This is a genomic window from Photorhabdus antumapuensis (genome assembly GCF_020387775.1).
GTDB classification, from domain to species: Bacteria; Pseudomonadota; Gammaproteobacteria; order Enterobacterales; family Enterobacteriaceae; genus Photorhabdus; species Photorhabdus antumapuensis.
In genome coordinates, this window is the sequence record NZ_JAHZMK010000024.1 from 188,697 (window position 1) to 246,367 (window position 57,671).

Annotated in this window: 49 protein-coding genes (2 of these 49 cut by a window edge); 19 read left to right on the forward strand and 30 right to left on the reverse strand. The window is 40.1% G+C overall.

The annotated features are described in order from the left end of the window. The 4 genes from KZ793_RS10495 to KZ793_RS10510 all read right to left on the reverse strand — a co-directional run. On the reverse strand, positions 1–486 hold the 5' portion of the coding sequence (locus tag KZ793_RS10495; protein WP_225815286.1) for an APC family permease. 1,116 nt of this gene lie to the left of the window's left edge; 486 of the gene's 1,602 nt are visible here — the first part of the coding sequence; its start codon is at positions 484–486; its stop codon lies beyond the left edge, outside the window. A 32-nt stretch (positions 487–518) separates the two neighbouring features. Next, complete coding sequence (locus tag KZ793_RS10500) at positions 519–2,102, reverse strand: aldehyde dehydrogenase (NADP(+)) (protein ID WP_225815287.1); 1,584 nt, start codon at positions 2,100–2,102, stop codon at positions 519–521. Positions 2,103–2,143: 41 nt separating this feature from the next. Beyond that, positions 2,144–3,064, reverse strand: coding sequence for a dihydrodipicolinate synthase family protein (locus tag KZ793_RS10505; protein ID WP_225815288.1), 921 nt, complete (start codon positions 3,062–3,064; stop codon positions 2,144–2,146). 215 nt (positions 3,065–3,279) lie between these two features. Then, positions 3,280–4,116 (reverse strand): AraC family transcriptional regulator, encoded by an 837-nt coding sequence (locus KZ793_RS10510; protein WP_225815289.1) that lies wholly within the window; start codon positions 4,114–4,116, stop codon positions 3,280–3,282. Positions 4,117–4,520: 404 nt separating this feature from the next. Between KZ793_RS10510 and KZ793_RS10515 the strand changes: the two genes are divergently transcribed. The 7 genes from KZ793_RS10515 (at position 4,521) to attM (ending at position 11,226) form a co-directional block, all read left to right on the forward strand. After that, positions 4,521–5,471: a 4-hydroxyproline epimerase gene (locus KZ793_RS10515; protein ID WP_225815290.1), complete on the forward strand. Its 951-nt coding sequence runs from the start codon at positions 4,521–4,523 to the stop codon at positions 5,469–5,471. Continuing rightward, complete coding sequence (locus tag KZ793_RS10520) at positions 5,468–6,595, forward strand: NAD(P)/FAD-dependent oxidoreductase (RefSeq protein WP_225815291.1); 1,128 nt, start codon at positions 5,468–5,470, stop codon at positions 6,593–6,595. The genes KZ793_RS10515 and KZ793_RS10520 overlap by 4 nt, the downstream gene beginning before the upstream one ends. Next, a complete protein-coding gene (locus KZ793_RS10525) occupies positions 6,592–6,846 on the forward strand; it encodes a (2Fe-2S)-binding protein (protein ID WP_225815292.1) in 255 nt (84 codons plus the stop codon). The genes KZ793_RS10520 and KZ793_RS10525 overlap by 4 nt, the downstream gene beginning before the upstream one ends. 2 nt (positions 6,847–6,848) lie before the next feature. Next, positions 6,849–8,150, forward strand: coding sequence for an FAD-dependent oxidoreductase (locus KZ793_RS10530; RefSeq protein WP_225815293.1), 1,302 nt, complete (start codon positions 6,849–6,851; stop codon positions 8,148–8,150). Positions 8,151–8,302: 152 nt separating this feature from the next. Further along, complete coding sequence (locus KZ793_RS10535; RefSeq protein ID WP_225815294.1) at positions 8,303–9,274, forward strand: P1 family peptidase; 972 nt, start codon at positions 8,303–8,305, stop codon at positions 9,272–9,274. A 191-nt stretch (positions 9,275–9,465) separates the two neighbouring features. After that, positions 9,466–10,194, forward strand: a complete 729-nt coding sequence (locus KZ793_RS10540) for a hypothetical protein (RefSeq protein ID WP_225815295.1) — start codon at positions 9,466–9,468, stop codon at positions 10,192–10,194. Between the two features lie 240 nt (positions 10,195–10,434). Further along, complete coding sequence (gene attM / locus KZ793_RS10545) at positions 10,435–11,226, forward strand: AttM family quorum-quenching N-acyl homoserine lactonase (RefSeq protein WP_225815296.1); 792 nt, start codon at positions 10,435–10,437, stop codon at positions 11,224–11,226. A gap of 100 nt (positions 11,227–11,326) precedes the next feature. On the opposite strand, the gene KZ793_RS10550 is transcribed toward attM, so the two are convergent. Continuing rightward, the gene (locus tag KZ793_RS10550; protein WP_225815297.1) at positions 11,327–12,310 is read right to left on the reverse strand and encodes a class I SAM-dependent methyltransferase; all 984 of its coding nucleotides are present in this window, start codon (positions 12,308–12,310) and stop codon (positions 11,327–11,329) included. Positions 12,311–12,980: 670 nt separating this feature from the next. On the opposite strand from KZ793_RS10550, the gene KZ793_RS10555 reads away from it, so the two are divergent. After that, a complete protein-coding gene (locus KZ793_RS10555; protein WP_225815298.1) occupies positions 12,981–14,219 on the forward strand; it encodes a stiblene epoxidase in 1,239 nt (412 codons plus the stop codon). Positions 14,220–14,338: 119 nt separating this feature from the next. On the opposite strand, the gene KZ793_RS10560 is transcribed toward KZ793_RS10555, so the two are convergent. Then, entirely contained in the window at positions 14,339–16,042 is a 1,704-nt protein-coding gene (locus KZ793_RS10560; protein WP_225815299.1) for a glycosyl hydrolase family 18 protein, read from the reverse strand. A gap of 402 nt (positions 16,043–16,444) precedes the next feature. Between KZ793_RS10560 and stlA the strand changes: the two genes are divergently transcribed. The 5 genes from stlA (at position 16,445) to KZ793_RS10585 (ending at position 21,695) form a co-directional block, all read left to right on the forward strand. After that, a complete protein-coding gene (gene stlA / locus KZ793_RS10565) occupies positions 16,445–18,043 on the forward strand; it encodes a phenylalanine ammonia-lyase StlA (protein WP_225815300.1) in 1,599 nt (532 codons plus the stop codon). Between the two features lie 101 nt (positions 18,044–18,144). Beyond that, entirely contained in the window at positions 18,145–18,894 is a 750-nt protein-coding gene (ydfG, locus tag KZ793_RS10570) for a bifunctional NADP-dependent 3-hydroxy acid dehydrogenase/3-hydroxypropionate dehydrogenase YdfG (RefSeq protein ID WP_225815301.1), read from the forward strand. A gap of 242 nt (positions 18,895–19,136) precedes the next feature. Further along, positions 19,137–19,505: a DUF1283 family protein gene (locus tag KZ793_RS10575; RefSeq protein WP_118984847.1), complete on the forward strand. Its 369-nt coding sequence runs from the start codon at positions 19,137–19,139 to the stop codon at positions 19,503–19,505. Positions 19,506–19,526: 21 nt separating this feature from the next. Then, a complete protein-coding gene (locus KZ793_RS10580) occupies positions 19,527–19,799 on the forward strand; it encodes a DUF1161 domain-containing protein (RefSeq protein WP_225815445.1) in 273 nt (90 codons plus the stop codon). Between the two features lie 486 nt (positions 19,800–20,285). Then, complete coding sequence (locus KZ793_RS10585; RefSeq protein ID WP_225815302.1) at positions 20,286–21,695, forward strand: metallophosphoesterase; 1,410 nt, start codon at positions 20,286–20,288, stop codon at positions 21,693–21,695. A 135-nt stretch (positions 21,696–21,830) separates the two neighbouring features. On the opposite strand, the gene bioD is transcribed toward KZ793_RS10585, so the two are convergent. The 3 genes from bioD to KZ793_RS10600 all read right to left on the reverse strand — a co-directional run bounded on the left by bioD (position 21,831) and on the right by KZ793_RS10600 (position 25,077). Then, a complete protein-coding gene (gene bioD, locus KZ793_RS10590; RefSeq protein ID WP_225815303.1) occupies positions 21,831–22,523 on the reverse strand; it encodes a dethiobiotin synthase in 693 nt (230 codons plus the stop codon). Between the two features lie 297 nt (positions 22,524–22,820). Next, positions 22,821–24,032 (reverse strand): sugar metabolism global transcriptional regulator Mlc, encoded by a 1,212-nt coding sequence (mlc, locus tag KZ793_RS10595; protein WP_225815304.1) that lies wholly within the window; start codon positions 24,030–24,032, stop codon positions 22,821–22,823. A gap of 130 nt (positions 24,033–24,162) precedes the next feature. Further along, positions 24,163–25,077 carry a LysR family transcriptional regulator gene (locus KZ793_RS10600; RefSeq protein WP_225815305.1) on the reverse strand — a complete coding sequence of 305 codons (915 nt, stop codon included), beginning with the start codon at positions 25,075–25,077 and terminating at the stop codon, positions 24,163–24,165. A gap of 174 nt (positions 25,078–25,251) precedes the next feature. Between KZ793_RS10600 and KZ793_RS10605 the strand changes: the two genes are divergently transcribed. Continuing rightward, complete coding sequence (locus tag KZ793_RS10605) at positions 25,252–26,493, forward strand: MFS transporter (RefSeq protein WP_225815446.1); 1,242 nt, start codon at positions 25,252–25,254, stop codon at positions 26,491–26,493. 122 nt (positions 26,494–26,615) lie between these two features. Here the strand turns inward: KZ793_RS10605 and KZ793_RS10610 are convergent, their stop codons facing one another. The 7 genes from KZ793_RS10610 to KZ793_RS10640 all read right to left on the reverse strand — a co-directional run bounded on the left by KZ793_RS10610 (position 26,616) and on the right by KZ793_RS10640 (position 36,731). Then, on the reverse strand, positions 26,616–27,152 hold the full coding sequence (locus KZ793_RS10610; RefSeq protein WP_225815306.1) for a hypothetical protein: 537 nt from the start codon (positions 27,150–27,152) through the stop codon (positions 26,616–26,618). Between the two features lie 611 nt (positions 27,153–27,763). Further along, on the reverse strand, positions 27,764–32,626 hold the full coding sequence (locus tag KZ793_RS10615; protein ID WP_225815307.1) for an RHS repeat-associated core domain-containing protein: 4,863 nt from the start codon (positions 32,624–32,626) through the stop codon (positions 27,764–27,766). Between the two features lie 163 nt (positions 32,627–32,789). Further along, positions 32,790–33,800, reverse strand: coding sequence for a hypothetical protein (locus tag KZ793_RS10620; protein ID WP_225815308.1), 1,011 nt, complete (start codon positions 33,798–33,800; stop codon positions 32,790–32,792). Between the two features lie 23 nt (positions 33,801–33,823). Then, a complete protein-coding gene (locus KZ793_RS10625) occupies positions 33,824–34,384 on the reverse strand; it encodes a hypothetical protein (protein ID WP_225815309.1) in 561 nt (186 codons plus the stop codon). A 53-nt stretch (positions 34,385–34,437) separates the two neighbouring features. Beyond that, positions 34,438–34,683 (reverse strand): acyl carrier protein, encoded by a 246-nt coding sequence (locus tag KZ793_RS10630; RefSeq protein WP_225815310.1) that lies wholly within the window; start codon positions 34,681–34,683, stop codon positions 34,438–34,440. A gap of 12 nt (positions 34,684–34,695) precedes the next feature. Then, the gene (locus tag KZ793_RS10635) at positions 34,696–35,472 is read right to left on the reverse strand and encodes a hypothetical protein (protein WP_225815311.1); all 777 of its coding nucleotides are present in this window, start codon (positions 35,470–35,472) and stop codon (positions 34,696–34,698) included. Between the two features lie 5 nt (positions 35,473–35,477). Continuing rightward, positions 35,478–36,731, reverse strand: a complete 1,254-nt coding sequence (locus KZ793_RS10640; protein WP_225815312.1) for a beta-ketoacyl-[acyl-carrier-protein] synthase family protein — start codon at positions 36,729–36,731, stop codon at positions 35,478–35,480. 700 nt (positions 36,732–37,431) lie between these two features. On the opposite strand from KZ793_RS10640, the gene KZ793_RS10645 reads away from it, so the two are divergent. Then, the gene (locus KZ793_RS10645; RefSeq protein ID WP_225815447.1) at positions 37,432–37,908 is read left to right on the forward strand and encodes an RES family NAD+ phosphorylase; all 477 of its coding nucleotides are present in this window, start codon (positions 37,432–37,434) and stop codon (positions 37,906–37,908) included. A gap of 43 nt (positions 37,909–37,951) precedes the next feature. On the opposite strand, the gene KZ793_RS10650 is transcribed toward KZ793_RS10645, so the two are convergent. Continuing rightward, positions 37,952–38,641, reverse strand: a complete 690-nt coding sequence (locus KZ793_RS10650) for a hypothetical protein (protein ID WP_225815313.1) — start codon at positions 38,639–38,641, stop codon at positions 37,952–37,954. Between the two features lie 250 nt (positions 38,642–38,891). Then, positions 38,892–39,326: an ATP-binding cassette domain-containing protein gene (locus tag KZ793_RS10655; protein WP_225815450.1), complete on the reverse strand. Its 435-nt coding sequence runs from the start codon at positions 39,324–39,326 to the stop codon at positions 38,892–38,894. Here KZ793_RS10655 and KZ793_RS22870 point away from each other — a divergent pair. Then, positions 39,283–39,663: an ABC transporter substrate-binding protein gene (locus KZ793_RS22870; protein ID WP_397443600.1), complete on the forward strand. Its 381-nt coding sequence runs from the start codon at positions 39,283–39,285 to the stop codon at positions 39,661–39,663. The two genes, KZ793_RS10655 and KZ793_RS22870, sit on opposite strands and share 44 nt — an antisense overlap. Before the next feature lie 815 nt (positions 39,664–40,478). Here KZ793_RS22870 and KZ793_RS10665 read toward each other — a convergent pair. The 7 genes from KZ793_RS10665 to hcaE all read right to left on the reverse strand — a co-directional run bounded on the left by KZ793_RS10665 (position 40,479) and on the right by hcaE (position 47,036). Beyond that, a complete protein-coding gene (locus KZ793_RS10665; protein WP_225815314.1) occupies positions 40,479–41,342 on the reverse strand; it encodes a hypothetical protein in 864 nt (287 codons plus the stop codon). Between the two features lie 520 nt (positions 41,343–41,862). Further along, complete coding sequence (gene hcaD, locus KZ793_RS10670) at positions 41,863–43,032, reverse strand: phenylpropionate dioxygenase ferredoxin reductase subunit (RefSeq protein ID WP_225815315.1); 1,170 nt, start codon at positions 43,030–43,032, stop codon at positions 41,863–41,865. Position 43,033: 1 nt separating this feature from the next. Further along, the gene (locus KZ793_RS10675; RefSeq protein WP_225815316.1) at positions 43,034–43,987 is read right to left on the reverse strand and encodes a 3-carboxyethylcatechol 2,3-dioxygenase; all 954 of its coding nucleotides are present in this window, start codon (positions 43,985–43,987) and stop codon (positions 43,034–43,036) included. Then, the gene (hcaB, locus tag KZ793_RS10680) at positions 43,977–44,819 is read right to left on the reverse strand and encodes a 3-phenylpropionate-dihydrodiol/cinnamic acid-dihydrodiol dehydrogenase (protein WP_225815317.1); all 843 of its coding nucleotides are present in this window, start codon (positions 44,817–44,819) and stop codon (positions 43,977–43,979) included. Before hcaB ends, KZ793_RS10675 begins: the two co-directional genes overlap by 11 nt. After that, positions 44,819–45,136: a 3-phenylpropionate/cinnamic acid dioxygenase ferredoxin subunit gene (gene hcaC / locus KZ793_RS10685; RefSeq protein ID WP_118984825.1), complete on the reverse strand. Its 318-nt coding sequence runs from the start codon at positions 45,134–45,136 to the stop codon at positions 44,819–44,821. The genes hcaB and hcaC overlap by 1 nt, the downstream gene beginning before the upstream one ends. Then, entirely contained in the window at positions 45,136–45,678 is a 543-nt protein-coding gene (gene hcaF / locus KZ793_RS10690) for a 3-phenylpropionate/cinnamic acid dioxygenase subunit beta (RefSeq protein ID WP_225815318.1), read from the reverse strand. Before hcaF ends, hcaC begins: the two co-directional genes overlap by 1 nt. Next, a complete protein-coding gene (gene hcaE / locus KZ793_RS10695) occupies positions 45,675–47,036 on the reverse strand; it encodes a 3-phenylpropionate/cinnamic acid dioxygenase subunit alpha (protein ID WP_225815319.1) in 1,362 nt (453 codons plus the stop codon). Before hcaE ends, hcaF begins: the two co-directional genes overlap by 4 nt. A 136-nt stretch (positions 47,037–47,172) precedes the next feature. Here hcaE and hcaR point away from each other — a divergent pair, with 136 nt between their 5' ends. The 3 genes from hcaR (at position 47,173) to KZ793_RS10710 (ending at position 49,922) form a co-directional block, all read left to right on the forward strand. After that, entirely contained in the window at positions 47,173–48,057 is an 885-nt protein-coding gene (hcaR, locus tag KZ793_RS10700; RefSeq protein ID WP_225815320.1) for a DNA-binding transcriptional regulator HcaR, read from the forward strand. A gap of 113 nt (positions 48,058–48,170) precedes the next feature. Next, positions 48,171–49,073: an alpha/beta fold hydrolase gene (locus KZ793_RS10705; RefSeq protein WP_225815321.1), complete on the forward strand. Its 903-nt coding sequence runs from the start codon at positions 48,171–48,173 to the stop codon at positions 49,071–49,073. A 66-nt stretch (positions 49,074–49,139) separates the two neighbouring features. Continuing rightward, positions 49,140–49,922: a fumarylacetoacetate hydrolase family protein gene (locus KZ793_RS10710; protein ID WP_225815322.1), complete on the forward strand. Its 783-nt coding sequence runs from the start codon at positions 49,140–49,142 to the stop codon at positions 49,920–49,922. Positions 49,923–50,042: 120 nt separating this feature from the next. Here the strand turns inward: KZ793_RS10710 and KZ793_RS10715 are convergent, their stop codons facing one another. The 5 genes from KZ793_RS10715 to KZ793_RS10735 all read right to left on the reverse strand — a co-directional run. Continuing rightward, complete coding sequence (locus KZ793_RS10715; protein WP_225815323.1) at positions 50,043–50,978, reverse strand: pseudouridine-5'-phosphate glycosidase; 936 nt, start codon at positions 50,976–50,978, stop codon at positions 50,043–50,045. Positions 50,979–51,204: 226 nt separating this feature from the next. Then, positions 51,205–55,077 (reverse strand): amino acid adenylation domain-containing protein, encoded by a 3,873-nt coding sequence (locus KZ793_RS10720; protein WP_225815324.1) that lies wholly within the window; start codon positions 55,075–55,077, stop codon positions 51,205–51,207. A 522-nt stretch (positions 55,078–55,599) separates the two neighbouring features. Continuing rightward, entirely contained in the window at positions 55,600–56,778 is a 1,179-nt protein-coding gene (locus KZ793_RS10725; protein ID WP_225815325.1) for a questin oxidase family protein, read from the reverse strand. Positions 56,779–56,805: 27 nt separating this feature from the next. Then, positions 56,806–57,243 (reverse strand): DMT family transporter, encoded by a 438-nt coding sequence (locus tag KZ793_RS10730; protein WP_225815326.1) that lies wholly within the window; start codon positions 57,241–57,243, stop codon positions 56,806–56,808. Next, positions 57,243–57,671: the 3' portion of a DMT family transporter gene (locus KZ793_RS10735; RefSeq protein WP_225815327.1), read on the reverse strand. The gene runs 48 nt beyond the window's last position; the window shows 429 of its 477 coding nt (coding positions 49–477); its start codon lies beyond the right edge, outside the window; its stop codon occupies positions 57,243–57,245. Before KZ793_RS10735 ends, KZ793_RS10730 begins: the two co-directional genes overlap by 1 nt.

The following is a 57,671-nucleotide window of genomic DNA, read 5'->3' on the forward strand; positions in this document are numbered from 1 at the left end:
GTTGTAGTTAAGGTAAAAGAAAAATGCTAATAAGATAAATTGAACCAGCCAGCCTGTCAGAGTCGGATCACCAGAACCCGGCTGACTGAGAAATGGGAACCACGCCGCCGCATATTGTCGAGCTGCGACGACTTCGATGGCTATTAGGCTGGAAAACGCAATTAAGGTGATGGAACCCATTAAATATCCCATGAGCTCACCATGAGAAAACACCGGGTAACGGATAATGCCCCCTGATTTCGGCAGTGCCGCACCCAGTTCGCAATAAATAATGCCGAGTAAAAGCACAGCGATACCGCCAATCACCCAGGAAAAAATCCCTGCTGGCCCGGCAATAACAGACACATGGCTGGCCGCAAATAACCAGCCAGAACCAAAAATAGCCCCTAATCCGATGAAGGTTAAATCCGTGAGTGTTAACTGTTTCTTAAATTTACCCTGCCCTGAATCGGATTTTGGCCGTGAAGAGGCTTCGTATAGCGCCATAATTATTCGCCCTTTTCTGTTTCTTATTTGATTTACAATACTTCCCTACTCATCACCCCATTAATTAATCGAGAAATATTTAACGGGTTATGGTCTTGAAGTGCGGGTGGAAGTAAGAATTCGGGATAGTTTTGGAAACATACCGGGCGCAGAAAACGCCAGATGGCCAGTGTGCCAACGGAAGTCCCTCTCGCATCTGAAGTTGCCGGATAAGGCCCACCATGAACCACGGCATCACATACTTCAACGCCTGTTGGGTAGCCATTAACAACCACCCTGCCCGCTATGTTTTGTAATCGTCGACTAAGCTCATGCGCATTCGCTAATTCACCGTGCTCACCAATCAAGGTAGCGGTAAGCTGCCCCTGCAAACAGTCAATTGCGCGTAAAAGTTGATACTGGTTTTCGGCTTCAACCACAATAGCAACAGGGCCAAAAACTTCCTCTTGTAACAGGGCACTTTTACTCAACAACAAAGCAATATCTGCACGATACAGCATTGCACTTGCCTGATTTTCATGATGTTCGCCAATGGCTAACCGGGTCATTAAGGGTTCATCATCCAGTTGATGAATACCTTTTTGGTAGCTGAGTAATGTGCCTGGGTTTAGCATTGCCTGTGCCGGACGAAGAGTGATTTCCTGCGCCAATTGAGTAATAAATTGATTAAATTCTGGCGAACGAATACCCAAGATTATTCCTGGCTTAGTACAAAACTGACCGCCACCTAATGTGAATGAATTTGCCAATTCTTGGGCAATCTGTTTTCCCCGCTGTGCTAAGGCGTTTGGCAGCACAATGACCGGATTGATACTCGACATTTCAGCGAAAACCGGAATAGGTTGTGGTCGCTGCATCGCCATATCGAACAGTGCGCGTCCACCAGCGAGTGAACCGGTAAAACCAACGGCTTGAATAATTGGGTGTTTGACTAGATCTGCCCCCACGCTATTGCCATAAATCATATTGAATACACCTACGGGCATTTGTGTGGCGATAATAGCGCGTTCAATGGCTTCTGCGATAATTTCGGCGGTAGCCATATGGCCGCTATGTGCTTTGAAAACAACGGAGCAGCCCGCTGCTAACGCTGACGCCGTGTCACCACCAGCAGTTGAAAAAGCCAAAGGGAAATTACTGGCACCGAAAACCGCAATAGGGCCTAGAGGAATATGGCACTGGCGAATATCAACTCTAGGGAGCGGTTTTCTCTCAGGTTGCGCAGTATCAATGCGGGCAGCATGAATATCACCACGGCGTAACAGCATAGCAAACAGCCTCATTTGCCCGCTCGTTCTCGACCGTTCACCTTGAAGCCGGGCTAGAGGCAAAGCCGTTTCTTCTGATACAAGGGCAATGAAGTCATTACCAAGAGCATCAATTTCATCGGCCACTTTATCTAAAAAAACGGCACGTTCTTCCAGCGATGTTTGGCTATAACGTGTAAATGCATCGGCTGCTGCTTGGGCGGCAAGATCGACCTCATGTCGTGTAGCCTGATAAAACGCACAACCTATTGGTGAATTATCCACCGCTCGTCGACTATGCAAACAGCGTTCTCCCTCTGCTTGCCTGCGACCGCCAATAAACTGCATACCTGAATGTGTTACCAACATAGCGATTCCTCCCAGGGTATCAGAAACGGTTACAGCCCAATTCAGAGACCGACATCAGGCAGTGAAGGACGATGAGCGAGAGCTTTTTCTACAACAGCGCAGACTTCCGCCAATGTTTCCCCTTCGAGTGGTAAACGCGGTGGACGAGTAATAGCACTACCACGGCCAACCATTTCTTCACACAACTTGATGCATTGCACCAAATCAGGACGGAAATCCAAATGCAACAGAGGCATAAACCAGCGATATAATTCCCGAGCTTCTTCATAACGTTTCTGTTTAGCCAGACGGAATAAAGTCTCCCCTTCCCGTGGAAAAGCATTCGACATACCTGAAATCCAACCTTCCGCACCCACTGCAACTGACTCTAAAACGACGTCATCCAAACCAGCAAAAAGAATGAAGCGATCGCCTGTTTCGTTGGGAATATCACTAAAAGGACGGGTATTGCCTGATGAATCTTTAAATGCAACGATATTTTCGCAATCGGCCAGAGACGTCAGGATTTTCGGCGTAATATCATTTTTATACAGCAGAGGATTGTTATATAGCATGACGGGTAAATCGGTGGAGGTAGCAATTGTACGGAAATACGCCCTATTTTCTTTCGGTGTTGGCGTATAAATCAGAGGTGGCATGATCATCACCCCATTAGCACTTGCCTGACGGCATTCAGAGACCATTTTACACGCATTATCGGTTGTCAATTCTGCGATACCCGAAAGAACAGGAACTTTCCCACCAGCAACATCTACTGCGAGTTCAACGATAGCACGCTTCTCCTTCATAGACAGAGACGTGTTTTCCCCCACAGAACCATTGACGACTAAACCGGAGACCCCATCTTTAATCAGGTTCGTCATTACCTTCTGTGTGGCGTCAAAATTAATGGAAAAATCGGAGTTAAATTGTGTTGTCACTGCTGGAAAAACACCATGCCAGCTAACCTTTTTTTTGCTCATAGCCTCATCCTTTGATTGTCATTGATTTATTTACTTGATATTTAAAATGCGAATTGTTTTTATTTTGTTAATAAAGTGTGACTCATTGGTTTTGCTTGAATGATGGCTATTTCGCGACAGAGAAGCTTGTCACTTTTCGCAGTGAACAATGACGAAATTAGCATAATAGGAATGGCAAACTTAAAGCTGAACGGAAGTATGAGTAAAACGGCAAATTACTCCAGCCAGATTGACTGACGAAAATCACTGGGAGTGAGTCCAGTTGATGCCTTAAATTGCCGAGTAAATGCGCTGTGATCCGTATAACCACATTGCAAGGCGATATCTGTGATAGGTAATTCCGTGGCCAGCAATTCAGACGCTTTTTCAATTCTGATTTTGTGGATCATCTGCCGAGGAGTCAGGTGAAAGATGCGTTTACAGTAACGTTCCAATTGAGCAACCGAGAGACGTGTTAAATGAGTTAGCTCTTCGAGACGAATGGTTCGATTAAAATTTTCACGAATATAATCATCAACGATAGCCAACTTCTGGTACACAGGGTGATTTTCCTTAACTTCCGTCAGATCATGAGAAATTCCTGCCATACCAATAATTTGATTATGTTGATTATACAATGGCAATTTATATGTCATACACCAACCTGCTTTACGTCCATGATAAAAATGGAGTTCCAGTTGGTTTTGGATAATTGCCCCTTGATGTAATACACGTAAATCCTGTTCGATATAACAACTGCCCATCTGAGCAGGAAAGATTTCGGAAGAGGTTTTACCAAGTAGCGAAGAGACCGACTTAAATCCGCAGCGTGTGGCTAGCGTAAGGTTCGCAATTAGATAACGTGCTTTGATATCTTTGATAAAGAAAACCACACTGGGAATCGCATTTAGCAATGGTGTAATTAAGGCAACCGCATTGAGAATATCTTGCAGGTTATTGGGTTTGTGATTAACTAATCCACTACACAGTGCCGATAAAAACTCAACATTACAAGCATCATGACCATTTGTGCCAATGCCATTTTTTTCATTGTTCTGGTATATATTCATCATCGATATCTCCAGTCTATTACCATTAAAATAGGATTTTTGACTCGTGCTTAGTTATTTACTTTGATTAAAAAGATAAATATCAGATTCGACATATTAGCAATATACAAAATAGCTATTTTGTGTTCATGTGATAATTGTCACAGAAAGTTATTCCGACCACTCTTATTTATCTGTTTGATTTTATAGATTAATTTATAAATTATTTTTCTGGTAAAAACAGAAATCATCATCAGGTTTATTTATAATTTTTCTCTTTATTATCTTTATTTTATTGGAGTGCCTCTATGATAATTCAGTAATTTTTTCATTGTGCTGATTTCAGCATATTGCGGTATGAAATTCATCAAGCAGCAAACGAAATACTCTGCCACCATTTATTAAAAATACGTTAATTGGGTGGCTTTATGGCAGATAAGCATGATTATCAGATTGTTCGTGTCATTGATTCACACACAGGTGGAGAACCCACCCGCACAGTAATCGAGGGATTTCCATCTCTTGGCAAAGGAACCATTGCCAAACAGCGTCAACGCTTTGAAGCCGAATTTGATCACTGGCGCAAAGCTCTCATTCTTGAACCCAAAGGGAATGATGTGTTGGTAGGTGCACTTTTATGTCCGCCTACTGTACCTGACGCCGATATGGGAGTGATCTTCTTTAATAACGTGGGGTATTTAGGCATGTGCGGCCACGGCACTATGGGCCTTATTGCCTCGCTCTCTCATCTAGGCTGGTTAACCCCCAGCAAATATAAAATTGAGACGCCTGTTGGGATTGTAGAGGCGGTACTCCATAAGGATGGAACAGTGTCTGTTTATAATGTCCCCTCTTATCGTTATCAGCAAAATGTCACCGTGAACGTGCCTGGTGTGGGTGATGTTAATGGAGATATTGCCTGGGGCGGAAATTGGTTTTTTCTGATCGGTCAGCATGACCTGTTGCTAACCCCTTGCCATATTGATGAACTCACACAATACAGTTGGGCAGTTAGGCAAGCACTGGCACAAGCGGGGATCACTGGCGAAAATGGTGAGTGTATCGACCATATTGAATTGTTCGCTCCTGATAACGATGCTGATAGTCGCAATTTTGTGTTATGTCCGGGAAAAGCCTATGACCGTTCACCGTGTGGCACGGGAACAAGTGCTAAGTTAGCCTGTTTGGCGGCGGATGGAAAATTGCAGCCGGGTGAGATTTGGCGCCAATCCAGCATTATTGGTCGTGTTTTTGAAGCCCAATATCAGTGGGTTGGTCAGAAAATTGCCCCCGTGATCCGGGGAACAGCGCATGTTTACAGTGATAATAAATTAATCATTGCCAAGAGCGATCCTTTTGTCTGGGGGATAAATGTATGACTCCTCCCCAAATATCGGATGTCATTATCGTTGGCGCTGGCATCGTTGGAGCCGCGTGTGCTTATCAGTTGGTACAGGATGGTTTGAGAGTTGCGGTGATTGATGATGGTGGTAAAGGGGCGACACAAGCAGGAATGGGGCATCTCGTGTGTATGGACGATAATCCTGCTGAATTGGCATTGAGTAGTTACTCATTAGATATATGGCGAACATTCACCCCACATATGCCAGAAAATTGTGCATGGCGGAGATGTGGTACGCTTTGGCTGGCGGATGCCGAGGATGAAATGGAACTGGCTGAGGAAAAAAGCGCACGTCTTACCTCCTATGGTATTGGGAATACTCCGATGACAGCAACACAGATTCACCAGATGGAACCTATGGTGAGGAGTGGGATTGCCGGTGGTTTGTGTGTTCCTGGAGATGGGATTGTCTATGCACCGAATGTCGTACACTGGTTTCTTGCTAGCTGTAATAAAAAGATTCGGTTTATTAAAGGCCAAGTGCATGCCTTAGAGCCTCAGACCGTTGTACTACATGATGGAAAGAAATATTGTGCACCGAGAATATTGCTAGCAAATGGGTTGTGGAGCACACATCTGTTACCTGAATTACCGATTGTCCCTAAAAAAGGACAATTGGCGATTACCGATCGTTACCCTACCTGCATCACACATCAATTGGTGGAATTAGGATATAGCGCTAGTACACATGCCTCAGATGGCACATCAATCGCTTTTAACGTTCAGGCCCGCCCTACAGGTCAGCTCTTAATTGGATCTTCACGCCAATTCCATAATGAAAAACACACTATCGATTTCGCCCTACTCCGTTCTATGCTCCAGCGCACACTTTATTTTTTACCTCAGCTTAGTCAGATGAATATTTTACGTTGCTGGTCTGGCTTTCGTGCCGCGACTCCCGATGGTTTACCGCTATTGGGGCAACATCCTGCTTATGAATGGCTATGGCTGGCCGTAGGCCATGAAGGATTAGGTGTGACGACCGCACCGGGCAGCGCCAAAATCATCTCCGCATTGATGCTGAATAGAAAAACGGAGATTGATCCATTGCCTTACCAACCTGCACGTTTCACTGCTATGGCCCGTCAGAGGTTGCCATGATACGCAAAAAACCACCCTTTATTGCTCTGTTTATTGATGACGAACAGATCACAGTTCCTACGGGGATTACTGTTGCGGCGGCGCTAGCTTATACCGGTGATGAGCATTGCCGTATGTCTGTATCACATCAATTGAGAGTGCCTTTTTGTGGTATGGGGATCTGCCAGGAATGCCGTTTGATGATCAATGGCCGCCGCCGTGTAGCATGCCAGACAGTTTGTGAAATGGGTATGAAAGTCGAGAGGATCTGAACATGGCAACATCATCTTCTACAGTATTGCGCTGTGATGTGCTAGTTGTTGGCGCAGGACCGGCGGGATTGGCTACCGCACAGGCTGCTGTACAAGGGCAACAATCCGTTATCCTGATTGATGACAATCCCAGAGCAGGCGGACAAATTTGGCGTCAAGGGCCATTTCATACATTGCCTTATACATTGCCACCGATGGCAAAACGTTATTTAGCGGTACTATCAGAAGACGCCTTGGTCTATTTACCGGGTTGTAAAGTGATTGCAGTAGACAGCCAATGTGTGATTGTTGAAACGGTAGGTAAGCACCGAATGATTCACTACCAACGCATCATTCTTTGTACTGGAGCCAAAGAAAAATTACTTCCCTTTCCTAGATGGACATTACCGGGTGTCACAGGGGCAGGAGGATTACAAGCACTGATAAAAAATGGTCTTCCCATGACCGGTGAGCGTGTTGTTATCGCCGGTAGCGGTCCCCTTTTGCTCGCGGTTGCAGAGACGGTAAAAAAAGCGGGAGGGAACGTGGTTGGTATCATTGAACAAGCGCCTTTATACCGCTTATTTTCGTTTGGCTTGCAGCTATTCCGCTGGCCAGACAAGTTGCATCAAGCTATCACTCTCATGCCGCTCAAAAATTATTACAAAAACAGTATGGTGTTGGGAGTGGAAACCTCGATAGAAGGCAAGTTGACTGGCGTGTATATCAGCAATAAAGGGCAGAAGCAGAAATTATCCTGTACGCGTTTAGCTTGCGGTTTTGGTTTAAGGCCCAATACGGAATTGGCACAGTTGCTTGGTTGCTTACTGGATGAACAAGGAAATATTCAGGTAGATGCGTGGCAACAGACTACTATACCCGGTGTATATGCAGCGGGAGAATGCACAGGTATTGGTGGCAGTGAGCTTGCGCTTTGTGAAGGATTTATTGCCGGGTTTGCAGCAAGTGGTAAATGCGCCTTAGCAGAAAAATGGCGGCAAAAACGAGTAAAATGGCAGCATTTTGCAACAGCGGTAGCACAGACGTTTAAATTGAATGAAGAGATCGCACGGGCTCTTCCACCCGATACGTTGATCTGCCGTTGTGAAGACGTACGTTTAAACGAGCTTGAACCATTTCAGGATTGGAATAGTGCAAAAATGGCGACACGGTGCGGTATGGGCGCTTGTCAGGGAAAAATCTGTTCTGCCATTCTCCACGATATCAAACATTGGGCAATACCATCCCCTCGCATTCCACTATCTCCTGTTAGTCTCGAAACGCTGGCAGCGGAGATCCCCCCTTTCAAAAATGGGAAAAATTAACTTTTCTGACTGATAGATAAATATCCCCTTTTATTTATCAAACTGAGTTTCTGCTAAAAATCACAGTTTGTTTGGTCACCTTTGCTATGATTCACTTCGAAAATCATTAAAACCTGTAATGAGTTACTTTAAAGATTAAGGTGTGGACATTTATGTATAAGACAAATGGAACAATCCTGGATATAGCGGGTATTAAGGTTGGACATGCTGAAGATGAACTGGAGCAAACCGGTTGTAGCATAATTATTTTCGACGACGGAGCTGTTTGTGGCGTTGATGTCAGAGGTTCTGCACCGGGGACAAGGGAAACCGAGCTTTTAGATCCGATTAACACTGTTCAGAAAGTCAATGCAGTGGTGCTAAGTGGAGGTAGTGCTTTTGGATTAGATTCCGCCTCTGGCGTCATGCGCTATCTTGAAGAAAGAAAAAAAGGTTTTGATACCGGTGTCGCTGTCGTACCTATCGTTCCTGCCGCAATAATTTTTGATCTAAATTTTGGCGATCCTGCTGTTCGTCCTGACGCTAAAATGGGCTATCTTGCAGCACAAAACGCTTCTGTAAACCCTTTTCCATCGGGAAATATCGGTGCAGGTGCCGGGGCCACTATAGGTAAGATGGCCGGTTTTGACAAAGCTATGAAGGGTGGACTTGGAACCGCATCGGTTAAATTACCCGGGGGACTGACAATTGGCGCAATGGTTGTTGTAAATGCTGTTGGTGAAATCAGAGACCCTAAAAATGGTAGAACTATTGCGGGTGCATGTGATGAAAATGGTCATCTTATCGATCTCACTTCCTACGTTTTAAAAAATTATAAAGATAATAATTTCACTCAGGGGACAAATACGACCATTGGCATAATCTGTTGTAACGCCAATATGAATAAAAGTCAGATGAAAAAAGTTTCCCAGATGGCTCATGATGGCCTTGCGAGGACGATATACCCCGTTCATACCATGAGTGACGGGGATACTATTTTTGCAGCGACAACAGGTGGTGTAGATTCATCGGTGAATATTGTTGGTATGCTTGCGGCGGAGGTCATGGCTGCTGCGGTTTTAGATGCTGTGAAATCAGCCAAATCAAAATTTGGTGTTAGAGGTTATGCCGATTTAGCAGATTAAAAAACACGGGGTTATGGTTACATTGGAAAGCGCCAGTGACGCGCCAAGTGCCACCGGTGCCAATGGAAGCGAGCTATACTTCAATCAATAAACCGATGTTATTATCACAAAACTGGACTAATTCATAAACAACTGCTATAAAAATTAGTACTGTTTAATATAATTTTTTTAAATGGTTGGGAGTATAAGATATGAAATATGCAATGTTGACATTAAGGCGAGATCTAGAGTCGCTAGATTACAAAAAGAAGGTCAATCCATTCTTGTGGGAACAAGATAAGGATGTTGTTCATGAAAATCTTTCCAATCAATTCCTGAACAACCAAAGACGTAAGAATTATCTTAATGATCTAACCGAGTATTGCTGGTTAGTTTATCGGAAGGCCCTTTCAGCAAGTGGGCCGATGCTAATTGGTCGAGTTGGCGACCTCTGGCAGGAAAAATTATTTAAGCCTCTCGGACTCGGCCTAAAGAAAAATGAGAATTCATGGAACCCAAACGCCCAGGGGAATATGTTAATGATAGATAAATGGACCGATGTGATAAATGATTGTTGGGTACTTGGTGGTATTCATAGACATGCAGATTTTCATCTAATGTCGGCAGAAGCCCCGTCTAATTTATGGAATCACGAGCAAGGCTACCATATCGTTACAGCAAGAGAGATATTAGGTCTTCTCAATTTTGGGTATGAACGTGAAAAACGTGGGAAACAAGTGATTTATAGATGTAAAAATCCTTCTTCTGCCGACAGAGCAAGCCTTCTGCCCTATAGGATCTTAATGAAAAAAGCAATGGGACAAGGGCCTTCTTCAATTACAAAGCTTATTTCTGAACAAGTGACCGGTTTTAACGAGGAAATTAGAACATTCGATTATTCCAGCTTAAAATCCTTTGAAAATAACATTGAAGCACGATGAAATTCATAATCTATAGCGTCTTATCACCCTTTTCACGAATACGTCAAAAGGGTGATTACGATCTCTGATGGACTATTCTGATCACTCTTCACCTTCATAAGGTAATTTTTTTTCATCCTCCCAAAGATTAGCCTCACGGACCTCCCCATGTAGAACTTGATGTCGATAAAATCAACTTGGGACATATGTTAGCATCCACGATCCGGCCTTACCTGCAAATCCAATCAAAAGGTTAACATTATGTCAGACATTCGCCTGTATATGCTGCAAACCGGAACCATTAAATGTAAGGTTCACTACATCAAGATGAATCAAGGCAACGGCGCCGATTATGAAATTCCGATTCCATTTTTTTTACTTACTCATCCTAAAGGTCATACGCTAATTGACGGTGGCAATGCCGTTGAAACCGCAACTGACCCCAAAGGCTACTGGGGAACTATCACCAAAGCCTACTGGCCGGTGATGCATGAAGATGAAGGTTGTGTAGCTCAAGTGAAAAAGTTGGGTATCGATCCCGCAGATATCCGTTATGTAGTGCAATCCCATCTTCATCTCGATCACACTGGCGCAATAGGACGCTTCCCTAACGCAACACATATCGTACAGCGACGTGAATATGAATACGCCTACACCCCGGATTGGTTTGCTGCTGGTGGCTACATCCGCAAGGATTTTGATCGCCCTGGTCTGCAATGGGAATTTCTCGATGGGGAACGCAATGACATGTTTGATGTTTACGGAGATGGCACTTTAAAAACAGTATTTACTCCAGGGCATTCGCCGGGACACCAATCACTACTGGTCACCCTGCCGAACAGTGGCAGCCTGCTGTTAACGATTGATGCCGCTTATACCCGCGACCACTGGGAAGAACGGGCATTGCCCGGGTTTCTCACCTCTACCATTGAAACCGTACGTTCGGTGCAAAAACTACGGCATCTAGCCAAACGAACAAATGCAATCGTGGTAACCGGGCACGATCCAGATGCCTGGCCAACATTCCGTAAGGCGCCGGAATATTACGATTAACTCTAATTCGTCAATCCAAAATAGCCAGAAACTCGAAAGTGGACGTTTCTGGCCGGGTACTCATTTGACTAAAGTTTGACTTACTGTCCGAGAATAACCGTTATTCCGCCCCTCCCTCTCTTAACCAATCATTGACAAAAGATTGGGCATTTTCAGATTTAAATCCAATCGAAGATATGCCGGTTGGCTTCCATAAAAGCTCGATAGCACGAACCTTTTGGTTATAATCAAGAGCATTAAAGATTTCACTTAATTGTTCATTTAAAAGTAAATCTTGAGATTGAAGAAAATATTCATCATTGAATTGATCGCAACATCCAGCAAAAAGCTTATTGCCGTTTTCACGATTTAACCCACAACATCTCACACGCTTAAAGCCAGCTTTATAATAAAAATCGCATATTTCATCATATCTGTATGCGTTGACGATAGGATTCAAAAATGCATCCACATTAACAGCAACCTGATCAACATTATCATCTAAGTGATTAGCTGTACTATCGCCATATTGATTTCTACTTAAGTTTTCGCACAGCTTATTCATTAAATCAGTATTTAAAAAATACTCTTCTGCATGAATTTGTTTTACAAAAATCTGCAAAAATTCTCGCCGCCTCAATCGTTCATATTCTCCTATAGCGTTGTATAACCAAATGAACGCGATACCCTCTTCCTTTAATGAACGGGAAGCTGCTAAAAAACCCTCTTGTGGACATTCCATATGATGGATAACACCGGTAGAAACAACAACATCGAATTGATTATCTCGTGTTAACTTCTCAATCGTATTATTTTCTAACGTGACGTTATCCAACTGATGATAAGATATCAGCTTATCTGCCACCTCTAATGCTTTGTCCGTCATATCAATACCCACAAATTGGGTATCGGGATACATACTTGCCAGCCCTACCAAACGATGCCCCGTTCCACACCCTAAATCAAGCACATATTTTCCCGTTAAATAATCCGGCTTAAATATAAGCCCTACCACCGTGGCCATATCATAAATAAGATTGTCCCCAATGGCAGAACTGGGATATGGATATCGGTTATACATCGCTTTGACGTCCTGATTACTCATATTTATTTCTCCGAACAACATGACAAATCAGTGTTACTAGCCCATGATCACGAATAATAGATTACAAATAGTAGTATAGAGGTCACCCTCATAAAATTCATGGCAACGAGTAATAAAATATTTCATAATTAGGAAAAAATATCTTAAACTCAATTAGAATGGAAATGATTTCATATTAATAAATATCTTAAATAGTTGAAAATAGAAACAAGATGAATATTAATTTATTCACACAAACATCATTTACCATCATGTTGTTTTGAATATGTAAAACAGACAGAAAATTAAACTAATAATCATATCACTATAAAGTGTTAATTTTATGAAAATTAGAAAATTTAAACCCTAAAATTAAATATTATTTAATAAACAGACACATAACTTTTTTACCAAATATTTTTCAAGATAAATCCCTAAGCTTTCTTGCTCTATTTCTATGTACAGTATATTTTTATTTTAAATACTATATACCTAATAGATTTCNNGCAAGTGAATGAATCCCCAGGAGCATAGATAACTATGTGACTGGGGTGAGTGAAAGCAGCCAACAAAGCAGCAGCTTGAAAGATGAAGGATATAAAAAAGTCATGGCTGTGATTAGACAATATCGAATAGATATAATCACTACGATTTAGCCAGAATCTCTCATATCTATAGCAGGAGAAATATTATGCATGTCGGTATTATTGGGGCAGGGATTGGTGGTACATGTTTAGCACATGGATTACGTAAAAATGGAATTAAAGTGACGATCTATGAACGAAACCCTGCTGCATCATTCGAACTTCCCGGTTATGGAATTCATATTAATACATTCGGCAAGCAAGCACTGCAAGAATGCCTCCCGGATGAACACTGGCTAACCTTTAAGGAGGCATCAAGATATATTGGCGGACAATCACGATTTTACAATGAACGTATGCGTCTTCTCGCCGTTCATGGCGGTATTTCTCCAATGGCAGGAAAAATTATTTCCGAACAACGTTTGTCAATTAGCAGAACTGAACTGAAAGAAATACTAAACAAGGGGCTTTCAAACATAATTCAATGGAACAAAACATTCGTTCGTTATGAACATATTGAAAACGGTGGTATTAAAATTTTCTTTGCCGATGACAGTCACGAAAATGTCGATGTACTTGTCGGTGTAGACGGTAGCAATTCAAAAGTACGTAAGCAGTACCTTCCCTTTATCGAAAGATTCGATGTTGGTGTTAGTATGGTCATTGGTCGTGCGCGTCTTACCCCGGCTCTCACAGCTTTGCTACCCCAAAATTTCCTGGATGGTACACCCAATAGTATCGTACCTAAAAGCCCCGACTGGTTATTCATCTCTATGTGGCGTGCCCCAGTTAATATCCATGTAAAGGCCACCTTAGCAGAAATCGATAATTTTATCGTATGGGTTTACGTAGCAGCAACAGATAGTTTTCCTGACAATATCACCGATTTTTCCGCTGACGCCCTCTGCGATCTGGTCCAATCGCGTATGATTTCGTGGGACCCAAGCCTACATACTCTGATTAAATACAGTGATATGGAAAACATATCTCCGATACATTTACGCAGCATGCCCCACCTTCCACCCTGGAAATCCAGCACCGTCACATTACTTGGAGATGCTATTCACAACATGACTCCAATGACAGGCTCAGGAGCAAACACAGCGCTGCGAGACGCACTTTTACTCACGCAGAAGCTTGCCGGTGTAGCGTCCGGGCACGAAGAGTTAGTCAAGGCAATTTCAGATTATGAGCAACAAATGCGTGCATATGCTAATGAGATTGTTGGAATTTCACTGCGCAGCGCTCAAAACGCTGTAATACATTTTTCAATACCACCATTGAAACAACGGCATTTGAGCATAAGAAGAAAAAATACATACCAAGGTTATCAACACCGACGTTAATATTCCGAGTAAATTGTCATACCTGAACAAATTCCATACCACTACTCTAGATACACTTATTACAAAAACAATCCGCCACCAGTACAGATATCATACTGGTGGCTTGTTGGCTTAATTAATTATGCAATTTTTACCCAAGGATAAGCATCAGATGTTCCTGCACCATCTGGCACGGTGCCTCTATTCCACCATTTAGCTTCCCAATTTTGATTGTTCCAACTCACTCTATCGCCGGCATTATATGCCCTATTTGCATCCCAGACAGGGTAATCACTCCCTGTCTCTGGATTAACTGGATCGACCGGCTCAACATTAACACCCTTGAAGTAAAATGGTGTCATGTCTATTTTTTTCGTGATTAACTCACAACCAAGCCCTTCCCTAGCCGCATTGACCAATAAACCACGATCCTGATCTGCGGTCCATGTAAATATTCCTCCCAGATTCTTTTCTAGTGCATATTGTGCCTTAGCTTTAACGGAACGAGGGGTATCAAGAGAAATAAACAACTTACTATCCTTATTATAGAGATAATCAGCGTCTGCTATTTCATCGGTATATAAGTCAAAATTATTTCTTCCCCTATTTTCTTCCAAATCCAGATAATTATATATCGTGTCGTACCATTCCGTTGTCCCTGATTCAAACGAACCGGTTGTTGTAATCTTCGGCTCTTTTTTCGGGACATAACCAGGATCATAACTGCCGGATAATGGAGAATCACTATCAATAACCGTATTTCTGGCATTGCGTGAATAGCCGGTGTAACCAATATTAATGGCAGATGCAGGCACACCAAGACTCAATAAATATTCAACCGCCTTTTCTACACTATTCTCACCACCAGGATAATTACGGAGATTCGTGTGATGCAACAACTTTTCGGCCCACGGAGTACCAAAGAAATCATAGGTCATAACGTTAATACCATATAATCCAACTTGGAGTAATTCAGGTATTTTTGATTTTTCCATTTTCTCTGGTACCGCCGAACACGCGATACTTATTTTTATATCTGAACGCCCTGCTTCTTTAAAAGCGGCAGTTAAATCTTTAATTAAACTAACATAATAATCGCCATCGTCTGGCGCATACATGTTACCTTCATTTCCAGCAACGCCGGGATACTCCCAATCAATATCAATTTCGGTAAACATAGGGAAACGTTGGAATATATCAACTAGACTCGAACAGAAATAGGATTTTAGTGTTTCGTCTCTGACCATATTATAAAAGCCATTACTCATGGTCCAACCACCCACACTAAATGACATAATAAGGTCATGGCCTTGAGCTTTTGCAGCTTGTTGAACCTTAGCCAATCCGCCTAATACGCCCATACTTTTAGATTGATCAAAATCCCTTGGCATTTGGATATCTTGCCAACCAGAATAAGTACAATTCTGATAAGATTGGCAATCTCCCCAAGCATCTGTGAATGTCACTTCTCCATTATTGGTGCGGGCAAATAATGGCGCTTGCTCTTTAATTTGCTGCTTTTTTTCGCCCTCATCACCTAATATTCCACAGAAACCAATAACTAATTTATCATAAGCAAAAGGATTATCTAAAAGGTGCTGTAAATCTATTCCTCTACCTCGACGAATGGGATCTTGATTTCCTTGTAATCTACCGTCATATTGCGACCAATCTGTATAATAACCAAAAACTTTAGGTTTATTTCGGATATCATATTTATTATAGACTGGTAATGCGGCTCTTCCCGATGTGTAACTAAAATTTATCGTTTCAGTTGATGGATTGAAATTATCTATCTTATAAGACTGTTCACTAAGAGAATCTGTCTGGATTATTTTTGACATAAATCACCTCGACTAGATATCAATTTATTTTTCGATGAACACTCCAATTACTTTATTTGCATGGTAACATGAATTACATTCTAGCCTGTATTCTTAGGAAAACAAATAATTGCTATTTGTTTGATTGTTAATGGTCAACTCAAATTTATGTCAATGACATTTATATTACCGACAATTTATTATCAAAGGGTAAAAACAAATAATTGCAAATTGTAAATATATTAATTGTCATTATTACAATTACCTCCTCCATTAGATTTGTAAATTAATTTTTACGAACCATTTGTTTTAATTTTATTTCTAGTTGACTACTTTTTATATTTTATATCTATACTAATTTGTATCCTTAGGGGTGTTCGTTTCTTCAAAATATTATTACCATCCTTATATATGGAGATTAAAATGAAAGCTAAAGATGTTCAGCCAACCATTATTATTAATAAAAATGGCCTTATCTCTTTGGAAGATATCTATGACATTGCGATAAAACAAAAAAAAGTAGAAATATCAACGGAGATCACTGATCTTTTGACGCATGGCCGTGAAAAATTAGAGGAGAAATTAAATTCAGGAGAGGTTATATATGGAATCAATACAGGATTTGGAGGGAATGCCAATTTAGTTGTGCCATTTGAGAAGATCTCAGAGCATCAGCAAAATCTGTTAACTTTTCTTTCTGCTGGCACTGGGGACTATATGTCCAAACCTTGTATTAAAGCGTCACAATTTACTATGTTACTCTCTGTTTGCAAAGGTTGGTCCGCAACTAGACCAATTGTTGCTCAAACAATTGTTGATCATATTAATCATGACATTGTTCCTCTGGTTCCTCGCTATGGCTCAGTGGGTGCCAGTGGTGATTTAATTCCTCTATCTTATATCGCACGAGCATTATGTGGTATCGGCAAAGTTTATTATATGGGTGCGGAAATTGACGCTGCCGAGGCAATTAAACATGCGGGGTTGACACCACTATCGTTAAAAGCAAAGGAAGGTCTTGCTCTGATTAACGGTACGCGGGTAATGTCAGGTATCAGTGCAATTACCATCATTAAACTGGAAAAACTATTTAAAGCCTCAATCTCAGCGATTGCCCTTGCTGTTGAAGCATTACTTGCATCTCATGAACATTATGATGCGCGAATTCAACAAGTAAAAAATCATCCTGGTCAAAAAGCGGTGGCAAGTGCATTACGTGATTTATTGGCAGGTTCAACTCAGATTAACTTATTATCTGGGATTAAAGAACAAGCCAATAAAGCTTGTCATCATCAAGAAATTACCCGACTAAATGATACCTTACAGGAAGTTTATTCAATTCGTTGTGCACCACAAATATTAGGTATAGTGCCAGAATCTTTAGCTACCGCTCGAAAAATATTGGAACGGGAAGTTATCTCAGCTAATGATAACCCATTGATAGATCCAGAAAATGGCGATGTTCTACACGGTGGGAATTTTATGGGACAATATGTTGCCCGGACAATGGATGCATTAAAACTGGATATTGCTTTAATCGCCAATCATCTTCACGCCATTGTAGCCCTGATGATGGATAACCGTTTCTCTCGTGGATTACCTAATTCACTTAGTCCGACACCCGGCATGTACCAAGGTTTTAAAGGAGTCCAACTTTCTCAAACTGCTTTAGTTGCTGCAATTCGCCATGATTGTGCTGCATCAGGTATTCATACCCTCGCTACAGAACAATACAATCAAGATATTGTCAGTTTAGGTCTTCATGCTGCTCAAGATGTTTTAGAGATGGAGCAGAAATTACGCAATATTGTTTCAATGACAATTCTGATCGTTTGTCAGGCTATTTATCTTCGCGGCAATATTAGTGAAATTGCGCCTGAAACCGCTAAATTTTACCACGCAGTACGCGAAATCAGTCCTCCTTTGCTCACTGATCGTGCGTTGGATGAAGATATAATCCGCATTGCGGATGCAATTATTAATGATCAACTTCCTCTGCCAGAAATGATTCTGGAAGAATAAAAAGAAAATCACTAAAAGTTTTTCAACCATCTCTTGACTAAAAATACAGAACCCCATTTACTACCGAGGTAGAAACAATGAGAGTAAACAAGGGGTTTTGTATGATCGTTTTTGTGACAGGAGCAACTTCAGGTTTTGGTGAATCAATTGCCAGAAAATTCATTCAAAACGGTTCTAAAGTTATTGCGACTGGGCGCCGTAAAGAACGGTTAGAAAAATTAAAAGCTGAACTAGGTGATAACTTTTACTTTGCTCAACTTGATGTAACTGATCGGGCAGCTATCAATCAAGTTATAGAACAATTACCAGAATCACTCCGCCATATCGATATTTTAGTCAATAATGCAGGTTTAGCGCTTGGATTAGAACCCGCTCATCAGTCTAACCTGGATGACTGGGAATTAATGATTAATACCAATGTCAAAGGGCTTGTCAATATGACCCATATTCTGCTGCCTGGAATGGTAGAAAGAAATCATGGGCATATTATTAATATCGGTTCTACCGCTGCAAGTTGGCCATATTCCGGTGGAAATGTTTATGGCGCAACTAAAGCCTTCGTCAAACAGTTTAGTTTGAGCTTACGAGCAGATTTGCAGGGAAAAAATATCCGTGTCACTGATATAGAACCCGGTTTAGTTGGTGGAACTGAGTTTTCTTTAGTCCGTTTTAAAGGCGACAATGATAAAGTGAATAAAACCTATGATGGCACGCAGGCATTAACCGCTGAAGATGTCACTGAAGCTGTTTTTTGGGTGGCTAATTTACCTGCTCATGTCAACATTAATACACTAGAAATGATGCCAGTTTGCCAGTCATTTGCCGGGCTTAGTGTGCACAGAAATGAATAATTACATTCTTCTTGATAATTTGTTGAATATCTTAATGCTATCTTATAATTTATCTATCTGATAGTTTCTTATTGTGCCATCTATACCTAATAGATTTCGGGTTGCAGCGCGGCGGCAAGTGAATGAATCCCCAGGAGCATAGATAACTATGTGACTGGGGTGAGTGAGCGCAGCCAACAAAGCAGCAGCTTGAAAGATGAAGGGTATAAATTGGCCCCACTCTACTTTCAAGAGGATAAAAGATGAGTATTTGTAATTCTTTGATATTAAAAGCTATGCCAGCTATCGCTCTGGCAATACCCTTGTTATGGCAAACGCCAGCATTGGCGGCAACCTGCACTTCCACTTCCGGTGGGACCTGTGTCACTGTAAATGGCAGTGGAGATACAGCCTTAAGTAAAGAGGCTGCCCGCCAAAGTAAAGAACAATGGGATGAAACAAAGAATCTTCGCACTAAAGTTAATAAACGTGCCGAGAAAGAGTTCGACAAGTTCGATAAAGCCATTGATGCTCGTGATGCATGTATGAAAAGTACCAATATAAATACTTATTGGGAACCCAATACCGAACGTTGTTTAGACAGCAATACAGGTATGCCTATCAGACCGTAATATAAGGTGATGATAATGAAGATGAAGAAAGCGCTTTTATTTAGTGCATTGATCTTTACCCTATCCCCATTTGCACTTGCTGCACAAGCTTCATGCGAAAGCGTGAAAGAGCAAATTGCGCAGAAAATTATCAATAATGGTGTGCCGGAATCTGGCTTTACATTGGAAGTTGTGGCTAATGACTACATTGAACAAGCTGGAAGTAAAATCGTTGGGCATTGTGAAAATAATACCAAAAAGATTGTGTATACCCGGCAAGGAAGCCAATCTCAAGCTCATCTGACCTCCAAATAAACCCACATCATCTTTCTTAAGGAAGATGCGCAAAGTTCAGAGAAAATATTACGCCAATATTTTACCGTTGATGAATGATGAGATGAATAGAGGTCGAGGCGCTATACGCCTTCGGCCCCTTTTCACGTTATCTCTATGTGGACAACACGCTAATAATGCTACCCTTGCAAGCTGACCGGAATGATAGCCTTGATATAGTTTCCTATATATACCCTTCATCTTTCAAGCTGCTGCTTTGTTGGCTGCGCTCACTCACCCCAGTCACATAGTTATCTATGCTCCTGGGGATTCATTCACTTGCCGCCGCGCTGCAACTCGAAATCTATTAGGTATAAACCATTATCTTTTTTAAAACTGACAATTTAAATAATTAAATCTAATATTATAAAGTTTTGGAATATAAATATTTGCCAAATAATTATGGTGAGTTAAATATTTTATTTGCTCAGAGAATCATCATATTGAAAATTTAAAATAGGAAACGTTATGGGTGATCTTATCACAAAGAAAATTCGCTTTATCGTGGTGTTTTTTATAGCATTAGTTGTATCAGGGTGTAACATTGCAGCAGAAAATCAAAAAGAAACTTTGAGTTTAAATAACAGCATTAATGAACAATATGGCAGTGATCAATATGTAAGAATTTACTTGCATAATAATACATCACATTCATTAATGACTGAAACAATAAACTTACCTTGGGGAAGTTGGATTGAAAGGCCATCATCATCAATACCGGCATATAGCCACGACTCATTTTCTTCAAAAGGTAAAATATTTAGTGGCACTGATGGAGAAGTTATTTATCGTTTACCCAATGGTGAGGGTAAATTAAATGTTTACTGGAGTCTGTCACATTGGGGTTCCCAGAACCATAATATCCATCTTTCTGAGGGGACAGATAAGTATAAAATGGAAAAAGTGATTAAAGGCTCATATCCCGGTATCACTATTGATATTTATCTCACTGAAAAAAATATAGGCAGCAATTATAAAATTGCCGTGATGTCAGATCCTCAGCCGTGGCGTTTAGATCCTGAAAGGGGTGATCCTAATGCCGACAAAAAACCGTGGGAAGAATCAAATAGAAAAGTAGCAAACAGCATCAACAATATTTATGAAAAAGACCATCTTGCTTTTGGTATCGTTAACGGTGATCTTACCGAGTTTGGACGCGCTAGTACCAGAAGAAGCCTTGATGAAGTATATACATCAAAGATAAAATTTCCATTATTTATGGGATTGGGAAATCATGATTATGCAAATAATGTTAATGATTGTACTTATCCAGAAAATCTTGATTTCAGTCGTAATGCTTGCGCCAGATCCGCTGTATTTGATATGGCAGAAAAAATAAGCGATTATAGTAAAAAACTGAATAATTTCTCCTATGATTATAATGATAAAGCATGGAAAGGAAGCTTATCTTATTCATGGGATTTTGGTGATATTCATTACGTTCAATTGCAAAATTATCCTACCTATAGTGTCGATTTAGACCACTATATCAGCCCAACCGTTTATATTACAAAATCCCTTGATTGGTTGGAAAGCGATCTCAAATCTGCTCAAAAAAGAGGAAAAGCAGTCGTTTTAAACTTTCATGATGGATATGCCCATTTTATCGATAACAGCAGTTCCGCTGAAAAAGAGAGATTTAGATCATTGATTGAACAGTACAATGTTATGGCGGCTTTTGTTGGACATTCACATTTCCTTAAAGAATACACCTCCTATGTATTTGGAAGCGCAAGAGTCTATGACAGTGGGGCACTATTTAAAGGTGATTTCTTTATCATTAATGTTAACAAAAAATGCATGAAAATATCTGCATATAATGGAATAAATGGTATCCCCAAGTTTGTTAAAGAAATGACAAGTGTTTGTGGTAAATAGAGATCAAGCCTATTTATATAGTACTAAGATTTTAGGTTGAGGATAAACCTCACTTGCAAAAAAGTGAGGTTTTCTTATTAATCGACTATAGATCGCAATCACGATATTTATTAGGTATATGTATGTATATTGGTTCTATATACCAAATCCACTCTCATTTCCCCCAACTTGTTTTAATATAGTGGAAATCTCCAGGTAGCAGGATAAATCCTTTTCTTCCGGACGTAAAATATAAGGAATTTCACCTAACTGTGGTGCATTAATGTGACGGCGTAACCTATCCATCACTTTCGTATAGTGCGATAAACCAGGATTAATTCTGTTAGCTACCCATCCTACTAATTGCAATCCATCATTTATTATTGCCTGCGCGGTTAAAATTGAGTGATTTACACAGCCAGGCTGAATACCAACAACTAAAATAACAGGGATTTTTTCCCGAATCACCCAATCAAAATAAAAAGTTTTATCATCCAATAATACACGCCAACCACCGTTACCTTCAATAATAACGCGATCTGCTTTATTACTAAGATTATTTAATCCTTTTTTCATCTGTTCGAAATCAACCTTATTTTCTTCACAATACCTGTTTTTCCAGATAACTGGGTTAATTTCTTCATATTTAAGCGGAACAGGAGAAGATTTTTGTAGAATCACGCCATCTCGATTACGCATACCTTCTTCTGTTTCATACCCTTCTGTGGCTATAGGTTTATACCCTACTGCCGTTGCTCCATCACGATTAAAAGCTTGTAATAATGCACGGGTAACAATTGTTTTACCTATGTTGGTATCTGTCCCCGTAACAAATAGGCGCGTTAACATAAATTCTGTTTTCCATAATGACAGATAGAACCCGGTTAATGAGCACTTAAGTCTAGAGGATGCGACTATAAAGGAGATTGCGTTAGCTCAATGTTTTGTTTAATTGCTCTTTCAAGTTGCCTCTTTGTTGGCTGCACTCGTTCACCCCGGTCACATAGTTCGCTATGCTCCCGGGGATTCTCTCCCTTGCCGTCGCGATGCATCTTGAAATCCATTGGGTATATACCCGTTATGTCAATTTAGCGAAAAAATTTATATAAAATTAATATTACAACCAGAAAACCTCTATCAAGTATATTATCCTCTCATTAAACTGATCAATAATGAACCATCATACAAAGCTTTTTTAACTGATGCTACCGTGGATAATGTGCCTGAATTATTGAATTTTGTTGCAACCAATTCAATCTGTTTGCTATAGGCAGGCAAAGCGTGTTGTTGAATACATTCATTAATCACCGGATACAAAACGTGTTGTGAAGCATTAAGAGGAGAACCTATCAAAATTTTTTCTGGGTTAAATAAATTGACCATAATTGCGATAATATGCCCAATTTTTACTCCGACATCACGAATAATATCCATTGCCAGAGTATCACCGTCATTAACCGCCTGACAGAATGACTCAACGGTCAATGGTTCACCGTTCAGTAAAGAATCGGGTCCCATTGCCAACTGCCGTTTTGCTCTGGATAAAATATGGCTGATGCCTACAACCGTTTCCAGACACCCCAAATTCCCACAATAACAGCGTTCACCATCAAGTTCAGCCTGAATATGCCCTACCTCCATGACACCACAGTTGCCGGCATGCAATGTTTGCCCCGCAATAATCACGCCAACACCCACATGTTCAGCAATGACCATTTGGATAATATTCTGACAATTTTTTGCGGTACCATATAATGATTCAGCTATCGTCCAGGCGGTTATTTCATGTTGAAGAAATACCGGTAATCCAGTGCGACAATGTAGATATTCTCCTATTGGTAATTCCTGAACCTGGTAATAAGGGAAACTGTGGATTAAACCTTTGGCCGGATCAACAATAGCATTTACAGTCATGCTAATTGCCGTCAGACGCTCAAGACGAGATTGATAGCGACCAAAAAATGCATCAATCTCATCAACAATGCGATCTAAAAAGGATTTTTCCTTGTTGGCTGGTAATGGTAAAACATCTTCAACAATTAATTTGCTACTTAAATCACGCAGTCCCAATATTAAACTTCCCAAGCTAATACTGACACACAGGAAATGCCAACTTTCGGAATCAAGCTTCAGCCCGGTCGCTGGGCGACCTCTGAATCCTAAATCCAAAAATTCCGTTTCCATGACTAAGTGTGCATTGACCAATTCACGGACAATCTTAGTAATACTGGCTGGAGCAAGTTGAGCTTTTTTGGACAGCTCAATACGGGAAATTGGACCATATTGATCAATTAACCGATAAACAGTACCAATATTAATCTGTTTTATCTGATCAATATGCCCTGGTTGTCCATCCATTATTTACCCTTTTACGCTCTAATTAATTCATGTTTCAAAATAATTGTTGGTTGATTATGTCGAGGTTTTAGGAAAAAAGTATGATTCCTTCAATAAATATGTGATATTCAGCACGAAATTTAGCTAATTTCTACTCATTTTTTCCATTCAGAATATTAGATATGAGTAGGTTTATCAGTCTGTCTGCGGCGGCCGATATTGGCCGTTTTTTGTGATTTACCAACCAGACCTCAGAGCAAGAATGGTTATCAGCCAATGGAACATACTGGACACCATCCACTTTCATTCGGGTAAAAGATTCAGTCACAACACTAACGCCTAATCCAGCAGAAACTAGCCCAAGAATGGTCATTGCTTCGCCTGCTTCCTGTGAAATCATCGGTGTCACGCCTGCTTGAGCAAGTAATGCCATGATTTCATCATACAAAGCAGTCCCTACTTCGCGTTCAAAAAACACCATCGGATAGCCCGCCAACATTTCGAGCTTTATTCCCTGTGGGGCATATTCCAACAAAGGATGTCCATCATAAACAGCAAGCATAAAAGGTTCCCGAAATAATAGCCGATACTCAAGGTTATCGGGTAATTGGGTATTACGCATGATGCCAACGTCGATCCGTCCAGTCAGTAATGGCGCAATCTGCTGTTTAGTATTCATCTGATGCATATGAATAGCGACTTCCGGGTAACGTTCCCGAAATTGCCGTAAACTCAGAGTGACCTTATGCATAAAAGGTGTCGTAGAGGTGAAACCGATAGATATTTCGCCTAATTCTCCTTTTTGCATTCTTGCTGCTTTTGTCGCAGCAGCATCAACCTGAGCCAGGATCTGATAAGCTTCTTTCAGAAACATGTTACCTGCCGGCGTCAGGCTCACATTCCGGTTATTACGTTCTAACAACTGGGCATTGATATTATTTTCAAGTGACTGAATTTGTTGACTTAATGGAGGCTGTGAAATATTAAGCCGTTCTGCCGCACGACCAAAATGTAATTCTTCTGCCACTGCAATAAAGTAGCGTAAATGCCGTAACTCGATAGCCATAATCACCTTTGAGATCTAATACATATTATTGTTAATGATTAATATATTAGACAAAATATTTTGCAATTCATATGCTTGATCTTCATCAAAATATAAGCTAGTAAATGAGCTAAGTAAGGAAATTATGTGAGCACTAGCCCTAGTAGTAATAGTAGTTGTAATAGCAGTAGTAGTATCAGTGAAAACCCAACGCCGGATAATCATCTTGTCCAAAATATTCAAAATAAGAAAAATTATATTCAGAAAAATGATCCTCTGTATATTAAAGTGACGATGTCACTCTTTACCGTAGGATTAGCTGCATTTGCCCTACTCTATTTCGTTCAACCGATTCTACCTATGTTGTCGGATGATTTTGGTGTTTCTCCTGCTGCTAGTAGTTTATCTTTATCCCTTTCGACCGGAATGTTGGCATTGGGTCTATTAATCACAGGTCCTCTATCTGATGCTATTGGCCGTAAAAATGTGATGGTAACAGCGCTATTTGCCGCCGCACTTTTCACTTTACTCAGTGCATTTATAACCAGTTGGCATGGAATTTTGGTTGTACGTGCTCTGGTTGGTTTATCTCTCAGTGGCGTAGCCGCCGTTGCAATGACTTATCTTAGTGAGGAAATCCATCCTCACTTTGTTGCTTTATCAATGGGACTTTATGTTAGTGGTAATGCTATTGGTGGCATGAGTGGGAGATTAATATCAGGTGTTATCACTGATTATTTCTCATGGCGGGTTTCTGTCATCGTATTAGGTTTATTGGCATTAATTGCGGCAATGATGTTTTGGCGTATGTTACCTGAATCACGCCATTTTAGGCCAAGTTCTCTCAAACCTAAGTCTTTATTAATCAATCTGAGATTACATTTTCGTGATAAAGGATTGCCATTACTGTTTTCTGAAGCCTTTTTACTCATGGGCGGCTTTGTTACCCTATTTAATTATATAAGTTATCGTTTATTGGATTCGCCCTATCATTTTAATCAGTCAATTGTCGGTATGTTGTCCATTGTCTATCTGGCAGGGACATACGGCGCATCTAAAGTAGGTACATTAACCCATCAATATGGACTCGGAAAAGTGCTGATCGCGACGATAAGTATGATGCTAATCGGTACGCTTATTACCTTATTATCATCTGTGGTGGCAATTATCATTGGGATGATAATCCTCACTTTCGGTTTCTTTGCTGCACATGCTGTTGCCAGCAGTTGGGTTGGACGTCGTGCTCGCCGGGCCAAAGCACAAGCGTCTTCCCTTTATCTGTTTTGTTATTACCTTGGTTCAAGTGTGGCTGGTACTTTTGGCGGTGTATTTTGGCTCCAATTAGGTTGGAATGGTGTTGTTTTATTTATTGCCATTCTTATCTTTTTGGCCCTACTTTTAGGGTTTAAACTCACCAAACTGCCAGAGGCAAGATAATAGAAAGAGAGAATGAGGTACACTCACCCCGGTCACATAGTTATCTATGCTCCCGGGGATTCGCTCCCTTGCCGTCGCGATGCATCTTGAAATCTATTAGGTATAGATAACAAAACCATTCACTAATCAATAATAACTTGAAAATCTGTAGAAATTAAATTCGCTAAAAAATTTGAACTCACTTTATTTTTTACAAAAAAAGATAGATTTGGGAAAACAGAGTCCTTACCACTATAACTCAATTCACCCTCTTTTATAATATAACAACAGGGTTCAATTAAATTTATGCTGTATTCTCCGGCACCTGTATCATCGGAATATATACCAAAATTATCAAAACCGTTCTCAACGTATTCCCCATTATTGAAAAACCAATCGTGAGTTGGCTTCTCCCTAGACATTTCTGCCGTAAAATTTCGTGGAGTGAAAAATTGTGCTTTAAACGTGAATGCAAGATAAAGATTTGAAATATTTGGATAACAAAATAAATTGCGAAACTCTGAAATATTCCGGCCATCCAACCATATAAATCCTGGTGTACAAATGCGAAAATTCAAACTCTCCGCATTCCACTTCTCTATCTTTCTATCGGGTGCCAATGGGAATTTCATCACGATACCATTTGGAGCATATTTGTTTACATAAATATTAGTCATCATTGCGCCTCATCTTTTAATTAATTTACTTGGCTCAATAGCCCCAATCTTGTTTATTATCTCTTTTTTACAGTATAATGCCATAATCGGATTATCGCTAATATTCCACAGTCAAAATTACTTCGTACTCATCACATTGCTAAAAAAACAATAAGAAAACACCGAGATTTATTTAGGACAAGTGCAAAATATTCACCTGACGAAAAAATTATCATCAGCACCGATATCAATATTAAAATAATATACAGCAAGATTATTACCATGTGGAAATAAACAGGAAATCGAGTAACGAGAATACACCGGATTAATATTTTAAAATTTTTTAGGATTTTTGCCTGATATCTCTGGCCGCATTGGAAGAAGATTTACAAAGATTTTTACTAATGTTCTCGATAAACCGTTACAGGTCATGATTGATAAAGCAATGACTCTCCCGAAAGACAAAGCAGGCCCGGTGTTTGGTAAACTGGATTACGCGACAATGCAACAGGTGGATCGCTGTCTGGCCTTTTTTTTAGGCATTGCAAAATAGTTTTAAATCCATTTTCGATTTTTTATAAAAGGCGACATATATGCCGCCTCAGAGTTATTATTTTGTTCAGCTCGCAGAATTTTTATATTGTCAAACGACGTCGCAACACATTACGGGTTTCAATGGACGATTGGCTAAATAGAGTTCCGGTACTATTTCGAAACGTTTGATTAACTTCAACTGCCCGAGGTGGGTTAACATTCACTGCTTCTGGTTCCAGTGGAGCGAAACGAGACAACGTATAAGCTTCACTTCCCTCCGAAGTACCTGCTGATGAACTAAGTTCCCAAGTATGATGATTCACTGCATAAGCTGTACGGGCAAGCTCAATTATCCCCGTAGTCGTCGATACGGCCCTAAAACCTAAAGAAATCCACCCCAAGATATTAGCTGCATTAGCATTACTGTCTGCAACCGCAGCCGCCGCTATCCCCGTAGAGAGCGACACCGCATTTGCGCCCAACGATATCGAAGATAACGCGATATCCCATCGTCTGCTGAAACGGCTGGCAACTTCACCAAATTCAAGAGGCACTGACCCGATAACACCCGCGCTGATTGACTGAGAACCACTCCGTGCCGATTTTACCAGCGAAGAGGCACTGATACCAAAACTCACAACACCTAATACAAGACTAATCCAATTTAATATTCCAGATGTTTTTGGATCTTTTTCCGATAATGCTGCTGAGGCAATTCCTATCGAATCAGCAGCCAATCCAATGACGGTCGCAGTAACTGCAAACGCGCTGGTAGAAGCAATCGCCCCCAAAACGCTCCCCGCAGCAATGAGACCCATACTAATTGCCGCTCCAGCCCCCAGTGACACAATCCCGACAGTGATGCCAATTGCCCCTAGCACAATGCTTAATATCCCGTTAGCACTAAGATGACCGTTCAAATCAATCCGGTTTATGGGATCGCTCTGGCAATAGGTATAAGGGTTAACCCCTCCCCGACCAAAAGGACTCCAACTATCGGGGCAATGAAATCTCATGAGAACCGGATTGAAAACACGATATCCATTACCTAAGAAGTACCAGCCTGTTACCGGATCGACCTGCGCGCCATTCAAACCCGGTAATGAAGAAATTAAACTCCTAACGCCATAAGGTGTATAGGATAAAGCCATCAACTCATTTTCGTTCTGACTGGCGATAACCGTACTGTTATGGTCAATACCATATTGATAGTAGACTGATTGACCATTCTTGGTGCTCTGATGTCCAATTCGTTGTTTATCACTGCTCAACCAAGTAATCGCTTCATCGCCCAATTGAACATTCGTCACTTTACCGGAAGCATAATGCTGTCGATTCACGGTACCATTCGCTAAAAATTGTGCGGTTAATTTGTTCAATGCATCATACTGGTAGTTGCACACCAAATTACCCAGCCGATCTTTGACCTGCACTAGGCGATCATTCTGATCGTAAATGAGCGTTTGCCCTTTTTCGTCACGTGTTAGATTGCCATTAGTATCATAACTTAACTCTATCTGCTGTTTGTCGCTGGTAATACGAATAAGTTGAGTTGGATCGGTTTGACTGAAATGATAATCCACCGTTTCCTTACCATCTCGATATGTATTATCGAGCCGCTTAATATTTCCCCATTGGTCATAATGGTAAATTTGCTGATTTAACACACGGCCAGTATGATCAATCGGAGATTGTTCTCCCTCACATTGGTACTGGCTTAGGCGTTGATTACTATCGTATTGATAACGTTCATTTTTCATAACCACCCCATTGATGGAGGTGATACGTTGACTAATTTGATTATTCTTCGTATAGCTTAAGGTAATTACTTGTATTGAAAAGTCACTAATTAACGAGCGTTTTATTTCTCGATCAAAAGCATCATATTCGATTTTTGTCACTAATTGGGATAATGACGTTGTGTCTTTGGTCGTCGTTGTTATCAATCGCCCAACATTGTCATATTCAAATGTAGCGTATTGTGCATCCTGCTCTGTTTTAACTAATCTTCGCTGGGAATCGTAACTATAAACATGCTTATGACCAAAACTATCTTTATGACGTTGAATCAAACCAGACATCGCATAAAGGTACTCGCCCGATGAAATGGGTTTATTATCCCGTAAAAATGATTCTCGCTGTAATACACCCGATGGAAAATAACTGTAATTACTCTGGGATACGCCTTCTGACGCAGATAATAATGCCCCCGTTTTCGAATGGTAACGAAAGTTTTGTTGGCTTGTCTCTGTGGTAAATTTGGACATCACGCTACCGAAAGAGTAAAGATAATCGATGTTTTGTTTATTATGCGCAGGAGTGACAGATTGAATCGGTTTATCACCTTGAGGTCCATATAAATATTCAGTTTTACGACCACCCACCGTGTCATTTATTACCCGCCCAAGACCATCATAAACTAATGCCCCCAACGGTGTTCCATTCACGTTCAGTGCAGAAATTAATTCTTCATGGCTAAAGCTTGCATAAGCAGATTCTAATATTGTTCTATCTGGCAAAGTTTTTTTCACTATGCGATCAAATACATCGTACTCAATTTGGGTAGCGTAACCCTCTGCATCAGTTTCAGTCACAGTACGACCAAATCCATCATAACGATAGGTACGCGTGCTATATACCATACCATCAGGATGCACAGCTTTGATCAAAGCGGGTTGCTCAAAATTATTTTGCTGAATATTTAACATCCCCAATCCTTTGACCCCTTGAGTCATTGTCCTCGTAATAGGATCATGGATTTCCAGCTCTATCCGACCATCGCTGTATTCAGTGCTGTAACGATTTCCCCAACCATCATATTGATAGGTTTTCGTTGTAACCAAAGGAGTAGTCAGGCGAGTTAAAGGATTAGCAGATAAATCCCATAACCAATCATTTGAAATTTCTTTGATCAATTGCCCCAAAACATCATATTGTCTGGCAAGAACTTTTCGATATGTGCCTTGATAAATCCCCGATGTGCCCCAAGTACCATCATCATCTTGTTCTTCAATCGAACAAATACGTCCCATTCCATCGTAATGAGTTTTACGTCTGATGCCTTGAGAATCAATTTCTATCATCACCGGCCAAAAATCATTTTCGTCACCCCCCGGATATTGATAAACATAACTACGTTTAATTTCTTTCGTCGTGCCGGGGTCAATAATTTGTCCTATAATTCGGCCCGAAAGATCATAAGACTGGTCTGTAATTACGTGGTTTACATCAACTTTACGGAGCTGCCGATGGGTATAAATAGACGTCACATTTTTCGATTCCATATGTGCGCCATCAAAACCGGTCACCGTAGCATTTGTGGTCATCTCACTTTCCGAATATTCATATTTAAATGTGGTGACCGTTTGCTGGTTATTCATCACTGACGTTATTTTCGCTAACGAGCCATGAGATTTACTCGTCGGTGAATTAACATAACTAAAGGTTCTCGCTATTTTACTGTCTATCGTCTCTGAGGCTTTACTGACATACTCCTTAACATAAGCACCAGTAAAAGTAGGCAATTTTTGATATGTATAGTGAGTTACTTTATCTGCGACACTTTGAGCAGCATCAGGTGATCCTTTTTGCGTAACTGATTTTAAAAACCGGGAAAAACCCAAGGGATCAGCAGGACAATTATTACCTTCACCATTCACCGGATAATAAACGTATTCTTTCTGTATCCCACTGGTCTCAGTAATAAGTAGAGTATTTCCCCAATCATCGCTTTTAATATTAACAGTTTCTTCTCGTGAAGTATTTTTCTGTATATCCGTATAACGGGTTAACACCCGAGATGGTTGTTGCAAATTTTCTGGTTGCTCAGAAAAACTTTTTGATAGATCTTCATTGTAAGTAATTTCTGTTGTAATTCTCTTATTATCTTGTGTTTTTGCTTCTTTGGTCATTAAATGGAATTTATCAAACACTCGTTCTGTTACTGCAACAACATTTTGACCCTCTAAAACCCGTTCAACGGATGAATAGGTGTATTTCCCTGTGACCAAATACAAATTATCTTGACTGGAATCAAAGCTTGTCCGGCCAGAAGAATAGCCCAAGAAGTTATGTACTGAACTATATTCATAGGATTTGCTGATGACAGGTTGTCCATTTCCGGGTTGAATAGTGAGTGCAGCAGCATAAGGAATATATTCCGTGTCCGTCACTTTATGCCCATTCTCTTTATAACTCACCAGCTCAACATAACCGGTTGGCGTACGGAAGGTGCTGATAACCGGAAATATCCCTTTTAATGTCTGATAGGTCATCTTAAATCTGGCAGAATCAATGGGACCAGAAGCATCGTAAGGTACAGTCACCGTAATAAGGTAATCGTTACGATAATCGAATGCTATTTTCGCAGAAATATTATTATCATCAGGGTATTCGACTGATGTACAATTATTTCCAGAGTAATTGAGTTTAAGATAAGTTTTACCTGTCACACGGTATTTTATTTCGGACAATACAAATCTTGAATTATAAATAAAATCAAATTCTTCACCATCTGGAAATTCCAGTGCAACCGTTTTTGCAATGTCACTCGATCCAATTCGTTTAAGTGTCTCTATAATGCCATTTTTATTATAAACATAGAAAGTGTTACTATCGAGTTTATATACGCGCAAATCTTTTAGCTTTTTATCTTTAAAGCTAATATAATTATTATTAGGTGGCAATGGCTTACATTTAAATTGCCCCCCATTTGCTCGGCTAAATGTAAGTGTTTTTACATCCAATGTCGTTAATGAAAATCGCCAGCCAATACCAAAGCCATTATTTAACGTTGTTAATGGAGAGAATGATAGGCTCAATGTTTGTTCAGAATTACCAACATTATTAGGTCTTAACGTGATAATATTAATATTTGCACTATATTGACCTGTTCTTGGATCAACACCGGTATTAATATAAGAACCAAAATTAAAAGCATTGGAATATATATCGGTAGCTTTCATTTTAAATTTCCTGTTTGATCAATTAAGATTATATTTGAGTAAAAATTCGTTTATGTACAATAACAGATATCGCTATATCTCTATTTCAATAACGGAATATATTAATTGCTGGTAAACGCACATGCGATTACCAGCATAGACAAAGGTTTTTTACTAAGGAAAATCAACTTATTCTCGCTATGCTTAACGCACGTCCAATATTAACCGAAGATATTCTAAATTTATGCTGACAACCGTAGTTATCAATGATCGTGATATCATGATATCCATCGCGATAACCGGTCGTCCATGAACATCCTGTTACATGGATCACTTCAGCAGCAAGCTGCGTGTCTGGAACAGTGACGATATAAGAATGGCCCATAACACACCCTCCACTCATGTCATCCTTAGCATTTACATCTGAGGGTCCTAGTTTAAATACTCTTGCTCTTGTCAAAAATCTATCATCTTCTGGATTTTTACCAAGGTTATATACATTATTCACTGTGCTGTCATTCCCTTCCAAAATTTTCAAGTGATGCGGTAATGTCCAGGTATAAAGATTAATTGTTTGATGATGAGTATCGGATTTTGTCGGCTCTTCTGTTTCATCAAACAATATATTGACTTTTTCATACAATTTATCTGCATTAATCGCATAAGGAGCAATGGCTTTTAATAAAATCTTACTATCAAAAACTTCATCACCAACCGACATATTCGTTGTTAGTGTACGTTTCCTATCCGTATCTTCGAACGTCATTTTTGCCATTAGGTATTCTGTACTTGTTCTATCACTACTGACATAACGATAAATAATTTCAGGAACACTTTTCACACTTTTCTGATAGTTTTCATTTGTACAGCAATCTCCCGCATGATTTGTTACCGGCTCCTCAATAAAAATATCGGCACTATAAACACCATTTAATAACCCAAGATCATATTTATTTCTCGCATCTGTCGTTGTCCACTTTGAAGGCATTTTTAGTTGTTCATATATGAGGCTATCACTTAATGCCGCCACCTGAATCGATCTTTTTTCAGCATCACTAAGAGCTAATTTTATCCAATCACCATTCCTATATTCTTGTTTAAGTACAGAGATTTTTACCATACATTGATGACGCCCATTAGCATAAAAATTGTCATCAGTTTTCTCAATGGTAAATGTTGTTATTCTCTTTTCCATAACACTCTCCATAATATTGTGAATTAAGCTGTAATAGGAAGAATATCAAGTTCAAAACCATAATATGGCCCTTGCAATTCAGGAATAATTCTAATTCGATAACGTTTTGATAATTCGTCTTCAACTGTCTTCAAGGCATTCATGATAAATTCACTGAACTTTCCTTTTGCAAAGAAGATAAATTGCGTAGTTGAAGGATTAATAGCAACATATTTACCAAGTGCATGGCGCAATGTCTTAATAAATAATGAACCATCTTCATTTAATTCGAACAATTTTCTATCTGTCGTCGTCCTATCCATATAATTACCTACACCTAAAAGATAAATATTTATCTCACGATGATTACGACGTAGTAAAAACTGTTTATTGATATCCAAATCGAATACTCTAGGTTTAACCGTTTTGTCAAGTAAATGATCTGGAATAACAAATTCAATCAAGAAACGACGCCCATTCACGATAATAGGCAAATGTTCTCGATCACTTGAAAAACAGCAAAAATTGCCAACCCACGAAGAACCTTCTGTCTCCGAATAACCTGAATATAAAGCAGCAACTTTACCTTGTTCTATAATATTCATTATAACCTCTTAATATTAATGGTAAAAAAAACAGAATTAAGTAAAAACTCAGCTTATAATTTAGATTTAACATGATGAGTAAGATCATTTAATGTTGAAATTGAATGATTTGAAAAAAGTTCAGCTTTAAGCATAATGCCATACGTTTCCAATACAAACACTTGAATTTCCACATAGTCAAGGCTGTCAAATTTAAGCGATACAAAAGAAGATTCTGGTGTTATTTCCGCATCTTCTATATCCTTCATCATTAATATTCTATTCTTTATTTCAGTGAACATTTCACTTTGTGTTGGCATTTCGCTTTCCTTTTATTTCATCTTAGAAATAATTGAAGTCCTTGATACAAAAATAGGGTTTTTATCATATAAACATCGATAATAAAAAATACGGATATAATCTTTATGACCATTCTTAATCAGTAAAGGAGGATTTAATTCAACACAGATATCCGGTGAAGATAATAATATTGTACTATTAACAACCTCCTTCCTGATTTTAATCGCTTGTCCGGTATGCAAAGTAAAAGATTGATTCAAGTAATCCTGTAATTGGTTAAAATGGTAGTGCTCAAAATTAAGAAATCTTGTCGAATTAATAATAAGATGAAAAGCAAGCGCATCCAAGAACCATCCAATAGAAGTAACACTGGGGAAATAATGTCTAAAGACAGCATACTTTTCACAAACTTCTTCCCCTTTTATCGTTAATTTTTGACAGTTATCCTGAACGATCCAATCTTCAATTGACTCCATTGTATTTTCTACGCTGGTATTGCCGGACAACGTACTTTCTTTGCTAGGATTTTCCAATTTAAACGTTTTGCTTTTAGTATCAATTCTCAATTGATGAGGTAATGCAGTATAAACATATTGGCGGAATAACGTATCAATATTCAGTATTCCAGATGTAAAAGCGGAAGTTAATTGAGAGAACTGTTGCCTGACATAAAGCAGACTCAACATTCCCTGCACTGGATGTTGCTGCATATTGTGTAAAGACTCACTTTTCGCCGAATAATGGATAGGATTAAAATCCCCAGAGAAATTCGACCAATGTTCAATATCTTCTATTTCAAAAATCAACATATCAGTTACCTTACCTTAGAGATAACCAACGCAGCGTTATGTCCCCCAAAACCTGCACTGACATTAAGCACCACTTCTGGTTGAGCAGTGTAGCAATGTTGATTAGGTAAATAATTAAGGTCGCAATCTGGATCAGCTCGATGTAAATTCAATGTTGCTGGTAAGCAATTTTCAGCCAATGCTTTCACACACACAATAGTTTCAAAACTACCGGCGGCAGCAATAAGGTGACCGGTATAAGATTTTGTGCTTGATATAGGTACCTGATAAGCATATTGGCCTAGTGCGGCTTTAATTGCCTGAGTTTCATAAAGATCATTTAACGGTGTAGAGGTACCATGCGCATTAATATAGTCAATATCTTCCGGCGAAATCTGCGCCTGCTCGATGGCTTTGGTTATCGATAATATTTTAGGTTCAATATCTTCTGTCGGCCGGGTTAAATTAGCGGCATCTGAATATTGAGCATAACCTTTAATTTCCGCCAGAATCGTTGCACCACGCGCGACGGCCGAATCATAATCTTCCAGGCAAACCACCGCCGCTCCTTCGGCCAATACAAATCCAGAACGATCAAGACTAAATGGACAACATGCAAGATTTGGGTCCGTTTGTTCTTTCGACAATGCATTCAATACATCAATACTCCAAATATTACATTCTCGAGTAAGTGATTCAGCGGCTCCGGCAATCATACATTTTGCCCGCCCTGAGCGAATAATTTCAAAGGCATCACCTATCGCCATTGTACCCGTTGCGCAAGCAGCCATAATGGTATTCTGATAACCACGTAGTCCATACATAATCGAACACGCCGCCGTCATGGAACTTGGCATGGTGATAAGATTACTCATGGGATGAGCTAATTTAACTTCCTTATACCGGCAGGCATGATCTCCGGCACTATCGACAGCCCCCCAACCACTGCCAAGTATTATCCCACATTCATATTTATCGTAATATTCAACAGGTGATATGTTCACGCCAAATGCTTGGGTAAAAGCTTGATAAGTCGCTTTCAACGCCATTTTTCCGCAGTCAGAAAGCATATGAGTCAACTTTTTTGGTAATAACTGATAGCGTGATGGATTGGGTGCAAGGAAAGAAAAGAAACGTGAATTAATGAACGAGTCAGGAAATTCAATTCTGTGAAATCGATGTTGTTTCTCGATAATACTTTGCCAACATGATTCAACATCTTCACCAATCGGTGTGACCGCTCCCATACCTGTAATAACAACTCTTTGAGTTCTCTGCATATTGATTACCATTTATACATGGATTGATAATGTCAATTTCCCTAGTTATAAAAGTAGGCTAATGAAGATATATCACCATAATCATAAATAAGTATTTTCAATACTCTTAGCTAATAGAATCGTTATTTGTGAATTATGTAATACTAACTGATAGATTATTTCATTATGTAATAAAACCGATGACAAATATACACAAAAAATATATTATTATTTTAATATCATTATCTTACCAGTCAACCTAAAAAATAATTGATTACATCACATTAGACTATAATATCATGGTAAATCCTGATGATTTATTTACCATTAACTCATTATTCTGTTTAATAAAGCATATCATTGCATAAAAACAAAATGCAAATGGTGACTTTAATTATTGCACAATAATTTATTGCATAACATATTAATTCAATGATTATATTAATAATCCAGCAATACGATTAAAGAAAAGAGAAATAATAAATATTTCACATCATTCCCGTGAATGAATACATCAATATTGTCCTGCTGCATATTCTCACGGCTAACTGATAATACGCAGTGAGGTACATTGCCCAACCTTTCTCTGCATCAAAATATATACCCTGCCCCTTGTCTGTAATATACTGCCTATAACTGGATAAATACACAGCGTCGAGTATCTTCACTGACCAGTTAATGTAATAACACCGGAGACAACATATGGCTGAAACAGGCAAGAATACACTTTAACCGCGATGGAGGGCATACCCGGTACGGGCTAACGAACGGCACAGATGGCAATTTATATCTTGCCAGCTCGCCAAGAACATCGATGAAGGAGGTGTTTCAACGTCTGCCAGCCATTACAGACCGGGAACTGGATGGGTACCATATGGCTACATTGGTAACAGAGAAAGATCTACGTATTGTAGACATTACCCGGCTTGCACCAAAAATGCATATCACCGCCCATCAACTAACCGGCACAGACTACAGGATCACACAACAACTCGCGGCGAAGCTATCACTGCACGCGGATGGACTGGCTTACGTGTCTAACGTCACGCTTGAGCCTTGCATCGTGCTTTGGCATGACGATTCTTCTGGTAAAGACGTGATACATACCAAGGAACTCAAAGTGCTCAGGGAATTTGAGCATGAAGGAGAAATTGCCGAAGATATCCTAGTGAACGACCTGGATATTCCCGTAATATGACAAAAAGGGGAGCAGGCATAGTGCCCGTTCCCCTCTATTTTTACTATGCAGCATCTTGAGTACCAAACGACTTAGCTAAACGGATTAGCTGCTGAAGTTCATCATCTGAAACGCCATCTTTCAGCAAACCAATGACAGTGAACTCTTGCCCTTCTGGTAAACGGTGATTCAGTACATTACGTTTTTGCACGAAAAATCCGTACTGCATTACACCGCTGAAATGACCAAGATGAAACAGGATCTCCGCCACTCCCCTGAACACACCTTTTTCGCCTTTGCTTTCATCATCGGTGAACTGAAAAGCGGGATAAATAAACTCGCCATCGTATTCCAAAGCCAGTAATTTGCCTGTGTCCTTTTTCTTTTTAACGGTTACTTTACTGACACCTAGCAAACTCGCTACCTCGGCAGAATTTAACACACCACCGTTTTCACGCACGTTGTCAAAAAAGCGCGCGCGGCTACGCACCCGATTGAGTAACCTCTTCTTTTCCGGCGTCAGTTCAGCAAGCGCCCGTGCCGGTATCGCCAAAAACAACATATTCATCAGAAACTGATTATCCGGCAACGCTAGCTGACGCTTGATGTTAGCCTTACCTTTACTGCGAATACCATCAGCCAGTTCCTTAATGATATTCTCAAGGCGATCAGCCGCTGCATCAGCGTCGTCGTACTCATCATGAGGTGCCGACACGTTATTATTAAGTCTGGTCTTCCTGTATAAAGTTTGCATAATGCACCTCAAGTTAACGATTGATAGCATAAAGAATATAACTACAATCGTTAACCAATGCAAATCTTAATCAGTCTGTACACTAATTTACCGACTCTTTGCTCTCAGATTTCACACCTGTTTTTGTCGCTCCCTAATAGCCTTATTGTCTATAGGTTTGATCCAGTTGATCTTTCTCTAATTAAAGGGTTTGACACTACCATAGGTGGGACCGACCATCTTTACCTTGAAAGGACTCCCAAAGAGTCCCTTACACGTTATGGCGAACCTCCACAATCAGCAGAGACTCACTTAGCTTACCGATAAGCTCACTAAATACCTGACGAGATTGAAGATCTAAATTAGCATCCCACTCATCTAACATCAGGATCTCTATCTTATCCGCTGCCTTAACAGAGATTTCTTTAAGAAATTCCCGCAGTTCCTGCCCAGTCGACAGATTCTTTTCACTAGTTTTTTCAAAAACAAGTTCATGATGTGCCGGAAGGTAATAAGCCGATTCACCCAATTGCTCCTTGAGCCAACAAAGAAAAGTAGACTTACCCGCCCCATTTGGCCCTCTAATTGTGATTCGGCCAGACGACGGAATTGGCTTAATAATAAGCTCTTTTAAACTCGCTGAATGGATCGTCAATGAGAAGGTGATTGGCGTCAGGAATCCACAATATTGGGATAATGAACACACCGTGATTAATAAAGTCACCTATCTAAACGTCACATCAGAAACCGCAGTGGTGAACCGTTATTTAGCAGGAGAAATAGATATCACCAAAATTATCCCATCGGTTTTATTTAATTCTTTAAAAAACAAGTTAGGTAGCCAAGTCCATATTTCCCCTAAATTAGCTGTTTATTATTACGAATTCAACACCCAAAAAGCCCCTTTTAATGATATTAGAGTCAGGCAGGCATTAAATCTGGCTTTAGACAAAGACATCATAACAAATAAAGTCTTGGGGCAAGGCCAAAAACCGGCCTATAATAACACTCCACCAAACACAGGAGGAATGAACTTAAAATAGCCAGATTATGCATCATTTTAGTAAGACACGCATGGATAGCTGATTACGATAATCCTGCTTCGTTTTTAAATAATTTTGTCACCAATAGTTCTAATAATACATCATCATATCATAATGATATTTATGATGATCTGATCAGTAAAGCCAAAGCAACGAACAACATCGAATATTTCCAGCAAGCACAAGATATTCTTACACGAGATGTCCCAGCAATTCCTATTTATTACTATGTTAGCGCCAGATTAATAAAACCTTATATTGGTGGATATTATATTAGCCCACTCGGTCTTATGTCATCGAAAGATCTTTATGTTATTAAACATTAATAAGACATCGTTTTAATATTAAAATAAAGATTACGGTTAAAAGCCGTAATCTTTTTCAGAAACCGTCATATCCTTAAGAGTAAATATAGACAAACCTAACCTACTAATGGATCGCTATTCCAGTTATAGTATGATCCTTAGTAAGTGATATGGTTATTCTTGATCCTAAGAAAAATGCATTAGAAATAATTTTACCTCGTATCTCATTTGTTATATCTCCATGTCGGATACAATAATACCCGTTATCAGTTTGCATTATATAATTTGTAGTTGTCCAGATATCTCTATCTATTAACTTAACTAGTGTCCCTGTAAGGGTTCCGCTATTTACAGTTCTACCGCTACACTCTAGATCATCCGCAGCAAAAGATTTTACACATAGTAAAAGTGATATAACAGAAGTAATAACAAGTAGATTTATCTGTTTCATTTTTTATCCTATTAAACATTAACCTTTTTATAGTTGCAAAATTTAGCTAATTCTTAGCTTTAATTATCTATTACAATCGTATACCTTCCTTTAATTTTATCGAGTGTGGGACGTAAATCATCGCACGTTGATTCCAGATAATCATCATCACTATTGTCTACACCTATGAAGCTTTCTTTCCCCCCTCTCCTTAATCTATATTGACCATTCACATATTCCCAATCTTGTGACTGTAATGAATAAACTCCCCTTATTTGAGCTAGCCTTGATAAATCTGCTGTAATTCCATTTAATAAACTTTCATCATTTGTTGACATATAATCCATCATATTTCTGTACAACCTGGAAACCAAGTTGAAATTAGCCTCACCAATAACAACCGCGGCGTTACTCTCAAATCCTGGACCTGGATCATCTGAGCGATTATTTGGCCCAATGAAAAGGTTGCCCGGTAACCACGCATAAAATTGCTCGAATGTACTAAAACCTGGAGTAAATCTATCACTACCGCCTCTTATCCATCCACTACCTTGAGCCAAACCTAAATTTGATGCATCAATAATATCGCTACCTAATTGATTACAGTCAACACCGCCACGACTAGCATAAGACCGTAAATTATTTGAGTATACTGTGAGAAAACTACTTATATTACGTAGTCGGTTGTTTTCAACAACACGGTTATAGAAGCCTCTTAATAGATTGAATGGGATTATGTGATGACGGGACACAGGAACAGTAAATTCATACCCAGTACCTTGCCGTGTTAAGTCTTGATTATAATTCTGAATCGGTGAATAAGGCATCGAAGGTCTTGCTCCAATAATTAACTCATATGAACCTGGAGGTAATTTATCAGGCTGTGAAAAGCATACGGCGGGAGATAAACACAGTATAAATATAGCTAATTTATGTGTTATCATAATTAAGAACTCCTTAATTAAGGTGATTTCTCTACGAATTCATTAGCAATGAAATTTCAGTTTTTCTATTACTCCAGATACCGTATAAAAACACTTAACCACTAAGCAAACAATCGGAGTAAATTCTTACTTCCCTTTCTTAATTAAATATTTCATAAAGAATGATAAATTACATTCATAATATGTATCTCTAAGTTCCATTATCTATGCTCCCGGGGATTCGCTCCCTTGCCGTCGCGATGCAGCTTGAAATCCATAGGGTATATACTGAATGTTGTTAGTACGTATCAACATCCTGGAAAATTAAATCTTAATAAAACCAGATTGAAATGGTGAGGGAGTTGTAATATAGATATTATTCACGTTACCAACAATATGAAATGTGATTCGCGCGGTTATATAATGTCAGTCAGAAGACTAGGGATCACAATAACGACTATCGATGACCGTATTCACCGGTCACCGAATTCAATAATAAAATACCGTCATTACTTATTTCTATAAAGTTAACTATCTAATACTACACCGGAACAACCGTAGAATTAGCAAGTAATTTCCGTAAATTCCGCATTTCTCTTCCCTGATTAATCGCGACAGCACCGACTAAGATTTCATTTTCTGTACCAATCAAAATGGCTTTATCTGATTGCAAATCACCTTTGATATGCCATTTTTCAGCCTGCATGTTGCCAACCATTTGGATGTTAATACCCCACTGATCGGTCCAGAACCACGGCGCACCCGGCTGTGGGGGTTCCAACCCCATCATGGCATGCACGGCGATAGTCGCCTGACGGTTCGCATTTTCCCAGGTTTCACGGCGCTGTAGATCACCTGTCAGCGGTTCTCTCTGAAGGCAAACATCCCCGGCAGCAAAAATATCCGGTTCAGAAGTCTGGCAACAGCTGTCAATGACGATACCGCCATTAGTCACCAAACCGGCATCAGCGGCAAGCTGATCCCTGAATTCAGCGCCGATACCATAAATAATAATATCTCCAATCACCTTTTCACCGGTGTTCAATATAAGCACTAATTCACTTCCTTGTTTTTGTGCGGAAACAATGTTGGTATCTAGGAAGAATTGTACCCCTTTTTCCTGATGACGATTCAAAAGATAATCCTGCAATAATGGAGGAGCACAACGTCCCATGATGTTATCCGCCTGTTCGATAACCGTCACGTTTGCCCCCAATTCACAAGAAGTTGCCGCCAGTTCCAAGCCAATCACACCACCACCAACAATCAAAATCCGTTTGTCTTTTTTCACCGCCTGGCGTAAACGTTGCGCATCATCCAGCGTCCTCAAGGTATAAATGTTTTCACCCAGTTGATCGAGCAGCGGAAATCGTCTGGCTCTTGCCCCCATAGTGAGCAGGAGTTTGTCATACCTGAGCTTGCCGCCATTTTCTAAAACAACACAATGTTTCGATGGAATAATCTGGCTGACCGATTGACCTATACGCAGATCTATCTGGTTTTTCAGATAAAAATCTTCGGAGAACAGATATTTCGGCGCTTCCTCTGGGTTGATTAAATACTCTTTTGATAAAATTGGCCGCTCGTAAGGCGCATGATATTCCTTACCAATTAAAATAATATCGCCATCAAACTGTTGCTGTCTTAAGGTTGCGGCGGCCATAGCTCCCGCTTGCCCTGCTCCAACGATAATAAAAGTCTGATTCCGCATATTATGCTCCTATCTGAGTGACAGGTTGAGCACTGACCATTGCCATCCCTGCCAGCCACTCCTTAATAGGTTGGTAATAATGCCGTTGTGCTTTATATTCGCCATAAACAGAAAGCGCCGCAAAAGCCGCAATCCAACAACGAATTTCCTGTCCACCTTTCCCGCCCTGAATGGCGATTCCTCCCTCTGTTAACGAAGCAAGACGCCGAATATCGCCACTACAAAAAATACGCAATAACTCGTCATCCCACTGTGGATTCAACGGAGCAACGATATTCTCGCCACGAGCCAACGATTTTCCAACCTCAATGACTCGGCTTTGCCGTTTTTGACGCACTTCTTTTGTCGGATTTCTCCCAGCAATCAACCCTTCTTCAACTTCCGGCGGCACCTGTCCCATCTGTGGTATCGGGGGATCATGTGATAAACCACCAGAACCTAACAACAATACCCGCTGATCTGTTGTGAATAGGAATTGACCCACTGCACGACCTAACGCAACAGCACGACGGCATGTCGGCAATGGTTTAGCTGCACAGTTAATAAATATTGGGATAGTTGGATAACGCTGTAAATCCTGACAAAGCAGCATCAATGGTTGAGTAAAGCCGTGATCGACCTGCATACGCCAGGAGTGAGCTACGTCAATCCCTGAATCATATAAGGCGGAAATTAAATCCTTCGCGGTGTTTTCAGGAACATTGAGTGGCCCCTTGCCAATATCCCAATCCCCCACTGCATTCGCTCTTACCCCAACGCAAAATGCCGGCATGAGATCATAAAAAAAACCATTAAAATGGTCAGGAGCGAAAATCACTATCAATTGTGGATCGTAGGCTTTTACCTGTTCAGCCAATTGCTGAAAAACCTGCCGAACATGCTTTTCTGTCATTTCAGGCGGAGAACCAAAGCCCATCAAAGGCGTGTGTGAAGTACAAATCAATTTAACAGTCATTTGAACTCTCCTTCTTGTTCGGAGACATCACTCCCGCTGTACTTTGGCGAATGCCACGGATACTTAATCCGGCATCAGCCGTTATCATCACTCCCGTTAAAGTGCGGTTATTGGCACGGGAAGCCAGCATGACATACGGACCAGTGAAATCTTTTGGCTGAGGTATGAATTGCAAAGGCAAAATTGCACCGAGACTTTCTAATGACAGGTTATCTGTAATACATCTATCTTGCTGAGATAATGAGGCAGCCCCGCGAAGATCACTTGGCATACCACAAGGCGCAACACCATTAACCCTGATAACTGGCGCTAATTCATAAGCTAACTGGCGGATCATGCCGACCGCACCGTGCTTGCTGGCGGTATACAACACCCCACCACCACCAGAAAACCATGACGAGTTTGACAACGTAAAAATCATGCTGCCTTCTGATGCTGTTAGCGCTGGCAACGCGGCTTTAGCCCCTAAAATATACCCTTTCAGGTTAACACCCATCAGCTCATCAAATCCTTTACCAACCTGTTCTGGTGAGGCGTCAAGCAAGCTAATTTTGTGATCCCATATGCCAGCGTTACCAACAAAGCAGTCTAGTTTGCCAAAACACCTAACAGTTTCAGCCACTGCGCGTTCATTGTCCTCAAAAGAGGCAACATCACCCTGAATAACACAGATATCGTTACCAAAACAGTGTGCCAAAGCTGCCGCTTTTTCTGCCGATAACTCCAAAACACCCACTTTGGCGCCTTCGGCAATAAAACGCTCTACTAAAGCTAAACCTAAACCGGAGCCACCGCCTGTTAATAAAATGACTTGATCTTTGATCCAACTCATTATTGCTCCTCCGATACAGTGATATAAATGTTTCCGTCTTTAACAACAACAGGATAGGTCTTCAATGGATCTGTAGCAGGAAGGCAAAGTGCCTTCCCGGTTCTAAGACAAAAACTGGCCGTATGCAGTGGACACTCAACTGTCGCATTGTCTTCCAAATACCCTTCGGATATAGAGGCATTACCATGACTGCACCGGTCATCAACAGCAAAGAATTCGCCATCATAGTGAAACAGCGCAATATCTGGTGTGTATTCAACCTTACGCGCTTCTCCGTCGGGCAAATCTTCAACAGTACATACGAATAATTGACTCATCAGAATAAGACACTCAAGTTATGGAAAGTTAAGACTGCCTGATCCAAGGTAATTTCACGTTTGCAAATCAGCCAGTTATCCGTTTTCGGATTACGGCGAACACAATCCAGCCGCTTACCAACATAAAAAGCTTCATCTCGCTCTTTTTGTGAACGGTACAGCAAATAATTGGACTGAACATGAAATTGGTCAGGCAAATCCGTTTCAGTAATCACTAAGTTTGTCAGTAGATGACGTGTACGGGATGGGGGTTCCTCTGCCCATGCCATCCCGGTCTCCAACCGAGCTATCCGGCGTTCAAGCTGAAATTTATTGTCATTGAACAACCAAGTGGTTGGCGGCTGAATACTCTTACGGCGATCGCGGGTTTGGGCATTAACAATGGTGCGCATGGTATAGCTGAGATCTTCTGATAACAACTCAAGCCAATCACGAAATCTCCACTCATCCAGTAATGTAATTTCGTAATACAAGAACTGACTTATTTCATAATGCAGTTCCGACGATACCCTTTTTTCCTGATTGACAATTAACTCTTTCATTTGACCAACTCCTGCTGATAAACCCGGCTTTTTTCCTCTATCTCATCCCAGGTTTCACTGGTGAGTAAGTCAGCCCAACGCTGATACATGCCACGGGCAACGGTTTCGGAAAAAACATGATTGGTCACACCCGGAATTCCATCATCCCGCACTTTTTCTTGTCCCAGTCTCATTTCCATACACAATGTGCTGTTACGGGCTTTGTAACCTCTAAGTACCTTCTGGATTTCTACCCAATTTTCTGAATCATCCTGTTCGAGAAAACCTGCCGGACCAAATGCACGGGTAGTGCTATTCTCAAAAGCGGCTTTTACCTCTGGAGATGCGGCTTTATCCGCGATGCAGAACGCCCAAACTTCCACCTGATCGGGTCCGCGTGGATGCCACACCCGCATGGTTGCAGTACCGTTAAGCCAGGAAAGCGTCGGGAAAATATTGTTGTGACCGGCAAGACGCAATGCCCTGACTTTTCCCAGCCGCTGCTCTGCCTCGGCATAGGTTTCACGGTAGTAACGGGCAACGATACCATCAACCCAAACGTTAGCATCGGGTTTTTCGGTCAAGAAAAATCCACAACCGTGACCATTCTGAGCAAATTGCACGGCATCTTTTGCCGTTTCCCAAACTGGCCGAGAAGTCTGACCAGCACCTAATGCTCTGTTACTGTCGCCCTCTTTTACACCTAAAACCTGTACGGCGGAGGCGTGGCTGAATAAAGCATGGTATTGATCGCCGGCAAACTGTTCAGCGGGTAATTTCCAGTTACAATTGATCACCCACTTTTGCACACCGCCAATAACTTCTGTTCCTCCTTCACGGCGATCAAGCACACCATCAAGATACCAAGCCATATCACCGAGATAATCAATCAGGGAGGGTGCAGTCGTATCCCAGTTACCAAAAATCAATCCCTTATAACTTTCCACACACGACACTTCCTGAAGTCCCCATTGCTCTTTACAAAGCCCATGTGGATAGGCACACGCTTCCAACGGGACGTCGATTAATTGCCCATCCACACCATATGACCAACCATGATAAGGGCAAGTAAATGCACGGGTATTACCGCTATCCGCGTAACAAACCCGCATGGAGCGATGGCGACATTGATTTAGGAAAGCTTTAACGGAACCATTTTTCTGGCGGACAACCACAACACTGTCCTCTCCCATATAAGTATTGAAAAAATCACCTGGATTGGGGATTTGGCTCTGATGAGCTAGAAACAGCCAACAACGGCCAAATATTCTTTCGAGTTCCAATTGATAGAGCTCTGGATCGATATAAATCTGAGGAGTTACACGACCGGCACGGGCATCAATCAGGCGGTAGATATCTGAATTTTTGCTCAATGTCATATTATTTAATCCTCAAGTAAAAGAAATGTTGACTTTTTGCCAACATGCAAAATGAATGCTATTAATAGATTAATATTTTGTGAAATACATTGTTTGTTTAAATTAAGACTTTTTTTCGATATGTGAGGAAACGGCAATGGAATTAAGACACTTACGCTATTTTATTGCAGTGGCAGAAGAATTAAACTTTACTAAGGCCGCAAAAAAATTGCACACCGCACAACCTTCGTTAAGTCAACAAATAAAAGATTTAGAAGATTATATTGGTTCTACACTATTAGAGAGAAATAAACGCAGAGTCTCTCTAACCAAAGCCGGAGAAGTTTTTTTCCAACAAGCCAGGCTTATTCTTGACAATGCAGAGAAAGCAAAAAAAATGGCACGCAAAGCGGCACAAGAACAAATTGTGCTCACTATTGGATTTGTCCCATCAGCAGAGGTTAAAGTATTACCTGAAGTCATTCCAGTATTTCGCTTGGTTCATCCTGTAGCAAAAGTAGAACTTATTAGTTTATTTAATCCAGGACAAGAAGAGAAATTATTACAAGGTGACATTGATGTCGCTTTCATGCGTCCGCCGATAAAGAGTGATTATATTGATTTTAAAGTCATTCTTAATGAACCGCTGGTGGTTCTGATGCCTGCTAATCACCGGCTAAGATATTGTGAAAAGATTTCAGTCAACGACCTACACGGAGAAAATTTTATTACGCCTGATCCAACACAATCTGGCGTATTACAACAGATTATAGAAAATTATTTTACTGAACATAATGTCGTACCTAATATTATTCAAACAGCTAATAATATGCTATTAATTTTAAACATGGTTAGTCTAAATTTAGGGTGTGCAATAGTACCATTCTATATTACCAGCATCATGACAGATGCTGTTATTTGTCGGCCATTATCAGGATATTCTCCCACAATAGAGTTAATAATGGCATGGAGAAAAGACAACACATCAGAATTATTATCGCACTTAATAGATGTTGTTGAAAATAAATATCTGCAAGAATAGAAATAAGCATCATCGTTTTTGCCTTTCAGACTAGACATATTAAGTATTAGTGAATATTACCCGTTGTCGTTATATTAATAACGTATTAATTTAAAATAAATAAGGGAGATATCATGATGTCAATATCAGCGAATCCTCAACATAAGCCTATACAACCTGAATTACGTTCGCTTTGGTCTGCCATTGCCAGCGGTGAAATCCATCTACATTATCTCAATGTAAAAGGGATAAAAACTCGTGTTCTTGAAGCGGGGAACGGACCTACTCTGATTTTCTTACATGGTATTTCAGGTCATTTAGAAGCTTATATGCGCAACATTCTGCCCCATGCTGCCCATTTTCGTGTACTGGCAATTGATATGCTGGGGCATGGCTTCACGGATAAACCTGTCCGTTCCTATGAGATTATCGATTATGTGGAGCACCTACGGGATCTTATTGAGACATTAAATCTGAAGAAAATTCACCTTTCTGGTGAATCGTTAGGCGGATGGGTTGCAGCCCGGTTTGCGGCAAAATATCCGCAATATATTCACCGTCTGGTGTTGAACACGGCAGGTGGCATGATTGCTGATCCAAATGTGATGGAACGCCTGCGCACACTGAGCCTGAATGCAGTGAAAAACCCAGATCGGGAAGCTACCCGCAAGCGTCTTGAATTCCTGATGGAAGATCCTGCAATGGTGACAGAAGACTTGGTTGAAGCCCGTTTTGCCATTTATCGTCAACCGGGTATGTTGTCCGCAATGGAAAACATTATGTGCCTGCAAGATATGGATACCCGCTTACGTAACCTTTTGACCGAAGATGAGCTGGCAAAGATCCAGGCTGAAACCCTGGTGCTATGGACCACACACGATCCGACTGCTGCGGTTTCAGTCGGTCAGCGTCTTGCCGGGCTTATCAAAAATAGCCGTTTTGCCGTGATGGAAAAATGCGGTCACTGGCCTCAATATGAAGACCCGGACACATTCAACCGGCTCCATATCGATTTTTTACTAAACGGCAACAAATAATGTCCCTTTCAGACGAGTGATATTCCAGTTGGAATGTCACTTCTGTGGTTTGATCAGGAGCAACAGATGAATAACGTCATAACCCATCTTGGTGAAAAATTGTTTCAATCATGGCAGAGTCATCAAGCCATCGATCCTATCTCTAATGAATATCCAGAACTAACATTACACGACGCCTATCTCATCCAGCAAAAAGTTATTGCTTGCCGGTTGGAAACAACTGGAGCGCGAATTGTTGGTAAAAAAATCGGTATCACTAGTCAAACAGTTATGGATATATTGGGCGTCGATCAACCCGATTTTGGCATTCTCACCTCAGATATGCATTACAAAAACAATGCCACTGTACCCATTGATCAATTAATTGCACCGAAAGCGGAAGGCGAAATTGGTTTTATCCTGAAACACAATCTGTGTGGACCCGGTATTACAGCAGGAGATGTACTCAGAGCAACAGATTATGTCGTGCCCTGTATCGAAATTGTCGATTCCCGGATCCGTGACTGGAAAATAAAAATCACAGATACTGTTGCTGATAATGCCTCATCAGGGTTATTTGTAATTGGCGATGGTGCCCGTCTGCCATCAGAAATTGATTTAGCTGCCATTACAATAACGCTAGAGAAAAACGGTAAACGGGTTGACACTGGCATTGGTGCTGCTGCATTAGGGCATCCAGCTAACGCAGTTGCCTGGCTAGCGAATATGCTAGGAACACTGAATATGGCGTTACTCAGTGGAGAAATCATTCTCTCTGGCTCCCTCACCACAATGGTGCCCGTTAATATTGGTGATAAGTTGAAAATTAACTTACTCGGCGTAGGATCTGCCAAGGTAAGTTTCGCCTGAAACGGTGAGTCACTCAATACCTACCACCCAAAAGAGGCGGTAGGCTTACTAACTTAAAGCGATATTTCGGCAGTAAAATAATGAATAAACACGCCCAGATGATGAAAATAATGGGAAAGATCAACATCCATTTTTATGAATGGTGTGGGCCACCGCCAACTTCCCCGCAACGTTGGCTGTATTAACTAATACAGCCATATTGGCTTTCGCAGAGATCCCATTGGTTTCTCGGTCAATCATTCTCATCAGATACTTTGTCAACGAATTGCCAACAATATTATTCTTCTTAGCCTCTAATACCGCATCTTGTATAATCATATCAATCTTTTGACTATCTATCGCATCCTCTGGCTTGGTTGGTGCCGTAATTAATATCCCTTTTCCTCCCGGCAACATCCAATTTATTTCAATCGCTTTGGCAATTACGGCGGTATCATCAAGACGTTGTGGACTTTTGAATCCACTGGAACGACAGTAGAATGCAGGAAAATCATCCGACTGATAGGATATAATGGGTACATTCCATGTCTCCAGGAATTCCAATGTTAATCCAATATCGAGGATATTTTTTGCGCCAGCACAGACCACAGCAACACGGGAACGCGTTAACTGAGTCAAGTCTGCCGATATATCCATACTTGTCTCTGCACCTCGATGTACCCCACCAATCCCCGCAGAACAGAAGAATTTAATACCCGCTATTTCTGCTGCAAGTATTGACGATGCCACTGTTGTCGCCCCCATACCGCCACGCGCTAATACGACCGGAATATCCCGACTCGTGACCTTTGGAACATGAGATGCGGTAGCAAATTTCTCAATTTGTTCATCTGACATCCCAATCAGAAATTCACCATTATCTATTCCTATCGTTGCGGGAACTGCCCCACTTTCACGAACAGCCTGCTCAACATGCTTAGCCGTTGTGACATTATCAGGGTAATCCAAGCCATGTGTAATCACATTGGATTCCAGAGCAACAACAGGTTTTCCTGATTCAAGTGCTTCTTTTACTTCATGGCTGAATTTAAGTGGGACGCTATGACTGATATTCATGTTATATACCTTTTAATTCTCTTGATATTATCTATACCCTTCATCTTTCAAGCTGCTGCTTTGTTGGCTGCTTTCACTCACCCCAGTCACATAGTTATCTATGCTCCTAGGGATTCGTTCACTTGCCGCCGCGCTGCAACTCGAAATCTATTGGGTATACTAAATATAATATTAGAGATAATATATCTACTAATATTTACTTATTGAATCTCACGAATTGTATTTATTACTGGCAATTTAAAAGCGAGATTATTTTCTCAATCTCAGTCACACCTTCATTTTCCAACAGTTGATAGTGATCCGATATCAATTCAATTATTTTAGGTGGTGTTGATGAAAACCCACCAGATTTTTCGATAAATGAATCATTATCTTTATTCGCCTTGAGAATAGTTATAGGTGCCTTTAGATATCTGTGATAAAGCTCATCAAAACTGTACTTGAAATCATAAGTCAAAGTCACAATCCTAACGATACGTTTTACTAATGATGGATCCAGGTTTTTAAAACGACTACATATAAAGTTAATAAATGTCGCTTCACTATTCACCTGTTCTAAGCAAGTTTTAACCATTGGGCTACTGATTGAACGAGCAAATACAGAAAAAAGTATTTGAACAAAAACCGGATTAGTAAATTCAGCGCCTTTATCATGATATTTCTCTTGCTTCATGTGAAGATGAGGCGATCCCGGTGCCAACAAGTTCAACGCCTTAACTTCTTCTCCGGCTTGTTCAAGCTGGTACGCAGCCTCAAATGCTACCCGGGCACCAAATGAATATCCCCATAATGTATAGGGCCCTTCTGGCTGTATTTTCTTTATCTCTTTAATATCTTCCTCTGCCATACTCTGGATAGAAGAAAACGGTATTTCACTCTCGTTTATCCCATATGTCTGTATTCCATAAAATGCCCTGTCGGGAGCCACTTTATTAGCCAGCAACCTCAAACTCATAGGATATCCGCCCAAACCCGGCCAACAGTAAATTGGGTCCTGACTTGCCTGATTCAATAAGATTAATCTTGATATTGTTTTAGCATCAGCTTGCTCAATCCACTTAGCCAACTCTTCTATATTGGGAGATTGAAAAAGTATCTGTAGCGGAAAACGAATATTAAAGGCATCATTGATCTTATTAACCATAGCTACGGCCATCAAAGAATTACCTCCATTCTCGAAAAAATCATCGTGTGCAGATACTGAATCCCATTTCATCACTTCCATCCAAATTTTTCCAAGCCTCAATTCAGTCTCTGTCCGTAATGGCACTAATGGTCTCTGTGTTGAGATATCTTCCACTGTGTTAGATTTTGACAAAGATTGGTAATCCACTTTTCCATTGGCCGTCAAAGGTAATTTATCAAAAACTAATACCTTATTTGGAATCATATATTGAGGGAGTTGCTGATGAAGATCATCTTTAATAATCTCAACTGGCCCTTTCATATGAACAACATCTTCTTTCATACCTTCACAAGTATATTGCTCTTGACTAACACGCCCACCTATACAGAAATAAAATGCCGCCATAGGTCTATCAAGCGCATTAAGAATAGATCGCATCCTTTTCGCCGAAGGTAAATCGTTATTGCTCTCTGAGCTGTAACCAGATGACATTAATCCAATACACAATTGATTACTTTGCAACGCATGTAATCGACGACCCAGTGTAATATAATAATGCCATTCAGGGACACAATGTGGAATAATTGACACACCAAAACTAGAACGATCATAAACTTGCTGATTAATCGCGATAACATCCTTTTTCCTAACAATATCATCACTTATCCGCACAAATTCCCCGTTAGAAAAGTGATATAAACCACATGGCATCTCAGGTATTTTATTGGCATGTGTTTGCAAATAAAGATCGGTATCAAATGGTGGTAATCTATTTTCATAGCGACATATTTCAAATGCACCAAGGTAATAATCCTGAATATTACCATCATACCAATCAGGACATTCAGCTTGATATTCACTTTCACCAATACCCAAGCCGATTTCCGGTAGTATGTCGTCAAAGAGCCCTATCATATGACCCGCTTCCATTTTCAGAACTTCTTGTATGTTGTTCTTATAAACGGGCTCAATGGCTTCACGCTTTCCAATAAAATGTACTTTTATCGTTGGCTTTTGCCGACGACTCAATGTCGAAATTTTTATTAACTCGTGAGTCACGGGATGATAATAGTAAATCCCCGCATCCAAACCGAGAACATGATGCAATTCAAAATACATTTGAGTCGCATAGAGAGCACCCGGTGAAGCATAGGCATATTTTGGCAATAAACGTTGATGACTGGTAAACTGACCAAAATAACGCAACACATAGCCGAAATCTTTAAGTGTTAAATGACTCAGTGGCAAAGAGCAAATTTCACCCTGCTGAGTGGTTGTCAGTAATGTTTTTAGTGTCTCTACCGTTATTTCTGTCCCCTCAAAATAGCGATATGTCTTGCGCCCAAATGCATATTCTCTTTGTTTTATCTCTCCTTCTTTATAAGGCAGTAAGATTACAGGACGATTCTCACACAATTCTTCACTCCGACAACCAGAATTAGAAAGTTGAGCTTTCACCTGGAGTTTATTGGTTTTTGATTTGTGATGTGAGCTACTATTACCTTGATCCATCAGCGCGGCTTCTTTTTCATCCAATTCCACACATGCTATGAGATTTTGGAAACCCGTTCTGGCATCTTTCTTAATTAACATTGCCGCCGTCTTTATCCAGCTATGTTCTTCAATCGCATGACGTATTTCATCAAGCTCAATACGATAACCTCGTAACTTGACCTGGCTATCAACCCGACCAACAAAATAAGTATTACCATCAGCCCCTCTCGTCACGAGATCTCCCGTTCGATATAACCACGGGTGTTTAGTTTCGAGTGCAAGGTGATTACAAATAAATTTATCTTTTGTCATTTCTGGTTTATGCAAATAGCCACGTGCTAATTGAACACCTGAAATATAAAGCTCACCAATTTCTCCCACCGCTACAGGTAATCTATTCTCATCAAGAACGTAGTATTCTGTATTATCTACAGGTATACCAATTGAAATAGATGTTTGATAATTCGGCAAAGTTTCATTTGTCACCCGGAAATATGATGAATTAATCGTACATTCTGTTGGGCCATATAAATTGACTAATTCACAGTGGGTAAAACTATTCAAAAATTGCGTGGCTAATTTGGTTGTCAGCGCCTCCCCTCCACTGAATACTTGAGTCAGTGATAAGCAATCCAAAAAATTAGGATTATCTAGTAACGCTTGCAGTAAAGTAGGAACACATTGTAAAGTCGTCACTTGATGTTGAAGAATTGTTTTAATAATCGCATCCGGATCGCGATAGCATCCTAAAGGGCCAATAATCACTTGGCTGCCTATTGCAGGCGCTAAAATTTCCCATTGAGCAGCATCAAAACTCATTGGCGTTTTCTGCAAAATTCGAGAGTGCTTCCCTAAGCTGAACGCTTTTGCAAGAAATCTCATTTGATTCACAATACTGTGATGCTCAATCATAACTCCCTTTGGTTTACCCGTACTCCCAGAAGTATAAATAATATAAGCCAGACTGGTTGAGTTGGGAACCCGAGCCGTATTGAGAATATCTTCTATTGTTCGTGTTTCTATCGTCAGAGCGACATCTTCCGGTGTTATAATTAATACCGATTTTGGTGCAATGTCCTGCAACTGTTCTTTTAAATGCGATTGGGTAAAAATCACATCAATGCCAGAATCTTCTATCATATATTTGAGACGCTCAGCTGGATAGTCAGGCGATAAAGGCAAATAGGCTTTATTCGCTGATAAAATACCCCACGCACCACAAATTAAATCTATAGAAGGGTCACAAAAAAGCCCAATACCCCCTGAATTTTTTGAGCTCATTTCTGATAGACAATATCCAATCTCTTTCACTTTCAAATAGAAATTAGCATAATTGAGCGATTGTTCTTTATCAACAACAACATATCCATCTGCCTGGTGATTCAGTTGATTCTCAAGCATATCCATCAATGTTATTGCATCTTCCTTAAGGCAAACATCAGTGATTAAATCACATTGTGTAATATTATTTGCTAACATTTTCATTAACTTTATATAATAATAAAATAAATATCGCCGTAGTTAAAAATGACATTTTATCTACGAAATTCTAAGTGTCTGTTTGATCATGATTGATGACTTATATTTTATTAAAATCATTCAATCAATTACTATAAGTAATCTGGTATTCGTATAAGACAATACCTTAAAGATTAGCTAAAAAATTAAGTTATAATTATGCAATACTCTCCGTAAATAAAACGGTTATTATTCTCCCAGATAATTCTGGATCATCTATTTGTGATTTCGTGATAAGATACATTTATCAAAATGCACCTCATCACGATATGGAATTATCAATTAATTAATTCATTGTTCTTTAAATATTCCAATATTAATTGAGAGACAAGAGAACACCTTTTCTTATCGTCATGGTTCATCCATGCTATTTTCTCAATCTCCGATGACGCTCGTATCTCTCTAAAGCGTCTTGATCTTCTCCCCCAACTTCCCTTTTACCTCTGGAATATAATATTTTAATAAAACAATAGAGCCAGTTTATTATTCAATCGGTGCTTCTTCGAAAGAAGGAGGCAGCAAAGGAGTGTTTGTAAATTGATTTGCGGCTGCCCTATAAAGGGTTAAACCATATTTTTTCCACAATTGATTCATGACATAAACCAGTTTCGGGTTATGTTCTTCTTCTTCCTCTAATGCCCTGGCAATAATATGCGACCACTCCTGTTCCCAGACAGAATAAGTCATTTCGTCTTGCCTGAATGAATAAGCCTGATTAAGCGCAGAAAATTTAGCGGGCTTCGATAAATCAGTTGTTGAAAACAGAATGCACAACATACCAACCCAGTAACATTTAATAATATTTTTACTTTCTTCAACAGGTAAACGTGAAGCGATATTTTTCATTGCAAACAATGAGGTAACTAAATGAAGAAACAGAAAATCACCGGGTTTAGCGAGATAAATCAATGTTACGACATAGAATAACTGAGCCCAACTTTCTTCTACATCTTGTGTCTCAATCCAAACCGGCAAACGATATATTTCTGGGTGGCCTTGCATTAAGATACGCGCAATACGATATTGAAGCCCCGATCTCTTTAATTCAGGATGTGTTAAATCAGTATCGGCCAGATTTTCATTATTAACCAACGAATTCACCCAATCGGTCAATTCTACTTTCCTTTCCTCCCACAGCGTTGAAATTCTCAATATAGAATCAAAAGCATTCTTGTCGTTTAGCGAACTATCAATAAATGCTCTCTCTGAATGACAAGGAACATAGGAGAATGCCATGTAAGCAAGCCCTTCAATAATCATCCAAGGATGATCGATATCCAATGCCCAACCTAAATGAATGGTACCGTGAGTTAATGCACCAGCCCATCCAGACAAAAGCGTCGGCATATATTCTTGCAATACCTGTTCAATTCCTTTCTTTTTAATTTCCTCTTCAAAATAATCACAGTAGGAAGAATAACTTGTTCTCTTGCCTAAGAAATATTTCCAATTCTCACTGTCTATCACATGCTTTAATGTTTTAGGGGGTTCAAGCCCCATACCATAGGGCGTCAATTTAGCATAATTATCATAATAGTCTTTAATTCTACCCGCACTGATTCCCAAGCCATGCAGCGCTATCACAGCATGTTTAACGTGATTAGTAAGGTGACCGTTAAATTCAATATGATATGAACGATCATTAAGTAGTTTGTTAATCATTTTTTTACCTTATCGTTGATTCTATTCTTATTTTGACTCAGTTGTTTTTCTAGTTAGGTAAATTCCTACTAACACAAACAATACTCCAACAATCTTCACTAACCCAGGAGTTATATCCTGATATAACCAATCAAGCAGTACCGCTGATAACATTTGCCCTGCAATAACAAGGATGGCGGCATTCATCGCACCTAATTTAGGGAAAACATAGCTACTGACTGATACAAACAGAGCGCCAAAAACCCCACCCATATAAGCCGCTGCTGGAATAGAGTCAAAATCCCATTCATTCCATTGCCAACTCGATAAAAGTGTCAATACCACTGTTAAGAGAAGAAACCCACCGATATGATTCCAAAGCGAAGCGCCAAAAGAACCTATCGAGACACTTAATTGCCCATTAATCGTCCTTGTCGCCGCTATAAATATGCCATTTAAAAAGGCAATAAAAATCAGACTCAACATTAGTTTCTTCCCCCAAACAGAATTAACATACTGCCAAATAGAACAAAGAAAATAACATATAAATCTTGTATCACTATCTTTCTTTTTCTTGTTCTTAAAAGTCCGAAATGATCAGCAATCAGACCAAAAATTATTTGCCCAACTAACCCTAATGAAATTGTACTAGATAATGGCAGCCCACTATTAATAGCAACAGCAGCCAGCACAACGGTAAGCGCACCAGGAATACCACCAAGATAAAACCATATAGGAATATTCGATTTCTTATGTTTCTTTTCGTCTGTTTCTTTTTTAGAAAAGAACTTAGCCACAATAATAAATAATATCAAAGCAACAATCGCACCAATACCATGAGCTACCCATGATGCAAAAAAGGGTGTTGTACTTTCCGACAATATGCTATTGGTGTAAATCATCAACGTTAGTAG

Coding starts and splice junctions, on each gene's coding strand:
- KZ793_RS10500 (WP_225815287.1), bottom strand. CDS start 2,102: ATGTTGGTAACACATTCAGGTATGCAGTTTATTGGCGGTCGCAGGCAA.
- KZ793_RS10505 (WP_225815288.1), bottom strand. CDS start 3,064: ATGAGCAAAAAAAAGGTTAGCTGGCATGGTGTTTTTCCAGCAGTGACA.
- KZ793_RS10510 (WP_225815289.1), bottom strand. CDS start 4,116: ATGATGAATATATACCAGAACAATGAAAAAAATGGCATTGGCACAAAT.
- KZ793_RS10515 (WP_225815290.1), top strand. CDS start 4,521: ATGGCAGATAAGCATGATTATCAGATTGTTCGTGTCATTGATTCACAC.
- KZ793_RS10520 (WP_225815291.1), top strand. CDS start 5,468: ATGACTCCTCCCCAAATATCGGATGTCATTATCGTTGGCGCTGGCATC.
- KZ793_RS10525 (WP_225815292.1), top strand. CDS start 6,592: ATGATACGCAAAAAACCACCCTTTATTGCTCTGTTTATTGATGACGAA.
- KZ793_RS10530 (WP_225815293.1), top strand. CDS start 6,849: ATGGCAACATCATCTTCTACAGTATTGCGCTGTGATGTGCTAGTTGTT.
- KZ793_RS10535 (WP_225815294.1), top strand. CDS start 8,303: ATGTATAAGACAAATGGAACAATCCTGGATATAGCGGGTATTAAGGTT.
- KZ793_RS10540 (WP_225815295.1), top strand. CDS start 9,466: ATGAAATATGCAATGTTGACATTAAGGCGAGATCTAGAGTCGCTAGAT.
- attM (WP_225815296.1), top strand. CDS start 10,435: ATGTCAGACATTCGCCTGTATATGCTGCAAACCGGAACCATTAAATGT.
- KZ793_RS10550 (WP_225815297.1), bottom strand. CDS start 12,310: ATGAGTAATCAGGACGTCAAAGCGATGTATAACCGATATCCATATCCC.
- KZ793_RS10555 (WP_225815298.1), top strand. CDS start 12,981: ATGCATGTCGGTATTATTGGGGCAGGGATTGGTGGTACATGTTTAGCA.
- KZ793_RS10560 (WP_225815299.1), bottom strand. CDS start 16,042: ATGTCAAAAATAATCCAGACAGATTCTCTTAGTGAACAGTCTTATAAG.
- stlA (WP_225815300.1), top strand. CDS start 16,445: ATGAAAGCTAAAGATGTTCAGCCAACCATTATTATTAATAAAAATGGC.
- ydfG (WP_225815301.1), top strand. CDS start 18,145: ATGATCGTTTTTGTGACAGGAGCAACTTCAGGTTTTGGTGAATCAATT.
- KZ793_RS10575 (WP_118984847.1), top strand. CDS start 19,137: ATGAGTATTTGTAATTCTTTGATATTAAAAGCTATGCCAGCTATCGCT.
- KZ793_RS10580 (WP_225815445.1), top strand. CDS start 19,527: ATGAAGAAAGCGCTTTTATTTAGTGCATTGATCTTTACCCTATCCCCA.
- KZ793_RS10585 (WP_225815302.1), top strand. CDS start 20,286: ATGGGTGATCTTATCACAAAGAAAATTCGCTTTATCGTGGTGTTTTTT.
- bioD (WP_225815303.1), bottom strand. CDS start 22,523: ATGTTAACGCGCCTATTTGTTACGGGGACAGATACCAACATAGGTAAA.
- mlc (WP_225815304.1), bottom strand. CDS start 24,032: ATGGATGGACAACCAGGGCATATTGATCAGATAAAACAGATTAATATT.
- KZ793_RS10600 (WP_225815305.1), bottom strand. CDS start 25,077: ATGGCTATCGAGTTACGGCATTTACGCTACTTTATTGCAGTGGCAGAA.
- KZ793_RS10610 (WP_225815306.1), bottom strand. CDS start 27,152: ATGATGACTAATATTTATGTAAACAAATATGCTCCAAATGGTATCGTG.
- KZ793_RS10615 (WP_225815307.1), bottom strand. CDS start 32,626: ATGAAAGCTACCGATATATATTCCAATGCTTTTAATTTTGGTTCTTAT.
- KZ793_RS10620 (WP_225815308.1), bottom strand. CDS start 33,800: ATGGAAAAGAGAATAACAACATTTACCATTGAGAAAACTGATGACAAT.
- KZ793_RS10625 (WP_225815309.1), bottom strand. CDS start 34,384: ATGAATATTATAGAACAAGGTAAAGTTGCTGCTTTATATTCAGGTTAT.
- KZ793_RS10630 (WP_225815310.1), bottom strand. CDS start 34,683: ATGCCAACACAAAGTGAAATGTTCACTGAAATAAAGAATAGAATATTA.
- KZ793_RS10635 (WP_225815311.1), bottom strand. CDS start 35,472: ATGTTGATTTTTGAAATAGAAGATATTGAACATTGGTCGAATTTCTCT.
- KZ793_RS10640 (WP_225815312.1), bottom strand. CDS start 36,731: ATGCAGAGAACTCAAAGAGTTGTTATTACAGGTATGGGAGCGGTCACA.
- KZ793_RS10650 (WP_225815313.1), bottom strand. CDS start 38,641: ATGCAAACTTTATACAGGAAGACCAGACTTAATAATAACGTGTCGGCA.
- KZ793_RS10665 (WP_225815314.1), bottom strand. CDS start 41,342: ATGATAACACATAAATTAGCTATATTTATACTGTGTTTATCTCCCGCC.
- hcaD (WP_225815315.1), bottom strand. CDS start 43,032: ATGCGGAATCAGACTTTTATTATCGTTGGAGCAGGGCAAGCGGGAGCT.
- KZ793_RS10675 (WP_225815316.1), bottom strand. CDS start 43,987: ATGACTGTTAAATTGATTTGTACTTCACACACGCCTTTGATGGGCTTT.
- hcaB (WP_225815317.1), bottom strand. CDS start 44,819: ATGAGTTGGATCAAAGATCAAGTCATTTTATTAACAGGCGGTGGCTCC.
- hcaC (WP_118984825.1), bottom strand. CDS start 45,136: ATGAGTCAATTATTCGTATGTACTGTTGAAGATTTGCCCGACGGAGAA.
- hcaF (WP_225815318.1), bottom strand. CDS start 45,678: ATGAAAGAGTTAATTGTCAATCAGGAAAAAAGGGTATCGTCGGAACTG.
- hcaE (WP_225815319.1), bottom strand. CDS start 47,036: ATGACATTGAGCAAAAATTCAGATATCTACCGCCTGATTGATGCCCGT.
- hcaR (WP_225815320.1), top strand. CDS start 47,173: ATGGAATTAAGACACTTACGCTATTTTATTGCAGTGGCAGAAGAATTA.
- KZ793_RS10705 (WP_225815321.1), top strand. CDS start 48,171: ATGATGTCAATATCAGCGAATCCTCAACATAAGCCTATACAACCTGAA.
- KZ793_RS10710 (WP_225815322.1), top strand. CDS start 49,140: ATGAATAACGTCATAACCCATCTTGGTGAAAAATTGTTTCAATCATGG.
- KZ793_RS10715 (WP_225815323.1), bottom strand. CDS start 50,978: ATGAATATCAGTCATAGCGTCCCACTTAAATTCAGCCATGAAGTAAAA.
- KZ793_RS10720 (WP_225815324.1), bottom strand. CDS start 55,077: ATGTTAGCAAATAATATTACACAATGTGATTTAATCACTGATGTTTGC.
- KZ793_RS10725 (WP_225815325.1), bottom strand. CDS start 56,778: ATGATTAACAAACTACTTAATGATCGTTCATATCATATTGAATTTAAC.
- KZ793_RS10730 (WP_225815326.1), bottom strand. CDS start 57,243: ATGTTGAGTCTGATTTTTATTGCCTTTTTAAATGGCATATTTATAGCG.